We start from the raw sequence: 56,601 nt of genomic DNA, 5'->3' as shown, positions 1-56,601 counted from the left end.
TACGACTACATCGTCATCGATTGCGCGCCGTCGCTGAGCCTGCTGACGCTGAATGCGCTGGTGGCGGCCGACGGCGTCATCATTCCCATGCAGTGCGAATACTATGCGCTGGAAGGGCTGGCCGACCTGACCAATACCATTGAACGCATGACACAGCGCCTCAACCCGTCGCTGCAGATCCGGGGCATCCTGCGTACCATGTTCGACCCGCGCAATACCCTGGCCAACGACGTTTCCGCCGAACTGACCAAGCATTTCGGCGACAAGGTGTTTGAAACCGTGATTCCGCGCAACGTCCGCCTTGCCGAAGCGCCTGCGCACGGGCTGCCGGTGATGTACTATGACAAGGGTTCACGCGGGGCGTTTGCATATTTGACGCTGGCGGCCGAACTGCTGAAAAAAGAGAAGAAAAGAAAAACAGCCTGACGGCCCCGGCTTTTGAGAATTGACCATGAGTACAAAGAAACGCGGTTTGGGTGGTGGACGCGGTCTGGATTCCCTGTTGGGAGCCCGCAAAGTCATGGAAGAAGTCGAAGCGATTGAGGCCAACCCCACGGCGCCGGCGGTGACCAGCGCCCTGCAAAGCCTGCCTATTGAACAATTGCAGCGCGGCCGGTACCAGCCGCGCCGCGACATGAATCCGGCGGCGCTGCAGGAGCTATCCGATTCGGTCAAGGCGCAGGGCGTGATGCAGCCGGTGGTGGTGCGCTCCATCGGTCCAAAGCAGTATGAAATCATTGCCGGTGAACGTCGCTGGCGCGCCGCGCAGATGGCCGGGCTGGACACCATTCCCGCGATCATTCGTGAAATTCCCGATGAAACCGCCATTGCCTGGGCGCTGATCGAGAACATCCAGCGCGAAGACCTGAACCCGATGGAGCAGGCGGTGGCGATGCAGCGTTTCGCCGATGAATTCGAGATGACGCACCAGCAGATCGCCGACGCCGTCGGCAAGGCCCGCGCCACCGTCACCAACCTGCTGCGCCTGACGCAGTTGCCGCGTGATGTGAAGACGCTGCTGGAGCACGGCGACCTGGAAATGGGGCATGCCCGCACCTTGCTGGCGCTGCCCGAAGCGCAGCAGACTGAAGTAGCGCGCACCATCGTCGCCAAGGGCTTGTCCGTCCGCCAGACCGAAGCACTGGTGCGCAGCCTGCTGGCCGCCAAGGACAAACCGGCCCAGAAGCCGGCCAAGGCCGACCCCAATGTCGCCGAGTTGCAGCAGTGGCTGGCCGAGCGTTTGGGCGCCGGGGTGGACATCCAGTACAACAAGAAGGGCAAGGGCAAGGTCGTGATCAGTTACAACTCTTTTGAGGAACTGGACGGCATTCTGGCGCATATTCAATAGATTGAAGGTTGCGGGAGGGCCGCCATGATCGAGTTGTACCAATTCCATCCGTCTCTGGGACTCCCGAACATGAGTTCCTTCTGCCTGAAGCTGGAAACCTGGCTGCGCATGGCCGGGCTGCCTTACGAAAACCATTACACCAACGATCCGCGTGAAGCACCGCTGGGCAAGCTGCCCTCCCTTAAAGTGGATAACCGGTTGATTCCGGATTCCACGCTCTGCATTGACTACCTGAAACACAAGCACGATATCGATTTTGACCGTCACCTGACGCCGGAGCAGAAGGCGCAGTCGCATGTCTTGAAAGCCCTGCTGGAAGACCGGCTGTATTTTGCGGCGCTATACAGTCGTTGGGCAGATGGCCGGTATTGGCCGCAATTTCGCGATTCGCTGTTCGGCAAGCTGCCGTTTCCGGTGCGCAAGGTGTTGCCGCAGGTGATCCAGCAGAAAATGAAACGCGACTTGCAGGGGCAGGGTACGGCCAAGCATAGTCCGGAGCAGGTCTATGCCTTTGCCTCGCAGGATGTGGCGGTCTTGTCGGCGCTGCTGGGCGACAAAGCCTATTTCTTTGGGGATGAGCCCAGCGAGATTGACGCTTCGGCCTTCGGGCTCATTGCGCAGCTGACATTGATTACGGACAACTCCCCCTGGCCGCCGATTGTGGCGCCTTATCCCAACCTGCGCGCGTATGCCGAGCGCATGCGGCAGCGTTACTTCCCCTGAGGTATTGCGTGCCTGCCATCTGGGTGTCCGGCTTGCTGGCGGCGTGTCTGATGACCGCCGCGCTGGCGGATGACGGATGGGACTTGTCCCGCGAGGATGCACCGCGCCAGATCAAGGTCTATACCCGCGCCCAGGCGGACAGTGATTACGACGAATTCCGCGCCGAAATGCTGGCGCCGCAGTCCATCGACACCGTGGTGGCGGTCTTGCGCGACATTCCGGCCTGGCCGGAGTGGATTGCCCGCATCCGCAAGGTGAAGTTGCTGCGTCATGAGGGCGAGTCGAACTGGGTATATGTGGTGTACAAGCTGCCGTATCCCTTCAAGGAGCGGGATACAGTGCTGCAGTCGCTGCTGCGCCGCGAGGGCAAGGGCGGGGTGGTGACGATCCGCAGCATGGCGGTGCGCAATGTCCCGATGCCGGAGCAGGATGGCAAGCGGGTGCATCTGTATGACTTGCAAAGCACCTGGCGGCTGACGCCGTTGCCGGGCGGCGGCACCCGCATTGAACTGTCCGGACATGGCGCGCCGGGGGGCTTCATGCCGTCGCTGGTCTTCAATTACAACTTGGCGGATGAGCCGCAGCAGACGATGCGGTTGTTGCGGGTGATGCTGGGGAGGGAAAAGTACCAGCCGAAGAAGTAAGGCTTAGACCTCCGCCTTCTCCCCCTCCAGCCATTCCCGCCACACCGCCACCAGCACCGCCAGGATCACCGGCCCCAGAAACAAACCCACCATCCCGAACGCATTCAAACCGCCCAGCACCCCGAACATCACCAGCAGGAAAGGAATGTGCGTTTTGCCGGAAATCACCATGGGGCGGATGATGTTGTCCACCCAACTGATGACAAAGGTACCCCAGGCCGCCAGCCCCAGGGCTGGAACCACATCCCCCTGCGCAAACAGCCAGACCGCGACACTGCCCCACGCAAAAGGGGTGCCGAAGGGCACCATTGCAATCAGCGTGGTGATGGCCGCGAGGAATACCGGACTATCCATACCCGCCACCGCATAACCCAGCCCGGCCAGGAAGCCCTGCGCCAGCGCTGTCAGTACAATGCCGATGACCACGGCCCGAGTCATGTCTGCGGCGGCCTGCACATAGCCGTTGGCGCGGCGGCCGATCAGGTGTTGCAGCGCGGTGCGGATCTGCTGCATCAGGGCTTCACCGTCACGGTAAAAGAAGAACAGCGTGATCAGCGTCATGCCCAGCTTGGCGGCATTGCGGCTGATGCCGCCGGCAATGGCGCCTGCCGACCCCAACACATGCTGGCCCAGCCGCTCCAGTTGTGAACGCAGTGCGCCGGGTTCATGGATCAGGCGGTTGAGGAAGTTGTCGATTTCATGGCCCACGCCGGGCAGGGTGCGGATGAAGTCCGGGGTTTGCAGCGTGCCGGACGTCAGTTGCGCCGTCAGCCGCGCCGTCACCTTGCCCGCTTCGTCCTGCAGCACATAAATGCCCCAGGCCATGGGCAGCACCAGCAACAGCGTCAGCCCGACCGTCATCAGTGCGGCGCTGCGGTTGGGGCCGCCGCCGAGGATGCGCTTCAGACGCTGGTAGCCCGGCCAGGTGACGTAGGCCAGGATGCCCGCCCAAACCATGGGCGTCAGGAATGGAGCCAGCACCCGGAAGCCGAGGAACAGCAACAGCACAATCAGGCTGGCGAGCAGGGCGCGGTGCAGGGCGGACGCGTGTGGGGTGGGCATGGAAGGTTCCTGTGAGATGTAAAGCTGAAAACAAAAACGGCCCGATTGTGGGCCGTTTTTGCGCAGCGTGTCTGTATCCTTCTTACTGCAATTGCGAGATATCCGCAATCGCGAGGAACAGGGCGCGCAGGTTGGCCAGCAGCGTCAGGCGGTTGCGGCGCACGGCGGCGTCTTCCGCATTCACCATGACTTCAGTGAAGAAGCGGTCCACCGTGTCGCGCAGCGAGGCCAGCTTGGCCAGTGCGGTGGTGTAGTCGCCAGTGGCGAACAGCGGCGCCAGTTCGGATTGCAGGTTGGCCACCTGTTGCGCCAGCGCCACTTCGGCGGCGTCGCCCAGCAGGGTGTTGTCCACCGTGCCGGTGGTGACGGATTCGTCCTTGGCCAAGATGTTGGCGACGCGCTTGTTGGCGGCGGCGAGGGCGGCGGCTTCCGGCAGGGCGCGGAAGGCCTGCACCGCCAGCACCCGGCGTGAGAAGTCCAGCGGCTTCGCCGGTTTCAGCGCCTGCACCGACTGGATGACGTCTACGCCAACGCCCTGTTCTTCATACATGGCGCGGTAGCGGCCGAGCAGGAATTCGAAGACGTCGGTGACGGTATTGGTGTTGGCAAGCTTGGTGCCGTAGGCATTCACGGCCTGCTGCGCCAGCACGGTCAGGTCCAGCGGCAGTTGCTGTTCAATGATGATGCGCAGCAGGCCGATGGCGGCGCGGCGCAGCGCGAACGGGTCCTTGGAACCGGTGGGCGGCTGGTTGATGCCGAAGATGCCGACCAGCGTGTCCAGCTTGTCGGCCAGCGCCACGCTGAGGCCGGCCTTGGTGGTCGGCAGGCTGTCGCCCGCGAACTTCGGCAGGTACTGTTCGTTCAGGGCCAGCGCCACTTCCTCGCCTTCGCCGTCGTGCAGGGCGTAGTGGTAACCGGCAATGCCTTGCAGTTCCGGGAATTCACCCACCATTTCCGAGGCCAGATCGCACTTCGACAGCAGGCCCGCGCGCTGCGCCAGCTTGATGTCGCCGCCGATCTGCGCAGCAATGAACGCCGCCAGTTCGCTGATGCGCTCCGCCTTCTCGTACACCGTGCCGAGCTGGGCCTGGAAGACCACGGTCTTCAGGCGCTCGTTGCGGCTTTCCAGCTTCACCTTCTTGTCCTGCTTGAAGAAGAACTCGGCGTCGGTGAGGCGCGGGCGCACCACCTTCTCGTTACCGGCGATGATGAATTCCGGGTTCGGGCTCTTCACATTGGCGACGGTGATGAAACGGGGCAGCAGCTTGCCGTTGCCGTCGACCAGACAGAAATACTTCTGGTTGTCCTGCATCGTCGAGATCAGGGCTTCCTGCGGCACGTGCAGGAAACGCTCTTCAAAGGAGCAGACCAGCGGCACCGGGTATTCCACCAGCGCGGTGACTTCGTCCAGCAAGGCTTCGGGGATGACGGCCTTGCCGCCTTCCTTCGCCGCCAGTTCCTGCACCTTGCCGAGGATGGCAGCGCGGCGCTTGGCGAAGTCCGGCATCACGTACAGGGTTTCCAGCGTGGTTTCGTAGCCGTGTTCCAGCCCGGCGGGGAAATTGCCGAGGTTCTTGACGGTGAAGGTTTCGTTGTTGGCCATGAAGCGGTGGCCACGGCTTTCGTTACCGGCGGTCTGGCCGAGGATAGTGCAGGGCACGACCGAGTTGCCGAGCAGCATCACCAGCCATTGCGTCGGGCGAACGAATTCGACCTTGGAGGCGGCCCAGCGCATGCGCTTGGCGATCGGCAGCGCGTCGAGCGCGGCCTGGACAATGCCGGGCAGCAGCGTTACCGCGTCGGCACCGGCGATGGACTTGCTGTAGCGCAGCTTCTCGCCGCTGCGGTCGACTTCGCTGATGTCCACGCCGTTCTTCTTGGCGAAGCCCAGCGCGGCCTGGGTCGGGTTGCCGTTGGCGTCAAAGGCAGCCTTCACGGGCGGGCCGTCCACGTTCAGCGTGCGGTCAGGCTGGCGGGTTTCCAGACCCTGGATGCTGACCGCCAGACGGCGCGGCGCGGCAAAGTGACGGGCGTGGGTGTAGTTGAGGCCGGCCTGCTTCAGGCCGTTTTCGATACCGGCCAGGAAGTGGTCGGCCAGTGTCTTCAGGGATTTCGGGGGCAGTTCTTCGCAGCCCAGTTCCACCAGGAACGGTTGAGTGGTCATTGTGCAGCCTCCGCAGCCAGTTTCGCCAATACTTCATCCCGCAGGTTGTCGGGGGCCATGGGGAAGCCCAGGCGAGCGCGGGCATGCAGGTAGCTGGACGCCACGGCGCGGGCCAGTTGCCGCACGCGCAGGATGTACTGCTGGCGGGCGGTGACGGAGATGGCGCGGCGCGCATCCAGCAGGTTGAAGCTGTGCGAGGCCTTGATCACCATTTCGTACGCGGGCAGCGGCAGGGGATTGCCGAGAGCCATCAGGCGCTGTGCTTCGCTCTCATAGAAGTCGAACAGCTCGAACAGCTTGTCGACGTTGGCGTGCTCGAAGTTGAAGGTGGATTGTTCAACTTCGTTCTGGTGGAAGACATCGCCGTAGGTGACCTTGCCGAAGGGGCCGTCGGTCCAGGTGAGGTCATAGACCGAATCGACGCCTTGCAGGTACATGGCCAGCCGTTCCAGACCGTAGGTGATTTCGCCGGTAACCGGGTAGCACTCAATGCCGCCCACTTGCTGGAAGTAGGTGAACTGCGTGACTTCCATGCCGTTCAGCCACACTTCCCAGCCCAGGCCCCACGCGCCCAACGTCGGTGACTCCCAGTTGTCTTCCACAAAGCGGATGTCGTGGACGGCGGGGTCGATGCCGATGGTGCGCAGCGAGTTCAGGTACAGCTCCTGGATGTTGGCCGGGTTCGGCTTAAGGACCACCTGGAACTGGTAGTAGTGCTGCAGGCGGTTGGGGTTTTCGCCATAGCGGCCGTCGGCGGGACGACGGGAGGGCTGCACATAGGCGGCATTCCACGTCTCGGGGCCGAGAGCGCGCAAGAAGGTGGCGGTATGGAAGGTGCCGGCGCCCATTTCCATGTCATAGGGCTGCAGGATGACGCAGCCCTGTTCGGCCCAGTAGTTCTGCAGGGCCAGGATCAGTCCCTGGAAGGTGCTGATGGCTTGGGGAATGCTGTTGGTGGTCATTGTTATGCCCGGGAAAGGGGGTCGAAAAAAGAGGGCTAGTATAGACGGGGGGAAGGGGTAGGGGCTAGGGCTGTCGCCTTGGTGGTACAGGCCTTCTTTTGTCGTGCTGGCTAGGGTGATCTTACTTATAATGATGCCCTTTTTGCAGGCAGGGATGGTTGGGGTATGAGGGTGATCAAGCCGGGTGTTTTGATGATTGGGGCGGGGTTACTGGTTGGATGCGGTAGCGAAGAAGGCTCTCAGGAAGCCGCCATCCGGTTGGCCAGTGTTCTTGTCGAGACCATTCCTGCCGGATCGGATCAGCTGGTCACTACGGAATACCGACGCTATGCGCACTTCTCCGGAGTTGATGGTGCGTCGATGATTTCCTACCACTCTCCTGGAGCTGATTTGCTCTGGGGAACGGCCGATGACACGCCCGGTTTTCATGTGGAGTGTGAGTACGGCGCCCAAACAGGTGAGAAGCCTCTTGATCTTGAGGTGGAGATGGCGCTGCCAATGTTGTTTCAGTCGATGGACTCCTCGACCACAGGCAGCATTTTGCTGTCGATACTGGGTGGTATGCCTACGCCGACGCTTCATGGCGAACGCTATTGCGTACCGGGGTATAAGGGGCAATCCAGCATGGATGAAAAAGTCTATGCAACGGGTGTCGATGGCCGCCCGTCGACGGTTGATGATGTGCTTCAGGTCTGGCTGAGGTGGAGCCGGAACGATGCCGACGGGCAGAAATCAACCCTCAACTGGCTGGGCTTGCCCGCGTCCAACCCCGCCGCGACCGGCCCGTCGCCCCAGACGCGTTTCTATTACCCGGCTACGGCCTCGGGTGTGTTCAAATACCTGATTTCCACGGATGCCAATACGTATTACAAGTATGAATACGATGCCAAAGGCCGCATCAAGTCCCGGCAGGCGTTGACGTATCAGGGCGAGGCCAGGAGCTGGCCGGGTGAACAGGGAGGTGATGTGGCCGGGAACCGCCTCGTTTTTGGGTATTCGGGTGATGAGGTCAATGTTTGTGCAGAAAATCCTTCCGGTGTGGCGCTGTCCCACCGCGCCATGACTCTGTCAGGCGGGCTGTTGCAGCAACGCCGGGAATACGCCAAGGGGCCGGATGATCTGATGTGCACGGCTGATGATGTCATCATCCGTCGGGAAAACTATCACTGGCGGCAATGATTCAATGGTCCGGGCCGGAATCTTCGCCGGCCCGGCAGTTATGACACGCCCACTTCAAATCCAGCCCCGGAATCGCCGTCAGGATTTCCTCCACGGTCAGCAAGCCCATGCACGGCATCGCCCCCCGTTCCGTCACTTCGCCCCGCACCAGCTTGCGCGTCAGCGCAATGGCCGGAAAGCAGGGAATGTTCGGGCCGTCGTTGTTACCCGCCAGCAGCAGCCAGGTCCGCGTGGCCGGTTGCTGGGCATCATCCATCCCGGTCAGCGTCACATGCATGGCGCTCCAGACGCTGCCCAGCGGCTCCAGCGTCCCTGCCAGCCGGTGCAGCGGCGACGCCCAGCGCGCCAGGTTGCCCAGCAAGCCGGCCCGCACCAGCCAGGAAAACAGCCAGGTCGCCAGCGTAGTCACGGTGAAGCCGACACCGGCCCGGAACACCACGGTCCGGACACCGGGATAGCGCTCGGGAAACAGGTCGAGGTCCGGTACATCGCAACTGCCCAGCCAGCGCCGCCCCAACGGCGAGGGATAACGGCGGCTGACGATGTCCTGCCAGCCGTGAACCGTCCGCCAGACTCCGTTTTCCAACCGAAGGAACGGTTTGCCGACATAGCTGAGCACGCCTTCCATGGTGGCCAGACCCGGTGGTTTGGCCCCGGCGCTGATGCCGGATTCAATGCTGTCCAGCCGGGAGAAGGCGGAGCGTCCTTCATCCACCACCGCGCTGGACAGGGCCGGCAGCGAGCTGGCGCCGCTGGCCACCAACACGCCCGCCTGTCGCGCCGCTTCATCCAGCCTCCGGATGCCGCCGACATAATCCCGGCCGTCAGCAATGTCGACATAGTGGCAGCCCGCAGCGATGCAGGCTTCAACTATGTGAAGGTCCTGGCCCTGAAACGGCCCGGAGGTATGGATCAGCACCTTGGGCTTGAGGGCCGCCAGCCGTTCACGGAAGTCGGATGACGTATGGTCCAGCATCACCGGCCGGGCGTGCGCTCCCAGCGCCTGCGCCAGGGCCGCAGCCTTGGTTTGGTCGCGCCCGGCAATCAGCAGTTCCATGTCGGGGTCTGTGGCCAGTGCGGTGGCGATGCGGCGGCCGAAGTTGCCGTAGCCGCCCAGGATCAGTACCGGTTTGCGCATGTTCTTCAGCCTATTTTAGCCACGATGTCATGCAGCACTTCCGCCGCCCGCGCCACCCGGTCTGCGCCGTTGGACATGTGCCGGTAGACCTCGCGCCGTTTCAGGATTTCCAGCATGAAGCCGACGGCGGGGGTGATGCCTGCGCTTTCCGCCGCACTCATCGCCGTGGTCAGTACGCCCAGCGCCTCGGCATCACGCTTTTGCTGCGCCGTCAGGGTCAGCAGGTAATGCTCGGGGTTGAACAATTCCGCCAGAGCCTTGCGGTAGACCTTCTCGGTGCTGCGCTCGGTCTTGTGGGCGGCGCTGGCGTCAACCTCGGCGGCCAGTGGTGTCTTTTTCAACTTGGCGAAACCGCGTTCCAGCGCCAGCGCGCCTTCGTGCATCAGGGTCGCCATGGCCAGGGTGTGTTCGTCCGGAGTCAGGTGCAGCACCTGCATTTCGCGGACGGTGGTCTTGGCGTAGTTGAGGATGTCGTCGATGGCGGCCACCGCCTGGTAGATATCCTCGCGGTCGATGGGAGTGGCGAAGGCATGATGCAGGATGGCCAGGTTACGGCTTTTCAGCCGGTCGCCGCGATGTTCCAACTCGCTGACGTGGCTGGCGTGTTCATCCTGCCCTGAGTGCATGTAGGTCACCAGCGCGGCGGTGCATTCCACGGCCAGATGCGCCTGATCGTTGATCAGGCGGTAAAAGTCGGGAACTTCCGGGAAAATGCGGTTTTTCAGCTTGCTCAGGAAAGTCTGGCGAGGGGCTGTCATGGGTGATGCTCCTGAAGGCTAGTGAAAAACGGTCTTGGCCAACCCGAAAAGCAGGCAGGCCAGCAGGGCGGAGCCGGGCAGGGTCAGCAGCCAGGTCAGGGCGATCTCCCCGGCGATGGACCAGCGCACCGCCCGCGGCCGCTCCGATGCGCCGATGCCCATGATGGCGGTGGTGACGACGTGCGTGGTGGAAACCGGTCCTCCAGCCAGCGATGCACCCATGATGACACTGGCGGAGGCCAGTTGTGCGTCCAGCCCGTGCAACGGCCGCAACTTGTAGATGCCGAAACCAAGTGTGCGCACAATGCGCCAGCCGCCCAGCAGGGTGCCCGCCGTGATGACGATGGCGCTGAGCAGCATGACCCAGAGCGGAACCTGAAATTGCGGCAGTTGGCCGCCCAGCACCAGCACCAGTGTAATGATGCCCATGCCTTTCTGAGCATCGTTGGCGCCATGGGAGAAGGCCAGCGCGGCGGCAGTGAACCACTGACCGTGCCGCAGGTGCCGGTTGACGGTGGGCCGCGCGGCGCGCAGCAGGAAATTCATCAGCCGGTGCAGCAGGAAACCGGCGGCAAAGCCGACTACGGGTGACACCAGCAAGGCAGCCAATACCTTGGCAACGCCGGTGAGGCGGCCCTGCGACAATTCCGCAAAGCCCCAGACCATATGCTCAGATCCCGGTCCGGCCATCACCACGCCCGCCAGTCCGCCCACCAGCGCATGCGAGGACGAGGAAGGAATGCCCAGCCGCCAGGTCAGCAGGTTCCAGCCGATGGCGCCGCCCACTGCACACAGCACCACGGTCAGGGCATTCGTGGCGGGCAGCATGTCGATGGTCACCAGGCCCCCCAGGGTATTGGCGACCGCCGTGCCGCCCAGCAACGGCCCCAGCAGCGTGAAACAGGCCACCAGCAACGCCGCCTGCGCCGGGGTCATGGCGCGCGAGGCCACCAGCGTCGCCAGCATGTTGGACGCGTCGTGGAAGCCGTTGGTGAAGTCAAAGGCCAGCACGGCGGCAATGGTCAGGATGACCAGTAATAGCACTGTGTCCAGAAAGAAAATCCCCGTAAGTGGGTGTGTTCAGAAGGTTGCGCCCAGAATAGGCCTAATCCTCCGGCGCGTCATGTTTGGCGGTACATGGCGTAATCTGGAAATAATCAGGCGTAAACGGTTAAAATAAGCTTGATAGTGTACGACCGTACCAATAGATTCGCTGCCTATCCGGTTCCCCGATCTTATCATTTCGCTTATAGAGAATTTCCCATGGCCTGGCACTACAAACAACAAGGCAGCGGACGCCCCTTGATCCTGTTGCACGGAATCGGCATGTCCAGCAATGCCTGGAAGCCGGTGATTCCGATCCTGGCGGCACAGCGCCGTGTCATTGCCTTTGACTTGCCGGGCTTCGGGCGCACGCCGCCGCTGCCGGCCGGGGTGATACCCACCGCAGAAAACATTGTCAGTTCACTGAAGGACAGCCTGCACGACATGGGCATTGACGAGCCGGTCGATTTTGCCGGGAACTCGCTGGGCGGCTATCTGGCGATGGAAGCGGCCAAGCGCGGCTTGGCGCGCAGTGTGGTGGCGCTTTCGCCGGGCGGCTTGTGGGAGCGTGAAGCCTCGGCGCACGTGAAGCCGATGTTCAACATCATGCGCAAGGGACTGAAGGCATTTCCGCTGGTGGGCGAGGCGCTGGTGCTGTTCCCGCCGTTCCGCATGCTGTTGATGGCGGTGCCGATGACCTCTCAGGGCTGGAAGATTCCGGCGCGGGACGCCATTGTTGCCTTGCGCAATTTCGCCAAGGCCAAGGGCTTTGACGATACGCTGGAGGCCGTGGAGCCGTTCAAGGAAGGCCACAAGATCACCGTGCCGCTGACTGTAGCCTTCGGTGACCGTGACTGGCTGCTGACGGCCGCTTCGCAGCATCGCGGTGAACTGCCGGCGCAGACCCGCTGGCTGAAACCGCGCGGCTGGGGCCATGTGCCGATGTGGGATGACCCCAAGGGCGTGGCGCGGCTGATCATAGAGGGAACCCGCTAGGCGGGTTCCGGTCTTCAGTTGGCGTAAAGTTTGTAAGGCAGCGGCTTGTCCGAATTAAGGTACTCGGGCAGTTGCAACATGCGCAGCATGCCCACCACGGCGGCGTACGGCGCCTGCCGTTGCACGAAATTAATGGTCCACACCGGTGCTGCTCCGCCCGGATCAATATAGCCCTCGTTCTCGAACAGGGTCTTGTTCTTGCCCAGCGGTGTGTATTTCACCACCATGTCCTCGGCCTGCATCCGCACCAGCGGCGGCTTGGGCGGCAGGTAGTCGGGCAGGGCGTTGATGCGCACCAGCGCATAGCCTTTCTGGGCGGTGTAGGGCTCCACCACGGCGCGCAGGATCACATCGCGGTCGGGGTTGCCCACCGGAGCGTTGTGCACCAGATAGTAGATGTATTCCCGGTCCGACACCTTCTTCAGCAGCTTCGCATCCAGCAGTTGCCAGTACCAGCGCTGGTAGTTGTCGATGTCGAAGCCCACCCGCGCCACGGCTTCCATGGGCGCGTCAATGATGGCTTCAATGCGGAAGGAGCGGATCTTCTTGCCGTCCTCCCGTTTCAGGTAGGCCTTGATGTTCCGCAGTTTGTCGTTTTTGACCAGTTTCCATTCATTGGTCAGGACATCGCTGCCGCGCAGTTCATCCAGGTCGCTTTCCGCATGGGAGATGACCGGAAGATTGACGGCCAGCGTCAGGGCCAACAGCGCTTTCTTGATCATAGTGAGTGCCGTGTCACATTTTATGTGGGATGGATAAAAATGCATCAAGACAGTGTTGCCAGCTTGACCCGGAGCGCCAAAAAAACGGGAAATCAGGGCGGGGTGAGGAAACAGCGCTGAATTTCCACACCCGCATCATTGAAGCCGATGAACAGTTCGGGCCGCTCGGAGGCCGGATGCGCCAGGTCGTCCGGGAGGCAGAGGGGGGATTGCAGCGCGGCCTGCTGGTCCGCCAGCCATTCATCCCGTCCGGCATGCCGCCAGTGCAAACCGCCAAACAGCGGCGTTGAGCGGAAGCTTTTCCAATCCAGCCACTGTCCCTGCAAATGACCGGGTGACAGGCAATCCAGGGTGATTCCCGTCCAGTCACGGGGATAGAACAACTGACCTTTCATCACCAGGCAGCGCTGTTCGATCACCTGCCCATCGTAGTCGTCGAAACGGAATTGCTGCCGCGCCAAATGTTCCAGCTTCGCCCCCAGCGTGTCGTGGCTGTTGGGGCCGATCCAGTGCCGCGCCTCGGTCAGCGGCGGATGCCCCAGATAGAACTTCACCGCCACTTCCCAATGCTCTACTTGCCCGCTGCGGGTGTTATGCAGCAGATAGTCCAGTTCGCCGATGGTGATCTTGCCCGTCATGATGGTGGCGCGATGCCGGATCAGGCGAAAGGGGTGGAAGGCTTCGTCCTGCAACCAGAACAGCAGCAGGTATTCGAAGTAATAGCCCAGGCGGTGGTTCTTGTGCGCGGTCAGGAATTCGGTCAGCGGCAGCGGGTCGTGTTCCAGGGCGTCCAGCCTGGGGCGGTAGGCATCAAACAGCGGTTGCCAGAAACGGTCATCAAGGATGCGCACCGGGTGGATGCTGTCCGGCAGATGCCGCAACAGGGCCGGGGAGGCCAGCACCCAGGCCAGGTTGCGGACATCGGGATGACGCCAGAGCTGCCAAAGTGCGCCGGTCATGGCCTATTTCAGCTTGGGATGCGCAAAGTGCAGGCGGCGGTCGCAGCCATAGGACACCTGGCTTTCTGTCAGCACCACTTCGCCGATGTTCTGCCAGGCCGGGCTGTCCTGATCGGCGGATTTATCGGAAACCTGGATGGTGAAGGCCAGTGTCCCCGAAGGTTGCCGGCGCAGGTCCAGCTCCTCCCGGAAATCCACCGCCTCATTGCGCTGGTTGCGGTCCGCGCCCTTCAGGCGCAGGAAGCGTGGTGCTTTCGCAGTTTCACCGGGTTTCAGGCCGAAGGCGGCAATGCCGGTGACCGGGCGGTAACCGGGGTCGCTGTCCGCCTTGCTGAACACCCGGCCCACCCGCAGCGCCAGGGGAATGACGCTGAAGCGGAAGCCGGTGGACGGTTTGTTGGTCATGCCGGTATCCAGGTAATGGTCGCGTTGGGCGCCTGCCAGCACATCCACCAGGAAGAAATTGGCGGTAGTGGTTTTCTGGTCCGGATCCAGGGTCGGGAACAGCTTGCCCGCAAAGCCGAAGGCGCGAGGGTCGCCGCGTTCGGTCTCGGTCAGGGCGGTGGAGGCGCGCGCAATCATCAAGGCCTCGCTGCCCTGGCGGAAGCCGCCGCTGTAAGGAGTCTCCGCCGTGACCTTCCAGCGGCCGGTAAAGCAGATGCCGTTGCTGTGCAGGTGCTTTTCCAGCCGGGGATAGTAGTCGGCCGTTTCGGTGAGGGTGCGCTGTGCATCGGCCTTCAGCAGGTTGACGCCATCGCGGATGAATTGCGCGCTGCTGACTTCATAATGGGGCAGCCGGTTCTGGGCATACACAGCCATTTCCTGCTGCTCCGCCGCCGTCTGGCCGGGCGGCGGCGGGGTAACGATGACGTTGCGTACTTCGTTGAAGCTGGAGTCGGCCAGCGCGGGTGTCGCCAACAAGCCGGAGCAGATCACGGCCAGGGTCAGGCGATTCATGGATTCATTCCTCTTCCAGTGGCATCAAAAACCACAGCACGATATAGATCAGGATGCCGGGCACGGCCACAAACAGGCAGGACAAGATCACGAACAGCAGCCGCACCTTGAACGGGCTCCAGCCCAGATAATCGGCAATGCCGCCCATGACGCCGGCAATGATGTTGTGTTGCCGCGAACGGCAGAGTTGCTTGTTGCTCATGGTGATTCCCGCTTCAGATAACGAATGACATCCAGCATCCACCACGCCACGCAAGCCGTGACCAGCACCAGCAGGGCGGGGGCAAGGGTGGGCAGCAGCGGGCTGTTTTGGGTACTCATCACCAAGTAGGTGACATAGGCGGCATAACACAGCAGGAAGGCGAAGCCGTCCGTGCGGGTGACGGTATAACGGGTCAGGAAGACCGGCAGACAGGCCAGCGCCACCAGGATCATCACCGGGATGTCCAGGGTCAGCGAGGAAGCCGCCACCGGCAGGCCGTTGGGGGCCACCAGCCCGGAAATGCCCAGCACCGCGCCGATGTTGAAGATGTTGCTGCCGAGGACGTTGCCGATGGCAATGTCGCGTTCGCCCTTGAGACTGGCCATGACGCTGGTGGCCAGCTCCGGCAGCGAGGTGCCGACAGCAACGATGGTCAGTCCGATCACCAGTTCGCTGAGTCCGGCGTATTTGGCGATGGCCACAGCACCATCCACCAGCCATTGGGAACCCAGAATCAGCATGCCCAGCCCGACGGCGATAAAGGCGATATTTTTCCACATCGGGCTGGATTCAATGGCTTCAGCGCCTGCGACCGTGCTGACACCTTCCCGCCGTGCTTCCCGGATCAGGAAAACGGTGTAGGCGACGATGCCCGTGAACAGGATGGCTCCGTCCAGACGGCTGATGTCCTTGTCCAGGCCCATGGCCAGCACCAGCAGCGAGAAGAAGATCATGATCGGGATATCGAAACGCACCAGTTGCTTCTGCACCACCAGCGATGCCGCCACGGCGGACAGCCCCAGGATCAGCAGCACATTGCAGATGTTGCTGCCCACGACATTGCCGACGGCAATATCCGCTGACCCGCTCCAGGCGGAAGAAACACTGACCGCCATTTCCGGGGCGCTGGTGCCGAAGGCCACCACCGTCAGGCCGATGACCAGCGGGCTGATGCCCAGCGCTCCGGCCAGGCTGGAAGCGCCTTTGACCAGGATGTCAGCGCCAAAGGTCAGCAGGATCAATCCTGCCAACAGCAAAATAAGGGTGACCGGCTCCATTTCATAACCTCGATGGCAGGAAAGATTGCGGCCTAGCAGAGCGTTGCCGCCCCATCCGGCGTGCAGACGATACCGGACATGCAGGGATTCTAAGCGAATACGGCTTGCTGAATTGTATTCAATCCGCTGCCGGACAGATGGCTGCTTCGGGCGGCGTATTTCGCTGACAGCGCCGGACAAGGCAATTACCTTGTTTTTGATAAGGGTAAAGGGGAGTAAAATAAGAAAATTGCCCCTTTGGGTATATTGGCCGGAATAACTGACTGCATGAATCCCTTACTTCACCCCGCGCGGCTGGTGCCGCTGGGCTTTCTCTTCGCCATTCTGGTGGGGACGCTGTTGCTGATGCTGCCCGTTTCACATGCCGGGCCGGGGCACGCCGACTGGCTGACCGCACTGTTTACCACCACCTCGGCGGTCTGTGTCACCGGGCTGGCGACAGTGGATACCGCCACCTACTGGAGCCCTTTCGGACAGGCGGTGATCATGGGCCTGTTCCAGATTGGCGGCTTTGGCATCATGACCGGCGCCACGTTGCTGGGACTGCTGGTGTCGCGCCGCCTCAGCCTCAGCACCCGGCTGGTGGCGCAGGCCGAACACGCTGCCGATCTGGGAGATGTTCGAACCACCTTGAAAGTGATTTTTGGCGTGACGATAGCGGTGGAGCTGGCGGTGGCGCTGATGCTGGGCGTGGCCCTGCACACGCGCTATGACGAATCCTGGCTGCTGTCGGCCTGGCATGGCCTGTTCCTGGCAGTGTCCTCGTTCAACAATGCCGGTTTTTCCCTGTACTCCGACAACCTGATGCATTTCGTCACCGACCCCTGGATCAACTTCCCGATCATGGCGGCCATCTTCATCGGCGGCATCGGCTTTCCGGTGCTGCTGGAACTGTGGCGCAGCCGCGATCAGGATCACACGCACTGGTCGGTGCACACCAAGCTGACCATGATTGGCTCCGGAGTACTGCTGGCGCTGGGTACCTTCTCGATTCTGTTATATGAATGGGGCAACCCCTACACGCTGGGCCCGCTGGATCTGGGCGGGAAGATTCTGGCTTCGTTGTTCCATTCGGTGTCGGCCCGCACCGCCGGGTTCAATACGCTGGACATGGGGCATCTGACATCCGAGACCCTGTCGGTGCACTACCTGTTGATGTATGTCGGCGGCGGCAGCGCCGGTACGGCGGGCGGCGTCAAGATCACCACGCTGGCGCTGCTGGCCTATATGGTCTGGGCGGAAATACGCGGTGAGCCGGATACCACGATGTTCGGCCGCAAGGTATCGCTGCAGGTGCAGCGGCAGGCGCTGACGGTGATCTTCCTCAGCACCACCCTGATTGCTTTTGCGACGCTGGCGTTGTTAAGCGTCACCGATTACCCGTTGGAAGTGGTGGTTTTCGAGGCCATTTCCGCCTTCGCCACCGTCGGCCTGTCCACCGGCATCACCCCGAACCTGCCGCCATCCGGCCTGCTGATTTTGACGGCCCTGATGTTCATCGGCCGTGTCGGCACCACCACCGTCGCAATGGCCTTGGCCCTGCGCAGCCGTCGCAAACCTTTCCATTATCCTGAGGAGAACCCCATCGTTGGCTAATCGCAATCGTATTCCCAAAGGGAACAGTGTTGTTGTCATCGGGCTGGGCCGCTTTGGCGGCGCCGTGGCCGAATCCCTAATCCGTCTGGGTCATGAAGTGTTGGGCATTGACGAAAACTATGACTGCGTCCAGCAGTGGTCGGGCCTGCTGACCCATGTGGTCCAGGCCGACACCACCAGCATCGACACCCTGCGCGAACTGGGCGTGGCGGAGTTCAAGCATGCCGTGGTTGGCATCGGCAACAATGTCGAGGCCAGCGTGCTGACCGTGCTGGCGCTGGAGGAAATGGGGGTGCCCGATATCTGGGCCAAGGCCATGACCGCCAAGCACGGCCGCATCCTGGAGCGCACCGGCGCGCATCATGTCATCTTCCCCGAGGCCACCATGGGTGCGCGGGTGGCGCATCTGGTGACCGGCCGCATGATTGACTTCATTGAACTGGATGACGGTTACGCCATCGCCAAGACCCGGACTCCTGCTGAGCTGCATGGCAAGACCGTCGCGGATGCCGCGTTGCGCAGCAAGTTCGGGGTGACCATCGTGGGACTCAAGCACTCCAAGGCCGAAATGATCCATGCCCGGCTGGAGACCGTGCTGGACCGCGATGCACTGATGATCGTCGCCGGCCCCACCCAGCAAGTGGAGCGTTTTGCCGCCATGACTTGATAGTGGTTCCTCCCATGCCGAAAAGCGTCCGGATGACGAATTAGCAGCTATGCTGAGGAGACATGCCGGTTTCGCGCATGGGAGGCTTCATGAATACAACAAGAAAATTTGCCCTCGGGATGTGTTTGGCGATCGCCAACCTTGCCTGGGCGGAGTCCGGATGGGAAACCGTTTCCCAGGCGCGTAACCGCGGGGAAGTCAGCAGCTATGTCCGGGAAGTGCCGGGGCATGATGTCAAATCCTTCAAGGGCGTGGTGGAGGCTCCTTACCCGATGACGGCCATCCTGGCCGTGCTGGCGGACATCGACAACCTGCCGAGCTGGGTCTTCCAGTGCGAGCGGGCGCGTCATGACAGCAGTTGGCCCGACGTGGTCTATTACATGGAATTCCATACTCCGTGGCCGGTCAACAACCGGGAGGCGGTGCTGCGCAATACCGCCGTCCAGGACCCGCAAACCTTGACCGTGACCATCAACACCGTGGCGGTGCCGGGATATGTCGGGGCTTCGCGCGGGCGGGTACGGGTGCCCGAACTCAACAACCGCTTCATCATTGAGCCGCTGAAGGACGGCGGCACCCGGGTCAGCTTTGAAACGCTGGTGGATCCGGGCGGAGCCATTCCGGCCTGGATGTCGAACTGGATCGCCACCAGCGCCCCCAGGGACACGCTCCGGGCCCTGCTGAAACAGGCGGCCCTGCCGAAGTATCGCGACCGTCGCGTGGAAGCGGTGCATCTGCCGGGCTTGCCGGGCCTGCAGGCTCCGGTCGCCAGCGAGCGGCACACCGCCGCCGACTGATTTGCCCCGGCCTGCATTCATTGCCTTGCTCACCGGCAACAGATGCAGGTTTAATGGGTGCAGACTCATTGTTGCTATGCATTTTCATTGATTATAAATGCTTTTGTCGGCTGGCATGCCCCCTGCAATACCTGAAGTGATGATGGCAAACAACTTCAGGAAAACAATCGCCATGAACATCCGCAAACCGGCCTTGATGGAACGCGGCCTGCTGGCCATGCTGATCTGGGGCAGCCTGTCTGGCCCTGCGATAGCATGGACGCACCTCTACACCACCACCTACCTGTTGGGCGACAACGACAGCCGGCTCACAGCGCGCCAGCACGCGGTGTCCCGCATCCAGCAGCAGGCGGCGCAGGAGTCCGGCACTTACATCCGGGGCAGCACCCGGCTGGTCAATGATGCACTGGATGAACAGATCAGTCGTGAAAGCGCCGCCATCGTTCAGGTTGAGGTGCTGTTCGAGCGCTACGACATGACGGCTTCCGGGCAATTGCAATTGTCCTTGCAGGCCCGGGCCAATGTGGATGACTCAGTGCTGCGTGACCGGGTTCAGGCCGCCCGCACAGCAACACCCCCGCAATCGGCGGAAGAAATACTCCCGGAGAATACGGGCAGGCAGCGCGCCGCCGTTGTTGAGCGCTCCCTGCCGCAGTTGACGGAAATCCGGGAGCAGCAACAGCAGTTGGCGCAGCAGAACCGCCAGTTGCGTGAACAGTTGGAAACCCTGGCCCGGCAACCTGCGCGGCTCGCCACCGGTTCTGTTGCGGCAGTCGCCTTGGCCGGGGAGCCGGGCTGGCTGGAACCTTTGCTGTCGTCGCTTCAGGCGTTGCCGGTGCATGCCCGGATCATCAGCCGTGCGCCGCAAACGGCGGGGGACCTGCTGGCGTTGGGGGTGCAGACGGAGTGGCGGCTCAGCCTGGCCAAGGACAGCCCGCTGGACCGCTTGTGCCGGGAGTGGCAATGCGTGGCGGGGTATGCCTACCGGGGCAACTCGGACGACCTTGCGCCGCCGCCGCTGCACCAGCAACTATACCGCCCCATCAGCCGCCCGGCGCGTATGGAAGACAAGCTGCTGAACCACTGGCAATTGCTGACCTTGCAGGCCGTACCGCCAAAACCGCTGACGGCAGATGAGACGCAGGCCTTGCAGTCACGGGTGATGTCTCGCCCGCTGTATGTGCAAACCCGACTGGCAGACCAGACGTGGCTGTTACCGTTGATGACCTGGAGCCCGGCGCTGGGCGGTCTGGTGATTTCCCTGCAGGGCACCACGGCGGAAACCGGGACGCCGGTTTACGATGGCGTGACGGGTAACGGGCGTTATCTGTGTACCCCGGCCTACAAGGGCGGGCAGTGCCATGACCGCTTGCCAGTGCAATTTGCTTTGCAGGAGGTCAAGGTGAGTCATGCGGTGCTGAAACGCAGTCCGGTGCTGGAGGCCAAGGTTGTTGTACCCTGAGCCGGTTGTCGGCGGTCATTGTGAAGGGTATGGGTGAGATTGGCGAAGTGACGGTGTGGCGGGCGGCGGATCAACGATTCGAAAGAGATTGGGTGCTGCAGGCCCTCCCCGAAGGGGAGGGCCTGACCGGATTACTCCGGAGCCTTGTCGGCGGCCGGAGCTTCCGGAGCCGGGGCGGCCGCAGGCGCGGGGGCTTCGGCAGCAACAGCCGGAGCAGCCTTGGGAGCGGCTGGCTTGCGCGGTGCACGCGGAGCCTTGGGAACGGCCGGCGCGGCGGGCTTGGCGGCCGGGGCGCGGCGGGCCGGAGCCTTCTTCACGGCCTCTTCCACCTTGGCTACGGCGTCACCGGCGGCCTTGGAGACTTCGCCCGCCATCTTGGAGACTTCGTCCGCCACTTGACCGGCTTCCTTCTTCACCTCGGCCACCACACGCGCGGTGCCTTTTTTGACATCATCAGCAACCTTGGAAGCTTCCTTTTTCACTTCGGCGGTGATCTTGGTCGCTTCCTTCTTGACGTCGGCCGAAATTTTTCCGGCTTCCTTGCGGACATCACCGGCGACTTTCACGGCTTCGTTCTTGACGTCTTCAGCCACATCGCTGACGTCTTTCTTCATGACGTCGGCAATGGCGGAGGCGGCTTCCTTACCCTTGGTCAGGGCGTTTTGCAGGAAGGACTTGACCTCGCTCTGCTGGTACATGGCCTTGACTTTCTCGTAGTCTTTCTTGGCGGCTTCGAGGGCGGCTTCAGCGTGGGCTTGGGCATCCTTCAGGATTTGCACGGCTTTGGTGTCGCCGGTCTTCACTTTTTTGGAGACCTTGGCCAGAATTTCCTGATAGTGCGACTCCGCCTTCTTCACCAGCTTGCGGTAGGATTCCACCAGCTTGTCCGTCTCTTTCTGAGCCTGGTCAGCCAGCTTCACCAGCTTGTCGTTCAAGGGCTTTTCGGCTTTCTTCTTGCCAGCCATGTTGATTCTCCACATTCGGGTTAAGGATAGCTTTAAATTAAACCAATCAGCAGGGAAAAGCGAGAATCTGGTAGGACAATCGGTTTTAACCGAAGCCTAACACGCTGCATGTAGCTTATTTGCGGGCGCGCAAGTATGCTCGTGGCGTCTGCGATAACAACAACGCTGGAGTGATTATGAAACGTCTTTTTCTGGTTGCCGCGCTAATGGCGACCGGCGCCGTCCAGGCGGCCGAAACTGCGGCCGTCCCCTCGATGGCTTCCGCCCCCGCTTCGGCGGTGGTTGATGACAGCAAGGTTTATTACAGCATGGGCTTCATGACCGGCAAGAATATCCAGGGAGCCATTCCTGGCATGGATATCGAGAAATTTTCGACCGGCCTTAAGGATGCTTTCGGCGGCAAGCAGCCGATGCTGACCGAAGAGGAAATGCGTCAGGTGCTGACCGCCTACAAGAACCGCCGCATGGAAGAGGAGCAACAGGCCTTCCAGCGTCAGTCCCAGGATAACAAGGCCCAGGGTGAAGCGTATCTGGCCGGGAACGCCAAGAAGCCCGGCGTGAAAACCACGGCTTCCGGTTTGCAGTATGAAGTTCTGCGTGAAGGCACGGGTATCAGCCCCAAGGCGTCTGATACCGTTGAAGTGCATTACGAAGGCAAGCTGATGGACGGCACCGTCTTCGACAGCTCCATTGCCCGTAACCAGACCGCCTCTTTCCGTCTGGACCAGGTGATTCCCGGCTGGACCGAAGGCGTGCAGTTGATGAAGGAAGGCGCGAAGTACCGCTTTGTAATTCCCTCGGACAAGGCTTACGGTGAAATGGGCGCGGGTTCCATTCCTCCGAATGCGGTGCTGACCTTTGAAGTGGAACTGATCAAGGTGACGCGCGATGCGGCCGGCAAGGGCGGCGACAAGGCTGCGCCCAAGAAGAAGCTCAAGTAACACCGGCTTCGGCCAAACCAAAAAGGGCAGTCATCAGACTGCCCTTTTTCATTGTGGCGGTTGGCGGTCCGGATCAGGATTTACGCCACAGTTGCCAGCCGCAGACCAGCACGATGCCGCTGAACATCACCAGGGTCCATTCCGGCAGGCTGAGGCCCAGCCAAACCCAGTCCACCTTGGCGCATTCTCCGGAGCCGTGCAGTACTTTCTGGATGACTTCCTGCAAGGGGAAAGTCTGCATCCAGTAATCCAGTCCGGGACCACAGGCAGGCACGTCGTCTGGCGGCAGATGCTGCATCCAGGAATGGCGGCCTGCCACACCCAAGCCAATCAGCGCGGAAATCATGGTCAGCCCGGCATAGATGCGGCGGCCGACGATGGCCGGGTTGTGCAGGGCGGCAACCAGCGCGGTAAAGCCTACACCCATCAACGCCACGCGCTGGAAAATGCACAGCGGGCAGGGTTCAAAGTTCTGGTAATGCTGCAGGTAGAGGGCGAAGGCCATGCCGACCAGCATCAGCGCAAACAGGCCGAGATTAGTGAGGCGGGGGGAAGGCAGTTTCGTGCCTGTCCACCGTTCGGGTAGTGATTTCCTGTTGGCGGAATACGGATTAGACATAGGAGTCACAGTGCTCGCGTTCGGGTGGAGAACCCCCCGTCGAAGACATCACGGGGGTGCATACAGCCAACTTAGGCAATCCCGGCCCCAGTCTCAAGACCCTTTTGGTTAAACGGCGTTATAGGCCGCCAGGAAGTCATCAAAGCCGAGGGTGTCGGCAGCTTCCAGGTCTGATTGCGCCTGCAGCGACTCCGCCGTTTGCTGCCGGAACAGGGCCTCGCGTTCCGGGCTCAGGGTTTGCCGCTGGAAATAGTCGCGGTGCTGCTCAGCGACGGCCTTGCCGAAAGCGAAGAAGCTGTTCTCATGTCGGCCGATCTCCGCCAGCACCTGCGCCGCATAGGTCTGTTCGGGATGATGCAGCTTGTCGAGCTGGGCCTGGATGGCAGCGCTGTAACGGTCGGTGGCATGGGCGGCGTCCAGCACCGCTGCGACACGCGCCATTTCATTAAGCAGGCGTTCCGCGACGACGTGGAATTCCACCTTTTCTTCATCGACGCGGATCGGCAGGAAGGGCTTGCGGCCGAATTCGACCATGGTTTCCTGTCGCTCACCGAGATGCGCGTATTCCGCCGGGGTGAAGGGGGAGTCCGTGGTCAGCAGCGAATGCAGGGCGAACACTTCCAGGAAGTGCGCGGTCGGGCTGTCGATGCCGGTCGGGGTGAAGGGATTGAGGTCGACGCAGCGCAGTTCGACGTATTCGACCCCGCGCTCCTTCAAGGCCTGCGAGGGCTTCTCGGCGCGGCGGATGGTGCGTTTCGGGCGGATCAGGCCGTAGTACTCGTTTTCAATCTGCAGGACATTGGCATTCATCTGCCGGTATTCACCGTCCACCTTGACGCCCAGCTCCTCGAACGGCTGGTAGGGGGTGTGGATGGCATGTTGCAAGTCGCGAATGTAATGGTCCAACCGGTTGTAGGAGACATGCAGGTCGCGCTGTACCGTGTTCTGGTAACCGAGGCGGCTCATGCGCAGCGAGGTGGCGTAGGGCTGGTAAAGCGTGCCCGGCGACAGCGTTTGCAGATTGTGCTTGCGGCCGACCAGGAAACAGGCGCAGACGGCCGGGCTGGCGCCCAGAAGATACAGCAGCAGGAAGCTGTGGCGCTGGAAGTTGCGCACCAGCGCGAAATATTTGTCGTTGATGAAGTCCTGGCGGGGGCGGGTGTCGCCAAGCGCGGTCTGCCAGGCATCCCAGAACGTATCGGGGAAGGACAGGTTGTAGTGGATGCCGGCGATGGTCTGCATCTTGCGGCCGTAGCGGATGCCGAGGCCATGGCGGTAAAGGGTCTTCAGGCGGCCGATGTTGGAGGTGCCGTATTGGGCCAGCGGGATCTGTTCGTCGTCGAGGCCGATCATGCAGGGCATGGAATTCAGCCACAGCCGTTCTTCGTCCAGGTGCTTGTAGACATAGGTGTGCAAGTCATCGAGGAAGCCGAGGGTTTCATCGATGCTTTCCGTGGCGGGAGTGATCAGTTCCAGCAGCGCTTCCGAGTAATCGGTGGTGATGTGCGGGTGGGTCAGCGCCGAGCCCAAGGCCTGCGGGTGCGGGGTCTGGGCGATCATGCCGTCCGGGGACATGCGCAGGGTTTCCTTTTCCAGGCCCCGCAACATGCCCTTGAGGACGTGGGGTTGGGGGCTCAGCCAGGTGAGTTGCTGCGTCAGGTGTGATTGCATGGGGGCGGGTTCTCGGGGTTCAGACAGACAAGATAGGGGCTTTTTGGGAAATTTCCAGTGTCAGTGTGGTGACAGGGGGCATCCGCCTGCCGCGGGCCTCTTGCGGCGGGGCGAAGCAGTGCTTCGCTGAGCCCGCCTCATGTCTTGGCGAAAGGATGCAAAACCGTGTCCTTCGCCAAAACTCGCCTACGGTCGGTTCGCTGTTGATGGTCCCCGAGACCGAGTCTTCGTTGGCTGGTATGTGGCTCAGACAGTTGGCAGCGGACGGCGGGAAGCAGGTGGTGGTCGGGGTCAAGGTGTGGTTTTGGCGGCGGTGGCGATGTACTGGCCCGGCGTCAGTCCCGTCCACAACTTGAAGGCGCGGATGAAGGCGCTGGCTTCGGCAAAGCCCAGTTGCTGGGCGATTTCCTGCAGGGACAGTTCGCCCTGCGCCAGCCATTGCACGGCCTGTTCGCGGCGGATGTCGTCCTTGATGTCCTGATAATGGCTGTCCTCACGCAACAGCTTGCGGCGCAGGGTGCGGCCGGTCATCCAGAAATGCTGCGCCACGGCTTCGAGATCGGGAAAGCCGGTGGCCATGTCTTCGGCAATCAGTTCCCGCACCCGTTGCGTGTAGCTGCCGTGGAATACCGGCTTCACCAGGAATGCGCCGGGCAGTGTCGGCAGCAGCGCCTTCAATTCCGCCGGACTGCGCTTCACCGGACGTTGCAGCCAACCGGCGTCAAACACCAGGGCATTGCGGGTTTGGCTGAACAGCAGCGGGCAGGGGAACAGCGTCGGATATTCACGCACATGCGCGGGTGTTTCGTGGATGAAGTGCGCGCCTTGCAGGTGGATGCGTTCGCGAACCAGCCAGCCAGCGAGGCGGCTCCACATCACCAGCATGAATTCCAGCAGGAAATGGTCGGCGTCGCGTGACGGGTCTTGCAGGCGCATCCACAGGAACGCTTGTCCGTTTTCGACGGTAACGCCCAGCGCCAGTGAGTCGTTGGCGATGCGGTAGAAGCGGCTGCATTTGTCCAATGCCTCGCCCAGGGTGGCGGCATGGATCACCAGTTCACTCATCAACGCAAACGCGCCGACCGGGCAGGGGCGAGTGGTGAGGCCGAGGAATTCGTCGTCCATCGTACGCCACACGGCTTTCACCAGTTCGGCGTATTGCAGCGGCGGGAGGCGCGCCGGTAAGTCGGCCTCCAGTCCGGCCTGCGCCAGCAGCGGAACGGGGTCCAGTCCCCGGCGGATGGCTCCTTGCAGGGCGACGCCTACATAGTGGGCAGCGATGGTATGGTGCTGGATCAGCATGGATTCGTCCGTTTCAGCCGGTCAAAACGGCGGTTTTTCAGGATTAAATGGGCAATATCGCACTTATCAAGCGCTAGGTTGTCCGTTTTTGTCAGTGAATTCAACCTTTTCATCATTGAGGTGAGTGGCGGGTTCGGGGAAACTGGCTAGGCTTGCTGTATCAGCCGCAGGCCCCTTCAATTCCGTTGCAAGCCAGAGACGCATCCCATGACGAACGCCCCCGCCAAGAACGCTGTCTACACCCCTACGCACAAGGTCCGTTTCGTGACCGCCGCCAGTCTGTTCGACGGCCACGACGCCGCCATCAACATCATGCGCCGCATGATCCAGGCGACCGGTTGCGAGGTGGTGCACCTGGGACACAACCGTTCGGTGGATGAAATCGTCACCTGCGCCTTGCAGGAAGACGCGCACGGCATCGCGCTCAGTTCCTATCAGGGCGGTCACAATGAATTCTTCAAGTACATGATCGACCTGCTGAAGGAGCGCGGCATCGGTCATGTGCAGGTCTTCGGCGGCGGCGGCGGCGTGATCGTGCCCAGCGAAATCAAGGATCTGATGGACTACGGCGTCAACCGCATCTTCTCGCCGGAAGACGGCGCAACGCTCGGCCTGCAAGGCATGATCAACCTCTGCGTGCAGAACAGCGATGTTGATCTGGCACATGCGTATCCCGCCGATGCCTCCGGCCTGTTCGCCGCTGACGTCTTCACCCGCCACCGCACCCTGGCGCGGCTGATCACGGCGCTGGAAGCAGGCACGCTGCCGTGGCGCGACCAGTTGGTGGAACAGGCCTCGCACAAGGCCATTCCCGTGCTGGGCATCACTGGCACCGGCGGCGCGGGCAAGTCCAGCCTCACCGACGAACTGCTGCGCCGCTTCCGTCTCGATTACGACGATGCGCTGAAGATCGCGGTCATCTCCATCGACCCGTCGCGGCGCAAGTCGGGCGGCGCGCTGCTGGGCGACCGCATCCGCATGAACGCCATCCACCACCCGCACATTTACATGCGTTCGCTGGCGACGCGCGATGCGGGCAGCGAGATCAGCAAGGCGCTGCCGGACGTGATTGCCGCCTGCAAGGTGGCAGGATTTGACCTGATCATCGTTGAAACCTCCGGCATCGGCCAAGGTGATGCGGCGATCGTGCCGTTTGTCGATACCTCGCTGTATGTGATGACGCCGGAATTCGGCGCGGCCTCGCAGCTGGAAAAGATCGACATGCTCGACTTCGCCGATGTCGTCGCCATCAATAAATTCGACCGCAAGGGCGCAAAGGACGCGCTGCGTGATGTCTCGAAGCAGGTGCAGCGCAACCGCGAGGCCTTCATGCAGTCCCCGGACACCATGCCGGTGTTCGGCACCATCGCCGCCCGCTTCAATGACGACGGCGTCACCGCGCTGTACCACCACCTGAAGTCGGTACTGACCGGCAAGAACCTGGTCACCGCCGGCAGCGGCAACCTGCCCGGTGTGGCGGTGCGCGCTTCCAGCCAGCAGGGCAGCATCGTGCCGCCGTCGCGGGTGCGTTATCTGGCCGAAATCGCCGACACCGTGCGCGGTTATCACCGCTATGTGGATACGCAGGCGGGGTATGCGCGCCAGCGCCAGCAGTTGTCGGCGGTTATCGGCATGCTGAATGGAACAACTCCCTCTCCCCTTGTGGGAGAGGGCCGGGGAGAGGGGTGCGATGCCGGTGCGGAGAATGGTCGTCTGCAAACCCTGCTGCAAAAGGCCGACCACCACCTCACCGCCGAATCCCGCCAACTGCTCGACCGCTGGCCGGAGCTGGTCAAGACCTACGCCGGTGACGAACTGGTGGTGAAGATCCGCGACAAGGAACTGCGCACCAAGCTGACCTACACCAGCCTCTGCGGCACCCGTATTCCCAAGGTGTCGTTGCCGCGCTTCAGCGACCACGGCGACCTGCTGGCCTGGCAACTGCGCGAGAACCTGCCCGGCGAATTCCCGTTCACGGCGGGCGTGTTCCCGTTCAAGCGCGAAGGCGAAGACCCCACCCGCATGTTCGCGGGGGAAGGCGACGCCTTCCGCACCAACGCCCGTTTCAAGAAGGTGTCCGAGGGCATGCCCGCCAAGCGCCTGTCCACCGCCTTCGACTCGGTGACACTGTACGGCAACGATCCGGCCGAGCGCCCGGACATCTACGGCAAGATCGGCAATTCCGGCGTCTCCATCGCCACGCTGGACGACATGAAGGTGCTGTACGGCGGCTTCGACCTGACCGCGCCCACCACCTCGGTATCGATGACGATCAACGGCCCGGCCCCGACCATCCTCGCCTTCTTCGTCAACACCGCCATCGACCAGAACGTCGACAAGTTCGTCACCCAGCACGGCCGCCAGCCGGATGCCGAGGAATCCGCGCGCATCCGCAAGTGGACGCTGGAAAACATGCGTGGCACGGTGCAGGCCGACATCCTCAAGGAAGACCAGGGCCAGAACACCTGCATCTTCTCCACCGAATTCAGCCTGAAGGTGATGGGCGATATCCAGCAGTTCTTCACCGACAACAAGGTGCGGAATTTCTACTCGGTGTCGATCTCCGGCTACCACATCGCCGAAGCGGGCGCGAACCCAATCTCGCAACTGGCGTTCACGCTGGCCAACGGCTTCACCTTTGTCGAAGGCTATCTGGCGCGCGGCATGTCCATCGACGATTTCGCCCCCAACCTGTCGTTCTTCTTCAGCAACGGCATGGACCCGGAATACACGGTGATGGGCCGCGTTGCCCGCCGCATCTGGGCGGTGGCGATGCGCGAGAAGTACGGCGCCAACGAGCGTAGCCAGAAGCTGAAGTACCACATCCAGACCTCCGGCCGTTCGCTGCACGCGCAGGAAATCGACTTCAACGACATCCGCACCACGCTGCAGGCGCTGATCGCGATCTATGACAACTGCAACAGCCTGCACACCAACGCCTATGACGAGGCGATCACCACCCCGACCGAGGAAAGCGTGCGCCGGGCGATGGCGATCCAGCTGATCATCAACCGCGAATGGGGGCTGGCGAAGAACGAGAACCCGAACCAGGGCAGTTTCATCCTGGATGAACTGACTGATCTGGTGGAAGAGGCGGTGCTGAAGGAATTCGAGGCGATCAGCGAGCGCGGCGGCGTGCTGGGCGCGATGGAAACTGGCTACCAGCGCGGCAAGATCCAGGAAGAGTCGATGGTGTATGAGCACCTGAAGCACAGCGGGGAATTGCCGATCATCGGGGTTAACACTTTCCGCAATCCGAAGGGCGATTCGACGCCGCAGACGCTGGAACTGGCGCGCTCGACGGATGAGGAAAAGCAGTCGCAGCTGCACCGGCTGGCGGAGTTCCAGCGCCGCCATGCCGAGGAAGCGCCGCGGGCGCTGGCGCGGTTGCAGCAGGTGGCGATCGAGGGGGGGAATATCTTTGAGGAGCTAGTGGAGACGGTGCGAGTCTGTTCGCTGGGGCAGGTGACCGAGGCGCTGTTTGCGGTGGGGGGGCAGTATCGGCGGAATATGTAAGCAGGTTTGCCGCGGCGGCGGGGCCATCCTGCCGCCCGATTGCCGGATAGAGTCGCAAGCGCTTATGCTTGCCCCGGGCGCACTGATCGCCCGGACCGGCCAAAAGGATTTCCCTCCCATGCCTTTTTTCCTCTATGAAGCCACCGACCACGGCGGCAAGCCCACCACCGATTTTCAGGATGCGGCAACCGCAAGGGCGGCTTACGATGCCCTGATGCATGCCGGTCTAAGAGATATCCGGATTCTGGACAGTCAAACCGGCGCGGCCATTGATGACGCCTATCTTCGCGGGCTGTCCGAGCAAGAGCGGAGGGAATATGCGGAATACCTGATGCGGTTCAGGCAGGCGGGCGATCCCCGTTCCGAGTGGCGACGATCCTTATTGATGGGCATTCGTGAAAGCATCATTGAGGGACGCTCGACCCACATCGTGTTGGCCTTGGTGCTGCTGTTCTGTCTGTGGCAGGGCATTTGGCTGGGCGTGGCCGGAGTTGTACTGTTCTATGGCGTGATTGTGGTGCAGACGGTCAGGGCTTTGCGCTGGTTCGACCTGTACCAGGAAATGCAAATGGCACAGGTCGCCGGACAATGGCAAAAAGCACTGTCGCTGATTACCCGGCTCCGAACTAACAAGTTAATGCTGCAACAGACGGATGTCGGGCTGGACTTCGAGGAGGCTGCGATCCGGGCACGACAGGGCGGGGATATAGAGCGCATAATCGCCGGCCTTGCAGGCTGGCGGGAGCGCTTGGCCGACGATCCTGGAGCCTTTGAGTCCAGGTCGTTGGGTATCTATATTGCGGGCGGTCACTTCGACCGCTATCTCAAGGCAGCCCGGCAGGGCCTGGATGCGTTGCCGGAAGACCCCTCCCGTCGGATTGACCTGGCCTTGGCAGAGGCTCGATTCGGGAGTGCAGCCGAAGCGCGCTCGGTGCTGAATACTCTTGAAATGTCGCTGATTAACGAAGGTCTGTTGCCCTTCAGACAGTGGATTGAGGGGCTGATTGCCGTGCGAAGCGGTGATAACGCCAAGGCACTGTCGGAGCTGTGGAAGGCCATGTCCACGATGCGCGGTGAAGCTTCTACTCAGCCACCGCCCTCGGTGCCGCTGGCGCTGGTGACAGGTGCGTATTGCCTGGCCCTGGCTCGGTCGGGGCGGAAGGATGAGGCTGTCCGGATGATGGCGGAAGTACGGCCCCTGCTGCGGCTTCATGGTTATCAAGGCTTTGCGGGCATGATGCAGTCATTGCAGATGGAAGTTGAAGTGCCCGATACGGTTTCTTGAGACTCCGGGGAGCACTGGGGTACCACGCCGGCCCTGACCTGCCGCGGGATTGCCGGACTGCGCTGCAGGCGTTTATGCTTTCCCCGGGCGGTGCCGACCGCCCGGACAGGCCAACAAGGAAAGCCCCCATGCCCTACTTTCTCTATGAAGCCACCGATAGCGGCGGCAAGACCTCCACCGGTTTTCAGGACGCGGCAACCGTCCAGGCGGCCCACGTTGCCCTGATGCATGCCGGACATCGCGACATCCGCATTCTTGACAGTCAGACCAGCGCTGACCTTCAAGACGCCCATTGGCGTGCAATGCCCGAGGAAGAGCGCCGGGAACATGCGAAAACCCTGATGCGGTACCGACGCGCGGACGACTTCCGTTCTGAATTGCGGCAGTCGATGCGGGCCCAGGTTTGGGACGCCATGGCTCAAAACCGGGGGGTTCATGTCGTCTTCGGCGCGGTCTTGCTGTATTGCCTGTGGCAGGGCGTATGGCTGGGAGTGGCTGGGGTTCTGATCCTCTATGGGGTGCCTGCACTGAGGATATGGCAGCTGCATCGTTGGTGGGACCTCAAGCATGAACTTGAGACGGCGCGGGTGCTGGCGGAATGGGACAAGGCGTTGTCGCTGATTGCCCGGCTGCGAGCCAACAAGGATATGTGCGAGGAGCCGGATGCCGACCTGGATTTCCAGGAGGCCGCCATCCGGGCGCGACAGGGCGGGGATGTGGACCGGATCATTGCCGGCCTTTCCCCCTGGCGGGAGCGGTTGGCCGACAAAGCTGGAGCCTTTGAGGCCAGGGTGCTGCAGATTTACCTCGCGGGTGGGCGCTTTGATCGCTATCTCGAAGCCGCCCGGCAGAGTCTGGACGCGGTGCCTGAAGATCCCACGCGACGGATTGATCTGGCCCTGGCGGAGGCCCGTTATGGTCGTGTAGCCGAAGCGCGTGCGGTGCTGGACACTGTTGATGTGCGGTTGCTGAGCGAAGGCATGCTTACCTGCAGCCAATGGATCGAGGGGGTGATTGCGTTGAGAAGCGGTGACAACGCCAGGGCGCTGGTAGAGTTGGACAAAGCCATGGCAACAGTGCGTGCTAAGGTTTCTCAGTCGGCGCGGGCCCGGGTGCTGCTGGCGGAGATGACCGGAGCGTACAGCCTGGCGCTGGTCAGGTCGGGGCGGAAGGAAGAGGCCGCCCGGACCCTGGCGGAAGCGTGGCCACTGCTGCAGTTGCATGCTTCTCTGGGCTTCGATGGCATGATGACCCTGTTGCGGCAGGAAGTCGGGGCGCCAGCCTGAGCGAGCATGCTTTTTCAGCAATCGCCAGCGAGGGTCTGTTGCGCGTCAAGATCGGTGTGCTCAAGGTCAACCGCAAGCCGGCGCGTGAAGCCCCCGGCATCGGCAATGGCATTGCGGCGATCGTGCGGTTTGTGGCGGGTGCGTTATCTGGCCGAGGTGCTGGGACATTACGGCAGCGATGCCAAACAATTAGAACACTTAAAGTATGTCGGCAGATATTTTTGGGAAAATAGAGTAGTCTCCCATGGTCCAATAATAATAGCGCCGAAATGTCCGCCAATCCTGAGCCCCAGCCACAGCAAAATCATCTTCTGGCCGCCTTGTCGCCAGATGTCCAGAGCCGTTTGTTCCCGCATCTTGAACTGGTGCCCTTGCCATTACGCGCGCTCTTGTATGAGTCGAAGCGCCCCATGCGGCACGTTTACTTTCCCACCGACTCCATAGTCTCGCTGCAATATGTGATGGAGAACGGCGCCTCGACAGCAATCTCCGTGGTCGGTAACGAAGGGCTGCTGGGCATCACCTTGTTCTTGGGTGGAGAGAGCACGCCCAGCCGGTCACTGGTGCAGAGCGCCGGTTACGCCTATCGTCTTCCCCGGCTGCGGGTCAAAGAAGAATTCAATCGCCACGGAGAGCTGTTGCTGCTGATGTTGCGCTACACGCAATCCCTGATCACGCAAGTCTCCCAAACCGCCGTCTGCAACCGGCACCATTCCATTGACCAGCAGCTTTGCCGCTGGCTGCTGCTGTCCCTGGACCGCCTGTCTCACAACCACTTGACCATGACGCAGGAATTCATCAGCAACATGCTTGGCGTTCGCCGCGAAGGCGTGACCCAGGCAGCATTCAAGTTGCAGCAACTGGGTGCAATTTCCTATTCGCGCGGCTTGATCAATGTGCTCGACCGGCCGAAACTTGAATCGCTGAGTTGCGAGTGTTACGCCGTGGTCAAGAAGGAAACTGATTTGCTGCTTCATTACATGCCGCAGCGACAAGTGATCAAGGATGCCGACACTATTCCCACGGCGACGCTTTGAAGATGGCGAATCGTGAGAGGGCGTTGCAAACAGGGCGTGGGAAACGATCTCCTGCCGTCATCGTTCAGTCGCGGCTGGCTGCTCCCGCATCGCGCAACAGCAGGGCCTGTCTGTGTCGGTGACTTTCGCGTAACGTGTATCTTCTTACTTCTCCCCAAACCCCCGAATCACCTTGATGATCGCCGCCTTCTGTTCACTGTTCAGCGAATCCTGATATGACGGCATGATCCTCGGCCCGTCATTGATTTCCTCCAGAATGTTGGAGTCAGTCATCTTCTTCTGCCAGTCCGGGCTGCTGAAGTTGCGGGCGAAGTACAGGTACCCGCGCCAGTTGTCCGCTTGGCCGGTTTCAGCATGGCACTTGGCGCAGTGTTCCTTGTACAGTGCCGGTCCGTCGACGGCGGCCTGAACGGAAGCACTGAGGAACAGGGCGGCCAACAGGCCCAGGGCCGGAATGCGTATCGTCGTCATGAGCGTCTCGTAGCTGCGGTGGAATAGAGGGGCCAGCCTGACAGCGTCAGGCCGGGAATACAATGGCAAAGCCAATCCCATCCAAGCAGCTTTTGGTGTAATGTCCGACACTTCCGCAGGACGCCCCACCGGGTCGTCCTGCCCGCACCGCCGATGAGCGGCCTGCGCCGGAGATCCCGGCAGGCCATGCCATCAGCCCGTTCAGGAAACCCTCCCATGAACCTGACTGCATCATCCCTGGGTATTGCCGCTGTTGCCGGCTATATCCCGGAAAGTTTTCTCGACAATCTGGAACGGGCGCCGGCGCTCGACGCCAGTGAAGACCTGCTGCGCGACAAGATCGGCGTGCTCAAGGTCACCCGCAAACCGGCGGATGAAGAAACCTCCGGCATGGCGGTCAAGGCCATCCGCAAGCTGGTGGATCAGGGCGCGGTTAGGCTTGAAGACGTGGACTGCCTGGTGGTGGTCACCCAGAACCCGGACGGCTACGGACTGCCGCATACCTCGGCCCGCGTGCACGGGGCCTTGGGCTTGTCCACCCGCTGCGCCGTGTTCGATATCTCGCTGGGCTGTTCCGGCTATGTCTACGGGCTGTCCATCATTACCGCCCTGATGCAGGCGCAAGGGCTGCGCTGCGGCCTGCTGGTCACCGCCGACCCTTATTCCAAGATCATTGATCCGCATGACCGAAATACCAGCCTGCTGTTCGGCGATGCCGCGGCGGCAACCCTGATCACCGACCAACCGGTCTGGCGCATCGGGCGTTTTGACCTGGGCAGCGACGGCAGTTTTGCTGATGACCTGATGGTGCGGCCGCACAGTCAGCATTTCCACATGAACGGCCGCGCCGTGCTCAACTTTTCGTCACGCAAGGTGCCGGAAAGCATCCTCAATGCCTTGGCCGTCAACGGCGTGGCGCTGGCGGAAGTGGACCGTTTCCTGCTGCATCAGGGCAGTCGTCATGTGGTGCACCAGATTGGCAAGAAATTGGGGGTGCCCGATGAGAAGGTGCCGTTTTGGGCAGGAGAATACGGCAACACCGTGTCCTCCTCGATTCCGCTGCTGCTGACGCACGACAGCCTGCGCGATGACCGCTGCCTGGTGCTGTCGGGTTTTGGGGTGGGAATATCCTGGGGGTCGACAGTGTTGTGGCGGGTGCGGGCGGGCTGAGGTTCAGGTTCGCGCGAACGGCGCGGTTTCCAGCAAGTGCCGGGCCGCCGGTTCGGCAACCGGCCGCGAGAAGAAATACCCCTGCCCGAAATCGCAGTCCAGTCCGATCAGCCGTTCCACATGGTCGGCGGTTTCCGGCCCTTCGGCCACCACCTTCATGCCCAGATTCCGCGCCAGCATCATGATGGTGCGGATGATCTGCATGCACTCCTCGCTTTCATGCATCTGCGATACAAACGAGCGGTCAATCTTCAGCACATTGGCGGGAATGCGGTGCAGGTAGTTCAGAGACGAATAGCCGGTGCCGAAGTCATCAATGCTCAATTGGACGCCCAGCGCCCGTAATTCCGTCAGCAACTGCAGGGCGCGGTTGGCGTCGGACATGGCCATGGTCTCGGTGATTTCCAGGCGCACGCAGGCGGGGTTGACGCCGGTGCTGGCCAGAATCTCACCCACCTGTTCCGCCAGATTAGCCAGTGAGAACAGCCGGGTGGAGAGGTTGATGCTGATGGTCAGCGGCTGCTCATGCGGGAAGTCGCGGTGCCAGGCGGTCAGGGTGCGGCAGGCCTCGCGCATCACCCACAGGTCCAACGGGATGATCAGCCCGGTGTCCTCGGCAATGGGAATGAAGTCGTTGGGGAAAACCAGCCCCTTGTCATAGCGGTTCCAGCGCACCAGCGCCTCAAACCCGCTGATGCGGCCGCTGCGCAGGTCGACCACCGGCTGGTAATGCACCACGAAGCGGTTTTCCAGCAGCGATTTGCGCATGTCGCTTTCCACGCTCATGCGCTGGAAGGCGCTGGCGTGCATGGCCTGGTCGAACAGGTCCCAGCGCGCGCCGCCCAGACGCTTGGCGCGGTGCATGGCCAGGTCGGCGTCGCGCAGCAGTTCGTCGGCGGCCTGATGTTCGGCGGCCAGGGCGATGCCGATGCTGGCGGAGCAATAGACATCCTGGCTGCCGATGGCGAAGGTGTTTTGCAGCAGGCCGAGAATATGCTCGGCCACCCGCACCGCCTCGGTGGCGCCGCCGATGTTTTCCAGCAGGATGGCGAATTCGTCGCTGCCCAGTCGGGCGAGGGTCTGTTCCCCCCAGGCCGTGTCTTGCGGCGCATTTTCACCGGCGGAGAGCAGCGCCTGTTGCAGGCGTTGCGCCAATTGGCGGATCAGGCTGTCCCCGGCCAGGTGCCCCAGGCTGTCATTGACGATCTTGAAGCGGTCGGCGTCGATAAACAGCACGGCAAGATTGTCGTCGCCGTCACGCAGGGAGCGCAGCAGCGCCCGGTTCAGGCGGTCCAGGAACAGGGCGCGGTTGGGCAGCAGCGTCAGGCTGTCGTGGAAAGCATCGTGGATGGCGCGATCACGAGCCATCTGCCGCTCCGCCACCCGTCCCAGTTGCATGCCCACGAAGGACAGCAGGGAGATCAGCCCGGCCTCGGGCTCGCCGGGTTCGGTATTGAAGAATTCCAGGACGGCGGCAACTTCTTCGCCCGCCGGCACCGGCAAGGCAAAACCCGAGCGCAGGCCGGAATCGGCAGCCTGACGCTGCGCCAGCAAGGGTTCGTTGTCATGGATGCGGGCAATCCACAACGGATGACGGCTGGTGTAGACCTTGCCGGGCAGCCCTTGGCCGGGGGCGTACCGTTGCGATTCGGTGGCCTGGCAAAAAGCGGTGGGTGCGGCGAAGCCGGCGCTATGCCAGAGGGTGCTGGAGGACAGGTGGGGGGACGAAGCGGGGCCGGACCGCAGCCAAGCATGCCCCAGCGGCCAGTCCAGATAGGTGCAGACCTGTTCCAGTGCGAACTGGATGGCTTCGCGCAGCGATTCAGCCTGGTTGGCGGCGGCGGCCACGGATTCCATGAACAGCAGTTCTCGCTTGCAGACGGTCAATTCCCGGTGCGAGCGGTTGGCGGAGGCTTCGGCCTCAATGCGCGCCAGGCGTTCCCGGTCAATGGTTTTCTGCAGGTGCTGCAACTGGTTGTCGAATTCGGGGGGATGAAAGCCGGTCATGACAGCATGCCCGCCACGCCGGTGATGATGCGATTTCCTTTCGCGGACGTGTCGGAGCCGGGGCGAAAGCCCTCGGCCCGCAAGTCGTTTGCCGGAAGTAAAACCGCTCTCGTCACGTCGGTACCCCTTGGTCTGTCAGGCGCGTGCTTTTCAGGCAGCCGGCCGGTTATTGTTTTTTTCCGGGCAAACAAAACGCGCCCCTGCCGCTCCGTCCCATGAGGGTGGAGGCCAGTAGCGTGTTTTCATCCGGAATACTCATCCCTGTATAGCAAAGGCGGGCGCACTCTGCAAATCGTGAGTGAGGAAATCCCGTGATTTCCCACGATGAGGGGCATGACGATAGAAGCAAGGGGTATTTGTCAGCCGCCGGGGACTGTGGCAAGGTTGGTCGTCCCTTTTTGGTGCAAAACAACAGGAAGAAATTTCGCCATGAAAATAGAAACTCTGGCCGTTCATGCCGGCTATTCCCCCGATCCGACCACCAAGGCGGTGGCGGTACCGATTTACCAGACCGTGGCCTATGCCTTCGACAGCGCCCAGCACGGCGCCGATCTCTTTGACCTGAAGGTGCCGGGCAACATCTACACCCGCATCATGAACCCCACCCAGGATGTGCTGGAAAAGCGCATCGCGGCGCTGGAAGGCGGTATTGCGGCGCTGGCCGTGGCATCCGGCATGGCGGCGATCACCTACGCCATCCAGACCATTGCCGAGGCCGGGGACAACATCGTCTCCACCAGCCAGCTCTATGGCGGCACCTACAACCTGTTTGCACATACCTTTCCGCAAATGGGCCTGGAAGTGCGTTTTGCCGACGGCCGTGACCCCGATAGCTTTGCCGCGCTGATTGATGACCGCACCAAGGCTATCTACTGCGAGTCCATCGGCAACCCGCTGGGCAATGTGGCGGATATCCGTCGGCTGGCCTTTGTGGCGCATGCCCACGGCATTCCGCTGATTGTGGACAACACCGTGCCTTCCCCCTATCTGTGCCGTCCCTTCGAGCATGGCGCCGACATCGTGGTGCACTCGCTGACCAAGTATCTGGGCGGCCACGGCAATTCCGTGGGTGGGGCCATTGTCGACAGCGGCAATTTCCCCTGGGCCGATCACAAGCAGCGTTTCCGCCGCTTGAACGAACCGGATGTCAGCTATCACGGCGTGGTTTACACCGAGGCCCTTGGGGCGGCGGCCTATATCGGCCGGGCGCGTGTGGTGCCCTTGCGCAACATGGGCGCGGCCATCAGCCCCATGAATGTGTTCCTGCTGTTGCAGGGCATTGAGACGCTGGCGTTGCGCATGGACCGCATTTGCGAGAACACGCTGGCCATTGCCCGGTATCTGGATGAGCATCCGAAGGTGTCGTGGGTGAACTATGCCGGTTTGCCGGATCATCCGGATCATGCGTTGGTGGAGCAGTATATGGGCGGGCGGGCGTCCGGCATTATTTCCTTCGGGTTGAAGGAAGGTGGGCGTGAGGGCGGGGCGCGGTTCCTGGATGCGCTGCAGTTGTTTACGCGGTTGGTGAACATTGGCGATGCGAAGTCGCTGGCCACGCATCCGGCGTCGACCACGCATCGTCAGTTGGATGCGGCGGAGTTGGCGAAGGCGGGTGTGCGGGAGGATATGGTGCGGTTGTCGGTGGGCATTGAGCACATTGACGATCTGATTGATGATTTGAAGCAGGCGCTGGATGCGGCGTGAAGGGGAAAGGCGTCTTTCCTAAGGCGCGCCGTTGCCCGTTTAAGGTGTTTATGCTCTCCTAACACCGTAGGGGGGGGCCAGCAGGGGCTTGGGGGGGGTAACGGCGGTGCTCTGATCAGGCGCTTGATAGCGGAGTTTCTGTTCGGCCACGCTCCGCAACTCCCCGGCCCCCCCCTGTTCCACAGGAGGGTGTGAAGGGTGAGGTTAATGTTGCGCTGTCACTGAATTTCGATCTGCCAACAATTTTCCAGAGCGACTTGAAGAAACTCTTCGAAACAGGTATTGAGTACGTTGGGTGGAAACTTCGTGTTCATGGTGCGGCTTTCACTTTGGTCGGAAAAATCCGCCATGTGGTGTTGCTTTCAATTTTTTTCAAGGCTTAACAGTCTCTAAGGGCTTTTAATGCCGTGTATGGGGTAAGGGTATGGCTAATAAGCGAAAGTCGTGGACTCTGATGGATGATTCGTACGCTAGTCTTCCTGGTAAGCTAGGTTTAAACCCATTACAGTGGCTAAGTTATTTTCCTAGACAGCCGATTATCTTGTTTTTTGGTCTGGCTTTTTCCTGTTTTCTTATGAAATTTCATTGGCTCTTCTTAATTCCGTCTGTGCTGTTTGCTCGTTGGAATTTTTATTATTGGCAGCGCATTAAAGAGCATTTTGCTTATGGATGTATCAACGCGTCTGTGATTGTTTCTGAAAATCCTGTAATGTTTGCTGTAGCAACTAATTTAAGTAAAAGTTCAGGCTATAATTATCCTGTCGTAAAAATAGTTGAATCGCATCTGAGAACGGTATGTGGAAAGAAAGTGAAAGTTGGCACAAGGTTCCCATCAGTGGCTCTATATGGTCGGGGGAGTCAGGATGATCTTCCTCATTGGATTGATTTTAAGCCATTACCTGTTGATTATGCGACATCATCAAAAAGGTCTATTATGGGGGCCATGAATCGACTTTCCGAAAGTGATTGGAGTGAGTTGGATGAGTGGTTAAAGCAGGTGCCTATGCCTTTAGTGCCAGGACTTTACCATGTTGACGTACAGCAAAAAAATTCTAGTGAAGTCAATGATAGTCAGCCTTCTACAACCAGTAATTTTGGGATAAACGATTTTTCTGCTAATGTACTAGCGGCCATTAGAGATTGCAGTTCGATACCATTTGCATTTATGTATCAGTCTCAATTTGAGAAAATAAACCTGGATTTTTCTTTGCGTAGCTTGGAGCTAATTGATAGCTTTTTGCGAGGTATTCGCAATCAGTTTAATCCAAAATACGAAGATATTGTCAACAGTGGTGAGGGGCGACTTTTTTTGCATGTTGTAACAATTTACTCAATGGCTACTATAGCTAAGGCTGGTGGATACACCGTTAAATGGTTTAATTATGATGATTTTAAAGAAATGGTGCCTTCTGATAATCCGCCACAGTATTGTTTTGAATCTACATTTATTTGCGTAATAAATGGTGCAATCAGAATGTCTCTGGGTGTTGCTACTGATGTTATATTTGAGACTCCTATGGGCATTGGTTTCGTTAATTATGCTGATAATATTCTAAAGGAGTCACCTGATTATTCTCAGTTTTATACTGAGTTAGAAAAAATTTCGTTGTTGGATAGTCAGGTATTGGAGTTGGCAGATTATTTGTTGTTAGAGCACCAGTCGCTAGTTGATTTGTCAGAGCGCATGGGGCTTTTGATAGCCCAAACTGTAGCGCATGCACCTTCTGATAATTTTGGCGTTACTTTACTTGCTCCATCAGTCGAAGAAGGGCAGCTTAGAATAAGCTTTATCAAGTTTATGGGCAGTAATGCTTCAGAAATGCAGGGCCACTTACGCCATAATCCGCATCATAAAGAGTGGTTGGTTGGCGTGTACGATGGTTATGTCTATCCGTATAGCGGTAAAATCGATGCTCTGATTTTTGAGGCAAGGAGCTATATTGAAGGAAATATAATAAATATTTATTTGCCTTATAGCTATGATGGCGAGAATAAATTTTTCAGGCCTATGTTAATTGGTTGTTGGTCTAAAATGGAAGTAGAAATCATCACTAAGTCAATATTGAAACAAATTAAAAATATACCAATAGCAGCTGAAGCATGGCAAAAATACTGTCAAATGTAATCCAAGCGAATGTGCAGGTGTTCTCCCCTCTCCCAATATCCGGGAGAGGGTGGCGCGCAGCGCCGGGCGATGGCTCGGCGGCGGTCGCTATGATCACTCCGACTTCGGCGGCAACCCCTCCTTCAGCCGGTTCATCCCAATCATCTTCAAAATGTACTTCTCATAAAACGGCTCACTGGAACCGTTCTTCATCTTGTACAAAAAGTACTTCTCAAACCCGATCTTGGCCCAGTGCACCCACTTGCCCTTGGCAAACCAGGTAACATTGCGCGGCGGAATCTGCGGCACCGCCAGAAAGGCCGCGCCGGTGTCGCCCATGTCTGCCAGACACAGCGCATTCCAAGTGCCCACGGCCTCCGGCTCGCCGCCGGTCAGGTCCGCCTGGATGTTGTGGCAGATCGCGGTCCACATCGATTCAATCATGTAACCGGTCTTCGGCGTGCCGGTCGGCACCGGCGTCTGTTCCACCGGGGGAATGGCCACGCAAACCCCGGCCGAGAAAATGTTCGGGAATTTCGGGCTGCGCTGGTGCTTGTCCACCAGCACGAAACCGCGCGGATTGCACAGGCCTTCCACCGCCGCCACCGCATCCACCCCCTTGAACGCGGGCAGCATCATCGAATGCACGAAGGGCAGCTCATGCTGCTTCACCAGCACGCCCTGATCATTCACTTCATCCACAAACATCTTGCCCGCTTCCACCTTGGTCACCTTGGCGTTGGTGATCCACTTGATGTGGCGGTTGCGCAGCTCCGATTCCAGCATCGACTTCGAGTCACCGACACCGCCCAGCCCCAGATGGCCGATATACGGTTCGCTGCTGACATAGGTCATCGGCACGCGGTCACGCATCTTGGCGCGGCGCAAGGCAGTTTCCAGAATGAAGGCGTATTCATAAGCGGGGCCGAAGCAGCTGGCCATGGGCATGGCGCCGACAATCACCGGACCGGGGTTTTTCAGCAGGGCCTGAAAGTCGGCGTAGGATTGCTCGGCGTGGTCCAGTGTACACACCGACTGGGTGTGGCCGTCGTGCGGGCCGGCTCCGGGCACTTCCGCAAAGGACAGCTTGGGGCCGGTGGCAATCACCAGATAGTCGTAAGACAGGCTTTGGCCGTCCGCCAGTTGTACGGAGTTAGCGGCGGGATCAATCTTGTCGACGCGCTGGGCAATGAAGTCGATGTACTTCTTGGCGAGGTAGGGGGCGGCGGGAAAGCTGATGTCCGGGCGCTTGCGCCAGCCGACGGCAATCCACGGGTTGGAGGGCACGAATTGATAGGTGTCGCGTTCGTTGACGACCGTGATCTGTACGTCTTTGCCAAGTGTATCGCGGAGTTCGTAGGCCCCGGCCATGCCGCCCAGCCCGGCTCCGATAATGACGATGTGTGTCATGCTTTTTACCCTCGAATATTTTATGGTTATACGGTTAGGCTATACCCCGTATGGTATATTCGCAAGCAGGAAATTCCGGGTTCCGACAAGTGAGATGAGCGGGCTCCGCCGGTCAGGCGGAGGTGGCAGGTTCTGGGGGGCGGTTATGGAGGAAGCCGCCCAGGCTGGGGTAACGCTCAATCCAGGCGCTGAGCAGGCGCTCCTGGAATTCAGAGCGGACGGCAATTTCATCCTGGCCGACGTGATAGTTGCCTGCCGGGATGTCGCCGGGAAAGGGCAGCGCGCCGGGCGGGGTGAAGCAGCGGTCGTGCATCAGCACCGATTGCCGCAGCAGCGGCCACACCCGGTCCCGCAGGAACCACTGGTCAATGTTGGGGGTCTCGGCCTTGCCGGACTTGTAGGCGGCCAGCAGTTGCGGCAGGTTCGGCAGCACCCCGGCCACACCGCCCCACATGCCTGCCAGTATCAGGTCGGTGTGGGTCCACCAGTCGCGCATCACATGGAACCAGCGGTCGGACTCCAGCCAGGCATCCACCGCCCGCTTTTCACGGATGCCGATCACCGAATCGACATCCCGCACCAGGAAATAGCCCGTGCCCGGATCATTGGCGACGCGGAAACGCCAGCACAGCTTCTGGCGCAGGCTTTGGCCGTCGGCCTCGCGCACCACTTCCGCCCCGGCCAGTTGCAGGGCCTGAAGGAAGTCGGCGGGCACCGAGGAGTCGACATGAAAGCGGCAGACCCAGCCCGGATAGAGGTCGGGGGCCAGCAGGGCGTTGCGCAGCGCGCCGCGCAGGTAGCGCGGTTGCTTGCCCCACAGCGAATAGGAAATGACATGTTTCTTGCCGGGTTGGCGCGCCATGGCGGCGGGGGAGGTCTGCGGCAAGACCCAGCCGGGCGGGTTGGGGCCGGTGGCGCGGTCCTTGAGCACCAGCGCCAGCGCCCCGCTGCGGCGCGCCTCGTCGGCATTGCCGAGCTTGGACCAGGCGCTGGTGAGGATGTCGTGGGCCAGGGCGTTGTCCGGGTCTTTCTGCAGCACCAGGCTGGCCTGCTCAATGGCGCGCGCCGGATCGCCGCCGCGCGAATGGCAGACGGCGAGGTTGATGCGGGCTTCCAGATAGTCCGGCTCACGCTGCAGGATGGAGGCCAGCACCGTGGCCCCGGACCGGTAGTCGTCGAGCATGATCAGGTAATAAGACAACTGCATGGCCAGCGGCGTCGGTGGTCCCGGTTCGGTATTGACGCGGGTTATGACCGTCTGGATGGCGTCTTTTTGCTGCCCCGAGGCCCAGAGCTTGCAGGCCTCGGCATTCCAGCCCTTGGGTACGGGGGTGTCCGGATTCATCTTAAATTGGCGCCCGATAATCGCCGGGAATGAACGGCAGGTTATGGACCGGGCAGGACGTCGTGATCAAGGCTGTCTTTTCAGTTGCGGTGCGGGTTGGGAAATAACGGTAGAGCATGGGAAAGCCTTTTCCTCGCCACCGGGCACGGGGCTCTGTGGCCCTTACGGTGCGTTATTGTCAGGGATATGTCAGTGTGTCCGGACAATAGCAGACGCCGTGTTTAGAATGAAAGACCCGCGTCGGTGTTTCGCTCGCGGTCGGATTGATGAAGAGGTTTGCATGTTGAATACTGTCGGCCGGCAAGGTTTGTTGCCTGCGCTGCTCCTGCTGCTGGGCGGTTGTGCGGTGGGACCGGTCTATAACGCGCCGTCCAACGCCGATCTGGGCGTACCTGCTTCCTGGCGCGGCAAGGCCGCCGAGTCCGTGACGCCGGACGACCTGTCCCGCTGGTGGGCCAGGCTGGGTGACGAGCGGCTCACCGCCCTGATTGATGAAGCCCTGCAGCACAATCCCGACCTTGACAGCGCCCGCGCCAGCTTGCGCGCCTCACGGGCGCGGGTGTCGGTGGCGGAATCCGGCCGTTTGCCCACGGTCACGGCTTCGGCCTCCGCCGGTTCCGGCAAAAGCGGCAACAATGCCTCCCGTGAACAATACCAGGCCGGATTTGACGCCTCCTGGGAGCCGGACATCTTTGGCGGCGTGCGCCATGCCGCGACCGCCGCCAGCGCCGATGCCGAGTCGGTGGCCGCCAATCTGGCGCAGGCGCAGGTATCGCTGGCGGCCGAGGTGGCGCGCAACTATATCCAGCTGCGTTCGCTGCAGGCGCGTCTGGAAATCACCCGCCGTAACCTGGCCGCCCAGGAAGAAACCCGCGCCCTGACCGGCTGGCGCGCCCAGGCCGGTCTGGTCAGCTCGCTGGCGGTAGAGCAGGCGGTCGCGGCCCTGGAGCAGACCCGCGCCCAGATCCCGACGCTGGAAAGCAGTCTGGCCGCCGCCGAAAACCGTCTGGCCATTCTCACCGGGCAAGCACCCGGAACCCTGCATGACCGCCTGTCCGGAAGTGCCGCGTTGCCGGTCTTGCCCGCCGCGCTGGTGATCGGCATTCCCGCAGATACCCTGCGCCAGCGGCCGGATGTGCAGGCCGCCGAGCGCCGTCTGGCCGCTGAAACGGCGCGCAGCGGCGTCGCGGCCGCCAACCGCTATCCTTCGTTCCGCCTTTCCGGCTCGGTGGGGCTGGAGGCGCTGACCCTGAGCGGCCTCGGCGACAGCACCGCGCTCAACCGTTCCTTGCTGGCCGGGATCACCAGTCCGCTGTTTGACGGCGGTCGCCTGCGCCAGCAAGTGGCTATCCAGAGCGCGGTGCAGGATCAGGCGCTGGCCAACTACCGTTCAACCGTACTGACGGCGCTGGAGGAGGTGGAGAACGCCTTGTCCGGCCTCTCCGCCCAGCAACAACGGCTGGCGGCGCTGACGGCCGGAGCCAAGGCGGCCGTCAATGCCGCTGCGCTGGCCGGCCAGCGTTACCAGGCCGGCATCACCGACTACCAGACCGTACTCGACACCGAACGCACCCGCCTCAGCCTGGAGGACAGCCGCCAGAGCTGCGAAGCCGATCTGGCCACGGCGCTGGTGCAACTCTACAAGGCGCTGGGCGGCGGCTGGACCGTCGCCACGCCCGTCACTCCTGCTGCATCTTCCGGAAACCCGTCATGACCGCCACTCCCAAACCCCAGGACACCCTGCAAACCGTGCTCGGCAAGAACGGCGGCCGCCGCCGCAAATTCACCTGGCCTCTGATGCTGGCGGTGATCACCATCATCGGGCTGACGGTGTGGCAGCCCTGGTCATCCGGCACGGCGGCCAAGATCGTTTACGAGACGGAACCGGCTGTCCTCGGCGACCTGACGGTAACCGTCTCCGCCACCGGCAACCTGCAGCCCATCAACCAGGTGGATGTGGGCAGTGAGCTGTCCGGCACCGTGGACAATGTGCTGGTGGACGACAACGCCCGTATCCGCAAGGGGCAGGTGCTGGCGACACTGGACACCGCCAAGCTGCGCGACCAGATTACCCGCTCACGCGCTGCGCTGGCGTCTGCCGAGGCGCGCGTGCTGCAGGCGGACGCCACGCTGGCGGAAGTCCGGGCCAATCTGTTGCGCTTCCAGGATGTCAGCCGCCTCAGCGGCGGCAAGGTGCCCGCGAAGTCCGAAATGGCGTCTGCCGAGGCCGCCGTCAAACGCGCCTCTGCCGACCTGACCAGCGCCCGCGCCAATGTCACCGAGGCCAAGGCCCAGGTCAGTTCCGACGAAACCAATCTCGGCAAGGCCACCATCCGTTCCCCCATTGACGGGGTGGTGCTGGCGCGCAAGATTGAGCCCGGCCAGACGGTGGCCGCCTCGCTGCAGGCGCCGGTGCTGTTCTCGCTGGCGGAAGACCTGTCGCTGATGGAGTTGCAGGTGGATGTGGACGAAGCGGATATCGGCCAGGTCAAGGAAGGGCAGTCGGCGCGTTTCACCGTCGATGCCTGGGCCAACCGCCAGTTCCCGGCGCAGATTGTGCGGGTGGGGCTGGGTTCGCAGACCAAGGACGGCGTGGTTTCCTACAGGACAATCCTCCGCGTCAATAACGATGACTTCAGCCTTCGCCCCGGCATGACCGCCACCGCCGAGATCATTGCCAACGAACGCAAGGGCGTGTTGCTGATTCCCAATGCGGCGTTGCGCTTCACGCCGGACCTGAGTGCCGGGAAGGAAGCCTCCGCCAGCCTGGTCAGCCGCCTGATGCCCAAGCCGCCAAGCATGGGTGCACGCAAGCCCCGTGCGGCGGGCAAGAACGGGATTCCCAAGGTTTGGGTTCTGGGGGCGGACAACCAGCCTTCGGCGCTGGAAGTGAAGACCGGCGCCACCAACGGCCAGCTCACTGAAATCACGGATGGCGGGCTGAAGGCAGGCATGGCCGTCATCATCGACAGCACGAGCGCCAAGAAATGACGGACTCTTCCGGTGAAGCGTTGATCGAACTGCGCAACATCACCAAGACCTACGGGCAAGGGCAGGCCGCCTTTCAGGCCTTGCGCGGCGTCAACCTGCGCATCATGGCCGGGGAATTCGTGGCGGTGATGGGGCCCAGCGGTTCCGGCAAGTCGACGGTGATGAACATCCTGGGCTGCCTGGATACGCCCACCACCGGTGAGTACCTGTTCAAGGGCGTGCATGTGGAGCAACTGGACCGCGACCAGCGCGCCCGCCTGCGCCGCAGTTACCTCGGGTTTGTCTTCCAGGGCTACAACCTGCTGTCACGCACCACGGCGCTGGAAAACGTGGAGCTGCCCTTATTGTACCGGGGGGAGGCGAAAGCGGTGCGTCACGCCCATGCCCGCTCGGCGCTGGCCTCCGTCGGGCTGGCGGAACGCGAGGACCATACGCCGGCTGAATTGTCCGGCGGCCAGCAACAACGCGTCGCCATTGCCCGCGCCATTGTCACCAGCCCGACAGTGCTGCTGGCCGACGAACCCACTGGCAACCTCGACACCCAGCGCGGCAAGGAGATCATGGAGTTGATCACCGCCCTCAACAGGGAGCAGGGCATTACCGTGCTGATGGTGACGCACGAGCCCGACATGGCCGCCTATGCCGACCGCATCATCCACTTTGTGGATGGCGTGGTGGCGCGTGATGAACAAACCGGGGGGCGCTCCTGATGTGGTGGAATACCCTGCTGCTCGCCCTGCGCGAGATAAGGCGCAACCTGCTGCGCTCCTTCCTCACCATTCTCGGCATCGTCATAGGCGTGTCGGCGGTGATTACCATGGTGACGCTGGGCAACGGCGCCACGCAGGCGGTGTCCGACCAGATTTCCAGCCTGGGCAGCAACCTGCTGATGGTGCGCCCCGGCCAGCGCATGAGCCCCGGCCGTGATTCCGCCGGTGCGCCGCGCTTCAAGCTGGAGGACGCGCTGGCGATAGATGCGCAGATCGGTTCTCTGAACGCTGTCGCGCCGACCATTACCCGGGGTGTCACCGTAGTCTATGCCAACCGAAACTGGGCCACCTCCATTACCGGCAGCACCGCCGCCTGGCTGCGCACCGGCAACTGGACGCTGGCCGATGGCCGCATTTTCAGTGATTCGGAGGAGCGGGCGGGCAAGAGCGTTTGCGTAGTGGGCGAAACCGTGCGCCGCGAACTGTTCGGTACTCAGAACCCGGTGGGCGGGCGCATCCGCGTCAAGCAGTTCTCCTGTGACATCATCGGTCTGCTGGAATCAAAAGGACAGTCGTCGATGGGTATGGACCAGGACGATGTGGTGCTGATGCCGCTGCATACCGTGCAGCGGCGGCTGACCGGCAATCAGGATGTGTCCACCATCCTGATCTCGGTGAAGGACGGGGCGTCCATGGCGCAGGTGACGACGCAGGTGAAAGCGCTGATGCGCGAACGCCGCAAGCTGGCGGAAAGCGAGGAAGACAACTTCAACGTGCTGGACACCAAGCAGATTGCCGAAACCCTGTCCGGCACCATCAAGTTGATGACGACACTGCTGGGTGCGGTGGCGGCGGTGAGCCTGCTGGTGGGCGGCATCGGCATCATGAACATCATGCTGGTGTCGGTGACGGAGCGCACGCGGGAAATCGGCATCCGGCTGGCGATAGGGGCGTTGGAGCGGGAAGTGCTGCTGCAATTCCTGATCGAGGCGGCGGTGTTGTCGTCGCTGGGCGGGGTGGTGGGCATTGTGCTGGCGACTGTGGCGTCGATGGCCCTGGCCTCGGCCATGGAGGTGCCTTACCTGTTCAATCTGCAGATCAATGTCATGTCGTTTTTGTTTTCAGCTGCCATCGGGGTGATTTTCGGGTATTTTCCAGCCAGACGCGCCGCACAGCTGGATCCGATTGAGGCGTTGCGGCATGAATAAGACAGTGGCTGAGGACTTGGGATATGATCCTCCTCCATTTTTCCCCGATTGATTTGAAGAGACTTGCCATGAACGGATTTCAGACGGCCCGGCGCGGGTTATTGTTGTTGGCGTTGGGGGCGGCCCTGACCGGCTGCGCCATGCTTGAAAACAAGCCGGTGGTTAATGAGGCCAACACCGCCACCCTCAGCGGCAGCCTCGACTACCGCTCGCCCACGGCCTTGCCGACAGACAGTGTGGCCGTGGTGGAGCTGCTCTCCGCTCTGGATGACCGGGTGCTGTCCGCGCAGCGGCAGGAGCTGGAGGGCAAGCAGGCGCCGGTGGCTTTTGCGGTGAAGGTGCCGGTCAACAAGCTGTCGCCCGGGGTCTATTACCGTTTGCGGGGCACAATCCTCCAGCATGATCGCGCGCTGTGGGTCAGCGATCCCGTTGATGTGAGACTGGATGACCGCACGTTGGAGCTGGGCACGCTGTTGCTGCATCCTGCCCGGACGGCGGCCTTTACGTCGCGGCTGGATTGCGGCGGGCGCAGCGCCACGGTGGGCATGGTGGTGGAAAACAACCAGGATCATTTCCGCTTGCTGCTGGGGGACGAACGGATTGAGCTGCGACCGACCGCCAGCGCCTCCGGCAGCCGTTATATCGGCATCGGGGTTCCGGCCACCGAGGTCTGGTTCCACGGCGACAAGGCCCGCCTCACCCTGCGTAGCGCGGTGCTGCCGGAGTGCAGTGTCGTCAATGACGCCGCCACGGCGCTTTCCCTGCAAGGGGTGGAGTGGGTGGTGGAGGATATTGGTGGCGGCGGTGTCATCGACAACTCACGCGCCACGCTGAACTTCGGACAGGACGGCAAGCTGACCGGCCGCGCCTCTTGCAACAGTTACACCGCCGCCTACACCTGGAGCGGCAACAGCCTCAGCATTGGTCAGGGCGCTTCCACCATGATGGCCTGCGCACCGGCGCTGATGGACCAGGAACGGCGCTTTGTGGACATCCTGCAAGGCGTTCAGCGTTATGAGTTCAGCGATACCGGCGCGTTGGTGTTGGTGGACGGCCAAGGCCGCAAGGTAACCGCCCGGCATTAACACCAGTTCAGGACCGGGGCGACGTCAGGCGCTGCCCCGGTTTTTCCCCTCAGGTCGCCACTTTCCCGAATTCCGCTTCCCCGATCAGATAACTGCTTTCCTGCCCCGGCATCAGCCAAAAGGGTGTCGATTCGCTGGACGAGGCGCAGTTCGGAAACTCCGGATTGGCCGACGGCCCGGCCACGGTCTTTTCCAGCACCATCGAGATGTACTGGTCGTTACTGCCTTCAAGCGTATTGCCGTTCAGGATCACTTCCACTCCGGTCGCCTGCGCATAGCGCCGTACCGCGTTGATCCGCGAGTTCTTCGGCTCATAGGCGTCCGCGCCGATGCCGTTTTCCGAAGTGACGCGGATACCGTCGCGCACCCGCGCCGCCAGCGAATGATTGCCTTCGGTGTGCCCCGGCGTATGCAGCAGCGCCACGCCCCGGCCCAGTTGCACGCTGCCATCAAAAGTCACCACCCGTTCCTCACTCACCCCGCTGATGCCGTTGGGGCAGTACCAGTCTGCCTGGCAAGGCAGCAGTGCGCCGGTGGAGATCCATTCCTGGCGGTGCACCAGCAATTTGGCGTTGGGGAAGAAACCCGGCTGCGAGCCGGTGCCCAGCCAATGCCGGATGTCCTGGGTGTGCAGGTGGTCATAGCTGATGTAGTCCACCTGTTCGGGGCGGATGCCGGTGGAGGCCAGCGCGCTTTGTACGTTGTTGAACATCGGCGCCATCACGTTCTGCGCCTTGCGCGGCAGCTTCATCTTGTCGGTGAGACGTTTGAAGAACGGCGTCTCGCGGTTGCCTTCCAGGTCGGACGGGGAGAACAGCAGCGTCTTCACCTCCCCGGCCAGATCACGGTACTGCACCACGAACAGCCGGTTGAGGATGTGGATGAACGGGAAACGGTAGGCGGTTTGCGCATAGACGCCGCTGAAACCGTACCAGGTGGGGTAGGGCACGCGGATCAGGTTGATGCTGCGGTAGAACAGCACTTCCGGCTCATCCAGGAAGCGTTCGCGGAAACCTTGGGCGGCCTTGCGCACCGCTTCCAACCGGTCTTGCGGACGGGCATGGTGGCGGGCGTTGGTGAAGTCGTCGATGTACTGCATGCCGGCGGGCAGGGTAGCGATCATGGGGTTCTCCATAGTTAGTGCGAGCCGGTAATGCGGCTGTTGATGAAACGGGTGACCAGATCCGGCGCGGCGCCGGACAGGCTGTAGAAGGCGCGGGTCTGGAAACCGACGGTCCAGTGCACCTTGGGCAGGCGGCCGTCGTAACGCGCCGCCTTGATGATGGTTTCGGCCACGTCCTGCGCGGTCAGTTTCGCGCCCATCTTGCGGAAGCTGTTGGCGTTCATGTTGGTGACCATGTCGGTCGCCACGAACAGCGGCAGCACGTCCATGACGCGGATGCCATATTCCGACCACTCCAGGTCCAGCGCCTCGGTGAGGCCGCGCACCGCGAACTTGGTGGCGGAATACACCGCCAGCGACGGTTGGCCGTACAGCGCGGAGGCGGAACAGAGGTTGATGACGCGGGAATGCGGCGTGCGGCGCAGGTAGGGCAGCGACAGGTAGCAGCCGTTGAGCACGCCCTTGATATTGACGTCGATCAGCAGGTGCTGGCGCGCCAGCGGAATGCTCTCCAGCGGCCCCGAAGCCAGAATCCCGGCGTTGTTCAGCAGCACATCCAGGCGTCCGGCGCGGGCGGCGAATTCGGCCAGCGCGTGTTCCCAGCCGTCGGGATCGGTCACGTCCAGCTTGCCGGCGCAGGTGAAGTCTTCGCCCAGCTCGCGGGACAGCGCGCGCACTCCGGCTTCGTCCACATCATACAGACCGACGAACCAGCCGTTGGCGGCGAACAACCGGGCGGTGGCCTGGCCGATACCGGCGGCGGCGCCGGTGATGAAGATGCTTTGGCGTGACATGGGGAACCCTCGTGCTGAGTGAATTTGCCGCTTTATTTTGGTCAGGATTTCGGCGAGAATCATTTTAGACAAGAAACCTTTCCTGATTCAAGAGGGCAAGATGGAGAATTCACCGGAATCGTCCATGACCGGGGTCAAGAAGACCGCGCGGCGGGGCTATGGCGGCCGTACGGCGGCGGAACTGTCGGCGGAGCGGCGGCAGCGGCTGATGGACACCGGGCTGGAGTTGTTCGGCACCGACGGCTACCTGCCGACCACGGTGGAAAAGCTGTGCAGTCATGCCAAGGTGACGACGCGGCATTTCTACGAGCATTTCCGCGACCGCGAGGCGCTGCTGATTGCGCTGTTTGAAAGCATTCTGGCCGAAACGCGGCAGCAGGTGGTGGCGGTGATGCTGGACCCGCAGACTCCCGCCGAACGGCGCTTTGAGGCGGCGCTGGACGTTTTTCTGGCGTCCCATCTGGACGACCCCCGCCGGGCGCGCATTACCACACAGGAAATCCTGGGTGTCAGCCCGCGGGCGGAAGCGGCGCGCAATCAGGTGATCAGCGGTTTTGCGACATTGATTGAGGCCTATCTGGGGGTGACGGCCGCTGCCGGGAAGCTGCCGCCGCGCAATTACCGGGTGCTGGCGGTGGGCATTGTCGGGGCCATGCACGAATTGCAGATTGCGTGGCTGGATGGTTCGCTGGGCGTTTCGCGGCGTGAATTGGTGGAGGAGTTGGGTTTTCTGGTGAAGGCGATGGTGAAGGGGGCGGCGGCCTGAACCCGACCACGGTCGGGGTGACGCGGCCCCGGCGGCGGTGTTAACGTAAGGCGGAACTTGTCCCTGAAACGGAGGTATCCCCATGAGTCATCGTCTTTCGGCACTGGCGGCCGCCTTGCTGCTGGCCGTCCCCGCTTTCGCCGCCACCCTCGACCCCGACACCATTGTCGCGGAACACAACAATTACCGCGCCGAAGTCTCGGTGCCGCCGCTGGCCTGGTCGGCCGAAGTCGCCGCCAGCGCCCAGGCTTGGGCTGAGGACATGGCCTCCAGCGGCAAATTCCGCCATTCCGGCTCCCGTTACGGGGAAAACATCTGGGCAGGCACCGCTGGGGCCTTCAGCCTCCATGAGATGGTAACCTCCTGGGGCGACGAGAAAGCCAATTTTGAATACGGCACCAATTCCAACTCGCGTAATGGCGCGGTGGTGGGGCATTACACCCAGATCATCTGGCGCAACAGCACCGAGGTCGGCTGCGGGCTGGCCAGCGGCGGCGGCACCGATTATTTTGTCTGCCAGTACAACCCGCCCGGCAATTACGTTGGCCAGCAGCCCTATTGAGCCATGAGCGACCTGAAATACCTGCGCGGTTATCCCGAACATCTCCTGCTGCAAGTACGCCAGCTGATCGACAGCGATCAGCTGGGTGACTACCTGTCGCGCAAGTATCCCTCCCGCCACGCCATCCAGACGGATAAGGCGCTCTACAGCTACGTGGATGAACTGCGTCAGGAACATCTGCGCAATGCCCCGCGCATTGACAAGGTGCTCTACGACAGCAAGCTGGACGTCATCAAGAATGCCCTCGGCCTGCACACGGCGATGTCCCGGCCGCATGGCGGCAAGCTGAAGGCCAGCAAGGAAATCCGCATTGCCGGGTTGTTCCGTGATGCCGCGCCTGAGTTTTTGCGGATGATCGTGGTGCATGAGCTGGCGCACCTGAAGGAGAAGGATCACAACAAGGCCTTCTATCAGCTGTGCGAGCATATGCAGCCGGGGTACGGGCAATTGGAACTGGATTTAAGGCTGTGGCTGACGTGGCGTGACGAAACCCCCTCTCCCCCTGTGGGAGAGGGCCGGGGAGAGGGGTACGGCAGTGGATCTTGAGTTGACGGTGTGTTTCGGCGGCTTTCCGCACCCCCCACCCTAACCCTCCCCCACAGGTGGGGAGGGATTCAAGGCTGTTATACCCCTCGCCAAAACCGGTTCAACGTCTTCGCCGTCACCCCCGGCACATCCACCATCGGCAGATGCCCCACACCCTTCAGCTTACGGGTACGGGCATGCGGAATCAGCTGCTGGAAGCTTTCCACGCAGCTGTGGTGCAGCACCTGGTCTTCATCCCCCCACAGAATCAGCGTCGGCACGGTCACGGCGGACACGCCCGGCCGCTCACACTGCATGGAGTGCGCAATCATATGGTGGAACAGGTGGCGATTGACATGGCGGCGTGACACCATTTCCTGACCCATGGCCGGAGCCAGCAGCAGCGACATGGTGGTGCGGTTGCGTTCCAGCACGGTGTTGAACAGGCGCACCACGTCGGTATAGCTGGCCGGCACCAGCGCGTTCCTGCCGGCCAGAAGGCCGCTTTCAAAAGCCGTGGCTTCCGCACCGCGCACCCCGGCGGCATTCATCAGTGTCAGCGAGGCGACCACCTCGGGATGGCGGGCCGCGACCAGGCCGGCAATGCCGCCGCCCATGGAACTGCCCACAAAGTGCGCCTTGTGTGGCAAGACCTTGGCGGCCCACTCGGCGATGCGGTCGGCCTGGTGGTCCAGTCCGTAGAATTTTTCATGATGGAAATGGCTTTCGCCCCAGCCCGGCAGGTCGGGTACATACAGGCGGTAGCGCTTGGAGAGGAAGGGCAGCAGCAGCATCCAGTTTTCCTTGTTGGAGGCAAAGCCGTGCAGCAACACTACCGGCTGGCCGTGCGGGTTGCCGCCTTCCAGCCAGACCATGCTGGCTCCGTCAACGGTCATGCGGCACTTGCGCAGGCCGGCCACCCGGCCCTGCAGTTCACGCAGCAATGGCCACACTTGCCCGGTGGGGCGCCAGTGGCGTATCGCTTCCGGATGAGCCTTCCTGGCATTCGCGGTGTAGGCGGGGGCAACGTGGTGCACCAGCGCCTTTTCCAGATGTCTCAAGGCATGCGTCATGGGTCTCAACCGTGTCATTGACTAATGTCAGGTTGAAAATAACATGCTGAGCGTCCGGTAACAGGGGAGAAGGGGACAAGAAATTGTGATTTGGGGCCAATTCAGCCCCTTGCCCGATTGATAATCCCCGCCGCATCCGTGCCTCTGGGCAGTGTCCCGTAGTTATGCTGCCCCACCCCCGCCAGCCGCGACGTGCAGAACGCATCACTCGCCATCGCCGGGGCATGTCGCACCATCAGCGAGGCCTGCAGCGCCAGCGCCATGCGGTCCACCACGTCGCGGGCGCGGAATTCCAGATCATTAAAGTCCGCGAATTCATGATGCAGCGCTTTCACATAACCATCCAGCACGGCGTTGCCGCCGCGCGCTGTCTTCAGTTCGGCGAAGAAGGCGTCCACCACCGCGGGGGTCTTCTGCATGGCGCGCAGCACATCCAGGCACTGCACATTGCCGCTGCCTTCCCAGATGGCGTTGATCGGGGCCTCGCGGTACAGGCGGGGGAAGGGGCTGTCTTCCATGACGCCGCTGCCGCCGATGCATTCCATGGCCTCGTAGGCATGGTTGGGGGTTCGCTTGCAGATCCAGTACTTGCCGACGGCGGTGGCCAGTCGCACCATCAGTTCCTCGTGTTCGTTGTGACAGTTGTCCATCGCATGCGCGATGCGCAGGGTCAGCGTCATCGCGGCTTCGCTTTCCAGCGCCAGGTCGGCCAGCACGTTCTGCATCAGTGGCTGCTGGTCCAGCACATTGCCGAAGGCGGAACGCAGGGAGCAATGATGCAGTGCCTGCGCCACTGCCATGCGCATGCCGGCGCTGGAGCCGATCATGCAGTCGAAGCGGGTCATGCTCACCATTTCAATGATGGTGCGCACGCCGCGTCCTTCCTGCCCCACCATCCACGCCAGCGCGCCGCGCAGTTCGATTTCACTGGACGCGTTGGAGACATTGCCCATCTTGCGTTTCAGGCGCAGCACCTGCAGCGGGTTCTTGCTGCCGTCCGGCCGCCAGCGGGGGACCAGGAAGCAGGTGAGACCGCCCGGTGCCTGCGCCAGTACCAGGAAGGCGTCGCACATCGGCGCGGAGAGGAAGAATTTGTGGCCGACCAGTTCGTAGGCCTGGCCGGGACCGCCTTGTCCCACCGGATAGGCGCGGGTGGTGTTGCTGCGCACGTCGGAGCCGCCCTGTTTCTCGGTCATGCCCATGCCTATGGTGACGCCCTGTTTCTGTTCCATCGGGATGTTGCGCGGGTCATAGATACGGCTGGTGATCTTCGGTTCCCAGATGGCGGCGAGGTCGGGTTGCAGCCGCAGCGAGGGAATGGCGGCGAAGGTCATGGTGATCGGGCAGCCGTGTCCGGCTTCCACCTGCGATTGCAGGTAGGACTTGGCGGCGCGGACGACATGCGTGCCGTCCACCCGGTCGGTCCAGGGCGAAGCATGGATGCCGTGCTCGATCGAAGTCTTCATCAGCGTGTGGTAGGCCGGGTGATACTTCACCAGATCGACACGGTTGCCGAAGCGGTCCTGCGGGTCGAATTCCGGGCCGAACTTGTTGGCGAGATGGCCCAGTTCCAGATAGTCCGCCGAGCCGGTCAGCGCGCCGAACTTTTCAAGCTCCGCGTCCGCCCAGCCGCCGCCTTCGCGGTGCACGGCGGCCTGCAGCGCGGTGTCGGTGGTGTAGAGGTTCACGTCCTGGAATTCGCGGGAGACGTTCTGCACTTCGTGGGTGTCGGCGAGGAAGCGGCTGGCGCTGTCTTGTTCGTATGGTGCGGTCATGGTGTGGCTCCGGAGACGGATGGCGTCGGGAAAATCAGGGTGGCGTCGCACCAGGCGGCGGCGCTGTGCGGCGGGGTAGCGGCGACCCGTTGGCCGCCCGCCGCGTAGATTTGGGAATGGCCCTGGCCGGGCAGGCGCGGATACCCCGCACCCCAGTTGGCGTTGACCACGGCGAGGTTGAATCCGGCGGCCAGTGCGGCCAGCCGTTCGGGCCGGGAGTCTTCATCCTCCACCCAGGCCGAGGGGAACAGGAACAGGTCGGCGGCGTGCAGGGCGTCGGGGGCATCGTCGGCGATGAAGTGGATGTCGAAGCAGATCCCGGCGCAAATGCGCACCCCGTCCAGTTCCACCACCGGCGTGCCGAGGTTGCCGGGCGTGGCCCAGGTTTCCGGCATCCACGGGTGACGCTTGCGCCAGTGGCCGATGCGTTCGCCTTCGCGGTTGAACAGCAGCAGGCTGTTGTAGCAGCGTGGGCCGTCGCGTTCAATCAGGGGAACGGCCAGCGCGGTGCGGTAACGGCGGGCGAGGTTGGCGCAGGCGCGGGCGGTGAAACCGTCGAGGGCTTCGGCGAAGCCGCTGAGGTCGAAATCCCCGTGCGGCGAGACATAGCCGGTAAAGGCGGTTTCCGGCAGCACCACAAGCCCGGCCGCATGCTGTTCCAGTTGCGCTTCCAGCCAGCCGAGCGCGCCGACGATATCGTTATAGCGCGCCGGGTATT

50 protein-coding genes (2 of these 50 cut by a window edge) are annotated in these 56,601 nt (G+C 61.8%); 26 read left to right on the top strand and 24 right to left on the bottom strand.

Features of this window, described 5'->3' with window-relative positions:
• The 4 genes in view from Q7T36_RS11235 to Q7T36_RS11220 are tightly spaced (at most 25 nt apart) and all read left to right on the top strand, a layout consistent with a single transcriptional unit that may run on beyond the window.
• Positions 1–426: the 3' portion of a ParA family protein gene (locus Q7T36_RS11235; protein WP_304848167.1), read on the top strand. 354 nt of this gene lie to the left of the window's left edge; the window shows 426 of its 780 coding nt (coding positions 355–780); the start codon falls outside the window, past its left edge; its stop codon occupies positions 424–426.
• 25 nt (positions 427–451) lie between these two features.
• Positions 452–1,348: a ParB/RepB/Spo0J family partition protein gene (locus Q7T36_RS11230; protein WP_304848165.1), complete on the top strand. Its 897-nt coding sequence runs from the start codon at positions 452–454 to the stop codon at positions 1,346–1,348.
• Positions 1,349–1,372: 24 nt separating this feature from the next.
• The gene (locus Q7T36_RS11225) at positions 1,373–2,071 is read left to right on the top strand and encodes a glutathione S-transferase family protein (RefSeq protein WP_304848162.1); all 699 of its coding nucleotides are present in this window, start codon (positions 1,373–1,375) and stop codon (positions 2,069–2,071) included.
• Positions 2,072–2,079: 8 nt separating this feature from the next.
• Positions 2,080–2,715, top strand: a complete 636-nt coding sequence (locus Q7T36_RS11220) for an START domain-containing protein (RefSeq protein WP_304848159.1) — start codon at positions 2,080–2,082, stop codon at positions 2,713–2,715.
• A 3-nt stretch (positions 2,716–2,718) separates the two neighbouring features.
• Here the strand turns inward: Q7T36_RS11220 and Q7T36_RS11215 are convergent, their stop codons facing one another.
• The 3 genes from Q7T36_RS11215 to glyQ all read right to left on the bottom strand — a co-directional run bounded on the left by Q7T36_RS11215 (position 2,719) and on the right by glyQ (position 6,903).
• The gene (locus Q7T36_RS11215; RefSeq protein WP_304848155.1) at positions 2,719–3,777 is read right to left on the bottom strand and encodes an AI-2E family transporter; all 1,059 of its coding nucleotides are present in this window, start codon (positions 3,775–3,777) and stop codon (positions 2,719–2,721) included.
• An 82-nt stretch (positions 3,778–3,859) separates the two neighbouring features.
• Positions 3,860–5,941 (bottom strand): glycine--tRNA ligase subunit beta, encoded by a 2,082-nt coding sequence (gene glyS, locus Q7T36_RS11210; protein ID WP_304848152.1) that lies wholly within the window; start codon positions 5,939–5,941, stop codon positions 3,860–3,862.
• Positions 5,938–6,903: a glycine--tRNA ligase subunit alpha gene (gene glyQ / locus Q7T36_RS11205; protein ID WP_370690106.1), complete on the bottom strand. Its 966-nt coding sequence runs from the start codon at positions 6,901–6,903 to the stop codon at positions 5,938–5,940. Before glyQ ends, glyS begins: the two co-directional genes overlap by 4 nt.
• Positions 6,904–7,068: 165 nt before the next feature.
• On the opposite strand from glyQ, the gene Q7T36_RS11200 reads away from it, so the two are divergent.
• Positions 7,069–8,082, top strand: a complete 1,014-nt coding sequence (locus Q7T36_RS11200; RefSeq protein ID WP_304848149.1) for a hypothetical protein — start codon at positions 7,069–7,071, stop codon at positions 8,080–8,082.
• 1 nt (position 8,083) lies between these two features.
• Here the strand turns inward: Q7T36_RS11200 and Q7T36_RS11195 are convergent, their stop codons facing one another.
• The 3 genes from Q7T36_RS11195 to Q7T36_RS11185 are packed head-to-tail and all read right to left on the bottom strand — an operon-like array spanning position 8,084 to position 11,022.
• Positions 8,084–9,220 (bottom strand): saccharopine dehydrogenase family protein, encoded by a 1,137-nt coding sequence (locus Q7T36_RS11195; protein WP_304848147.1) that lies wholly within the window; start codon positions 9,218–9,220, stop codon positions 8,084–8,086.
• 5 nt (positions 9,221–9,225) lie between these two features.
• Positions 9,226–9,978 carry a DUF47 domain-containing protein gene (locus Q7T36_RS11190; protein WP_304848144.1) on the bottom strand — a complete coding sequence of 251 codons (753 nt, stop codon included), beginning with the start codon at positions 9,976–9,978 and terminating at the stop codon, positions 9,226–9,228.
• An 18-nt stretch (positions 9,979–9,996) separates the two neighbouring features.
• Complete coding sequence (locus Q7T36_RS11185; protein WP_304848141.1) at positions 9,997–11,022, bottom strand: inorganic phosphate transporter; 1,026 nt, start codon at positions 11,020–11,022, stop codon at positions 9,997–9,999.
• Between the two features lie 219 nt (positions 11,023–11,241).
• On the opposite strand from Q7T36_RS11185, the gene Q7T36_RS11180 reads away from it, so the two are divergent.
• The gene (locus Q7T36_RS11180; RefSeq protein WP_304848138.1) at positions 11,242–12,018 is read left to right on the top strand and encodes an alpha/beta fold hydrolase; all 777 of its coding nucleotides are present in this window, start codon (positions 11,242–11,244) and stop codon (positions 12,016–12,018) included.
• A 14-nt stretch (positions 12,019–12,032) separates the two neighbouring features.
• Here Q7T36_RS11180 and Q7T36_RS11175 read toward each other — a convergent pair whose 3' ends face one another.
• From Q7T36_RS11175 to Q7T36_RS11155, 5 genes are all read right to left on the bottom strand, one after another.
• Complete coding sequence (locus Q7T36_RS11175; RefSeq protein ID WP_304848135.1) at positions 12,033–12,740, bottom strand: START domain-containing protein; 708 nt, start codon at positions 12,738–12,740, stop codon at positions 12,033–12,035.
• Positions 12,741–12,832: 92 nt separating this feature from the next.
• Positions 12,833–13,699, bottom strand: a complete 867-nt coding sequence (locus Q7T36_RS11170) for a DUF1853 family protein (RefSeq protein WP_304848132.1) — start codon at positions 13,697–13,699, stop codon at positions 12,833–12,835.
• Between the two features lie 3 nt (positions 13,700–13,702).
• Positions 13,703–14,656 (bottom strand): hypothetical protein, encoded by a 954-nt coding sequence (locus Q7T36_RS11165; RefSeq protein WP_304848129.1) that lies wholly within the window; start codon positions 14,654–14,656, stop codon positions 13,703–13,705.
• Between the two features lie 4 nt (positions 14,657–14,660).
• The gene (locus Q7T36_RS11160; protein ID WP_304848126.1) at positions 14,661–14,858 is read right to left on the bottom strand and encodes a PspC domain-containing protein; all 198 of its coding nucleotides are present in this window, start codon (positions 14,856–14,858) and stop codon (positions 14,661–14,663) included.
• The gene (locus Q7T36_RS11155) at positions 14,855–15,916 is read right to left on the bottom strand and encodes a calcium/sodium antiporter (RefSeq protein WP_304848123.1); all 1,062 of its coding nucleotides are present in this window, start codon (positions 15,914–15,916) and stop codon (positions 14,855–14,857) included. The genes Q7T36_RS11160 and Q7T36_RS11155 overlap by 4 nt, the downstream gene beginning before the upstream one ends.
• Before the next feature lie 267 nt (positions 15,917–16,183).
• On the opposite strand from Q7T36_RS11155, the gene Q7T36_RS11150 reads away from it, so the two are divergent.
• The 4 genes from Q7T36_RS11150 (at position 16,184) to Q7T36_RS11135 (ending at position 20,438) form a co-directional block, all read left to right on the top strand.
• The gene (locus Q7T36_RS11150; RefSeq protein ID WP_304848120.1) at positions 16,184–17,512 is read left to right on the top strand and encodes a TrkH family potassium uptake protein; all 1,329 of its coding nucleotides are present in this window, start codon (positions 16,184–16,186) and stop codon (positions 17,510–17,512) included.
• Complete coding sequence (locus tag Q7T36_RS11145; protein ID WP_304848117.1) at positions 17,505–18,179, top strand: TrkA family potassium uptake protein; 675 nt, start codon at positions 17,505–17,507, stop codon at positions 18,177–18,179. The genes Q7T36_RS11150 and Q7T36_RS11145 overlap by 8 nt, the downstream gene beginning before the upstream one ends.
• A gap of 89 nt (positions 18,180–18,268) precedes the next feature.
• Entirely contained in the window at positions 18,269–18,976 is a 708-nt protein-coding gene (locus tag Q7T36_RS11140; RefSeq protein WP_304848114.1) for an START domain-containing protein, read from the top strand.
• Between the two features lie 172 nt (positions 18,977–19,148).
• Positions 19,149–20,438 carry a hypothetical protein gene (locus Q7T36_RS11135; protein ID WP_304848112.1) on the top strand — a complete coding sequence of 430 codons (1,290 nt, stop codon included), beginning with the start codon at positions 19,149–19,151 and terminating at the stop codon, positions 20,436–20,438.
• Between the two features lie 131 nt (positions 20,439–20,569).
• Here Q7T36_RS11135 and Q7T36_RS11130 read toward each other — a convergent pair whose 3' ends face one another.
• Positions 20,570–21,403 (bottom strand): hypothetical protein, encoded by an 834-nt coding sequence (locus Q7T36_RS11130; protein ID WP_304848109.1) that lies wholly within the window; start codon positions 21,401–21,403, stop codon positions 20,570–20,572.
• Between the two features lie 176 nt (positions 21,404–21,579).
• Between Q7T36_RS11130 and Q7T36_RS11125 the strand changes: the two genes are divergently transcribed.
• Complete coding sequence (locus tag Q7T36_RS11125) at positions 21,580–22,344, top strand: FKBP-type peptidyl-prolyl cis-trans isomerase (protein ID WP_304848106.1); 765 nt, start codon at positions 21,580–21,582, stop codon at positions 22,342–22,344.
• Positions 22,345–22,417: 73 nt separating this feature from the next.
• Here Q7T36_RS11125 and Q7T36_RS11120 read toward each other — a convergent pair whose 3' ends face one another.
• From Q7T36_RS11120 to Q7T36_RS11110, 3 genes are all read right to left on the bottom strand, one after another.
• Entirely contained in the window at positions 22,418–22,963 is a 546-nt protein-coding gene (locus Q7T36_RS11120; protein WP_304848103.1) for a disulfide bond formation protein B, read from the bottom strand.
• A gap of 108 nt (positions 22,964–23,071) precedes the next feature.
• Positions 23,072–24,634, bottom strand: a complete 1,563-nt coding sequence (gshA, locus tag Q7T36_RS11115) for a glutamate--cysteine ligase (RefSeq protein WP_304848101.1) — start codon at positions 24,632–24,634, stop codon at positions 23,072–23,074.
• 291 nt (positions 24,635–24,925) lie between these two features.
• Positions 24,926–25,936: an AraC family transcriptional regulator gene (locus tag Q7T36_RS11110; protein WP_304848098.1), complete on the bottom strand. Its 1,011-nt coding sequence runs from the start codon at positions 25,934–25,936 to the stop codon at positions 24,926–24,928.
• Positions 25,937–26,143: 207 nt separating this feature from the next.
• Here Q7T36_RS11110 and icmF point away from each other — a divergent pair, with 207 nt between their 5' ends.
• The 4 genes from icmF (at position 26,144) to Q7T36_RS11090 (ending at position 33,060) form a co-directional block, all read left to right on the top strand.
• Positions 26,144–29,452 (top strand): fused isobutyryl-CoA mutase/GTPase IcmF, encoded by a 3,309-nt coding sequence (icmF, locus tag Q7T36_RS11105; protein ID WP_304848095.1) that lies wholly within the window; start codon positions 26,144–26,146, stop codon positions 29,450–29,452.
• A 118-nt stretch (positions 29,453–29,570) separates the two neighbouring features.
• Positions 29,571–30,737 carry a M48 family metallopeptidase gene (locus Q7T36_RS11100; protein ID WP_304848092.1) on the top strand — a complete coding sequence of 389 codons (1,167 nt, stop codon included), beginning with the start codon at positions 29,571–29,573 and terminating at the stop codon, positions 30,735–30,737.
• Positions 30,738–30,865: 128 nt separating this feature from the next.
• Entirely contained in the window at positions 30,866–32,023 is a 1,158-nt protein-coding gene (locus Q7T36_RS11095; protein WP_304848089.1) for a hypothetical protein, read from the top strand.
• Positions 32,024–32,292: 269 nt separating this feature from the next.
• The gene (locus tag Q7T36_RS11090) at positions 32,293–33,060 is read left to right on the top strand and encodes a Crp/Fnr family transcriptional regulator (protein WP_304848086.1); all 768 of its coding nucleotides are present in this window, start codon (positions 32,293–32,295) and stop codon (positions 33,058–33,060) included.
• A 144-nt stretch (positions 33,061–33,204) separates the two neighbouring features.
• Here the strand turns inward: Q7T36_RS11090 and Q7T36_RS11085 are convergent, their stop codons facing one another.
• The gene (locus Q7T36_RS11085) at positions 33,205–33,531 is read right to left on the bottom strand and encodes a cytochrome c (RefSeq protein WP_304848083.1); all 327 of its coding nucleotides are present in this window, start codon (positions 33,529–33,531) and stop codon (positions 33,205–33,207) included.
• Between the two features lie 216 nt (positions 33,532–33,747).
• On the opposite strand from Q7T36_RS11085, the gene Q7T36_RS11080 reads away from it, so the two are divergent.
• A complete protein-coding gene (locus tag Q7T36_RS11080) occupies positions 33,748–34,701 on the top strand; it encodes a ketoacyl-ACP synthase III (RefSeq protein WP_304848080.1) in 954 nt (317 codons plus the stop codon).
• Positions 34,702–34,704: 3 nt separating this feature from the next.
• Here the strand turns inward: Q7T36_RS11080 and Q7T36_RS11075 are convergent, their stop codons facing one another.
• Positions 34,705–36,708, bottom strand: coding sequence for a bifunctional diguanylate cyclase/phosphodiesterase (locus Q7T36_RS11075; protein WP_304848077.1), 2,004 nt, complete (start codon positions 36,706–36,708; stop codon positions 34,705–34,707).
• A gap of 429 nt (positions 36,709–37,137) precedes the next feature.
• Between Q7T36_RS11075 and Q7T36_RS11070 the strand changes: the two genes are divergently transcribed.
• A complete protein-coding gene (locus tag Q7T36_RS11070) occupies positions 37,138–38,412 on the top strand; it encodes an O-acetylhomoserine aminocarboxypropyltransferase/cysteine synthase family protein (RefSeq protein ID WP_304848074.1) in 1,275 nt (424 codons plus the stop codon).
• 454 nt (positions 38,413–38,866) lie between these two features.
• Positions 38,867–40,537, top strand: coding sequence for a DUF3239 domain-containing protein (locus Q7T36_RS11065; protein WP_304848072.1), 1,671 nt, complete (start codon positions 38,867–38,869; stop codon positions 40,535–40,537).
• A 93-nt stretch (positions 40,538–40,630) separates the two neighbouring features.
• Here the strand turns inward: Q7T36_RS11065 and Q7T36_RS11060 are convergent, their stop codons facing one another.
• Both Q7T36_RS11060 and Q7T36_RS11055 read right to left on the bottom strand, forming a co-directional pair.
• The gene (locus tag Q7T36_RS11060; protein WP_304848070.1) at positions 40,631–41,926 is read right to left on the bottom strand and encodes an NAD(P)/FAD-dependent oxidoreductase; all 1,296 of its coding nucleotides are present in this window, start codon (positions 41,924–41,926) and stop codon (positions 40,631–40,633) included.
• 112 nt (positions 41,927–42,038) lie between these two features.
• Positions 42,039–43,271, bottom strand: a complete 1,233-nt coding sequence (locus tag Q7T36_RS11055) for a M48 family metallopeptidase (protein WP_304848067.1) — start codon at positions 43,269–43,271, stop codon at positions 42,039–42,041.
• 280 nt (positions 43,272–43,551) lie between these two features.
• Here Q7T36_RS11055 and Q7T36_RS11050 point away from each other — a divergent pair, with 280 nt between their 5' ends.
• From Q7T36_RS11050 to Q7T36_RS11030, 5 genes are all read left to right on the top strand, one after another.
• Positions 43,552–44,985, top strand: coding sequence for an efflux transporter outer membrane subunit (locus Q7T36_RS11050; RefSeq protein WP_304848064.1), 1,434 nt, complete (start codon positions 43,552–43,554; stop codon positions 44,983–44,985).
• Positions 44,982–46,262: an efflux RND transporter periplasmic adaptor subunit gene (locus Q7T36_RS11045; RefSeq protein WP_304848061.1), complete on the top strand. Its 1,281-nt coding sequence runs from the start codon at positions 44,982–44,984 to the stop codon at positions 46,260–46,262. Before Q7T36_RS11050 ends, Q7T36_RS11045 begins: the two co-directional genes overlap by 4 nt.
• Entirely contained in the window at positions 46,259–46,972 is a 714-nt protein-coding gene (locus Q7T36_RS11040) for an ABC transporter ATP-binding protein (RefSeq protein WP_304848058.1), read from the top strand. Before Q7T36_RS11045 ends, Q7T36_RS11040 begins: the two co-directional genes overlap by 4 nt.
• Positions 46,972–48,180 carry an ABC transporter permease gene (locus Q7T36_RS11035; protein WP_304848055.1) on the top strand — a complete coding sequence of 403 codons (1,209 nt, stop codon included), beginning with the start codon at positions 46,972–46,974 and terminating at the stop codon, positions 48,178–48,180. The genes Q7T36_RS11040 and Q7T36_RS11035 overlap by 1 nt, the downstream gene beginning before the upstream one ends.
• A 68-nt stretch (positions 48,181–48,248) precedes the next feature.
• On the top strand, positions 48,249–49,265 hold the full coding sequence (locus Q7T36_RS11030; protein WP_304848052.1) for an META domain-containing protein: 1,017 nt from the start codon (positions 48,249–48,251) through the stop codon (positions 49,263–49,265).
• A gap of 49 nt (positions 49,266–49,314) precedes the next feature.
• On the opposite strand, the gene Q7T36_RS11025 is transcribed toward Q7T36_RS11030, so the two are convergent.
• Complete coding sequence (locus Q7T36_RS11025; protein ID WP_304848049.1) at positions 49,315–50,388, bottom strand: hypothetical protein; 1,074 nt, start codon at positions 50,386–50,388, stop codon at positions 49,315–49,317.
• A gap of 14 nt (positions 50,389–50,402) precedes the next feature.
• Complete coding sequence (locus Q7T36_RS11020; RefSeq protein WP_304848046.1) at positions 50,403–51,182, bottom strand: SDR family oxidoreductase; 780 nt, start codon at positions 51,180–51,182, stop codon at positions 50,403–50,405.
• A gap of 124 nt (positions 51,183–51,306) precedes the next feature.
• Here Q7T36_RS11020 and Q7T36_RS11015 point away from each other — a divergent pair, with 124 nt between their 5' ends.
• The 3 genes from Q7T36_RS11015 to Q7T36_RS11005 all read left to right on the top strand — a co-directional run bounded on the left by Q7T36_RS11015 (position 51,307) and on the right by Q7T36_RS11005 (position 53,056).
• A complete protein-coding gene (locus Q7T36_RS11015; RefSeq protein WP_304848044.1) occupies positions 51,307–51,948 on the top strand; it encodes a TetR/AcrR family transcriptional regulator in 642 nt (213 codons plus the stop codon).
• 82 nt (positions 51,949–52,030) lie between these two features.
• Positions 52,031–52,510 (top strand): CAP domain-containing protein, encoded by a 480-nt coding sequence (locus Q7T36_RS11010; protein WP_304848041.1) that lies wholly within the window; start codon positions 52,031–52,033, stop codon positions 52,508–52,510.
• 3 nt (positions 52,511–52,513) lie between these two features.
• Positions 52,514–53,056 (top strand): M48 family metallopeptidase, encoded by a 543-nt coding sequence (locus Q7T36_RS11005; protein ID WP_304848038.1) that lies wholly within the window; start codon positions 52,514–52,516, stop codon positions 53,054–53,056.
• A gap of 77 nt (positions 53,057–53,133) precedes the next feature.
• On the opposite strand, the gene Q7T36_RS11000 is transcribed toward Q7T36_RS11005, so the two are convergent.
• From Q7T36_RS11000 to Q7T36_RS10990, 3 genes are all read right to left on the bottom strand, one after another.
• Positions 53,134–54,108, bottom strand: coding sequence for an alpha/beta fold hydrolase (locus Q7T36_RS11000; RefSeq protein WP_304848035.1), 975 nt, complete (start codon positions 54,106–54,108; stop codon positions 53,134–53,136).
• A gap of 101 nt (positions 54,109–54,209) precedes the next feature.
• Positions 54,210–55,883: an acyl-CoA dehydrogenase family protein gene (locus Q7T36_RS10995; RefSeq protein WP_304848031.1), complete on the bottom strand. Its 1,674-nt coding sequence runs from the start codon at positions 55,881–55,883 to the stop codon at positions 54,210–54,212.
• On the bottom strand, positions 55,880–56,601 hold the 3' portion of the coding sequence (locus tag Q7T36_RS10990) for a carbon-nitrogen hydrolase family protein (protein WP_304848028.1). The gene runs 37 nt beyond the window's last position; the window shows 722 of its 759 coding nt (coding positions 38–759); the start codon falls outside the window, past its right edge — the gene reads right to left on this strand; its stop codon occupies positions 55,880–55,882. The genes Q7T36_RS10995 and Q7T36_RS10990 overlap by 4 nt, the downstream gene beginning before the upstream one ends.

This window comes from Fluviicoccus sp., from assembly GCF_030646115.1.
GTDB lineage: Bacteria > Pseudomonadota > Gammaproteobacteria > Pseudomonadales > Moraxellaceae > Fluviicoccus.
The sequence above is the reverse complement of the archived record's forward strand: the minus strand, read 5'-3'. Positions and strand labels throughout refer to the sequence as shown.

Coding starts and splice junctions, on each gene's coding strand:
- Q7T36_RS11195 (WP_304848147.1), bottom strand. CDS start 9,220: ATGCGCAAACCGGTACTGATCCTGGGCGGCTACGGCAACTTCGGCCGC.
- Q7T36_RS11050 (WP_304848064.1), top strand. CDS start 43,552: ATGTTGAATACTGTCGGCCGGCAAGGTTTGTTGCCTGCGCTGCTCCTG.
- Q7T36_RS11110 (WP_304848098.1), bottom strand. CDS start 25,936: ATGCTGATCCAGCACCATACCATCGCTGCCCACTATGTAGGCGTCGCC.
- Q7T36_RS11155 (WP_304848123.1), bottom strand. CDS start 15,916: ATGGAGCCGGTCACCCTTATTTTGCTGTTGGCAGGATTGATCCTGCTG.
- Q7T36_RS11225 (WP_304848162.1), top strand. CDS start 1,373: ATGATCGAGTTGTACCAATTCCATCCGTCTCTGGGACTCCCGAACATG.
- Q7T36_RS11130 (WP_304848109.1), bottom strand. CDS start 21,403: ATGGCTGGCAAGAAGAAAGCCGAAAAGCCCTTGAACGACAAGCTGGTG.
- Q7T36_RS11045 (WP_304848061.1), top strand. CDS start 44,982: ATGACCGCCACTCCCAAACCCCAGGACACCCTGCAAACCGTGCTCGGC.
- Q7T36_RS11180 (WP_304848138.1), top strand. CDS start 11,242: ATGGCCTGGCACTACAAACAACAAGGCAGCGGACGCCCCTTGATCCTG.
- Q7T36_RS11150 (WP_304848120.1), top strand. CDS start 16,184: ATGAATCCCTTACTTCACCCCGCGCGGCTGGTGCCGCTGGGCTTTCTC.
- Q7T36_RS11010 (WP_304848041.1), top strand. CDS start 52,031: ATGAGTCATCGTCTTTCGGCACTGGCGGCCGCCTTGCTGCTGGCCGTC.
- Q7T36_RS11170 (WP_304848132.1), bottom strand. CDS start 13,699: ATGACCGGCGCACTTTGGCAGCTCTGGCGTCATCCCGATGTCCGCAAC.
- Q7T36_RS11080 (WP_304848080.1), top strand. CDS start 33,748: ATGAACCTGACTGCATCATCCCTGGGTATTGCCGCTGTTGCCGGCTAT.
- Q7T36_RS11200 (WP_304848149.1), top strand. CDS start 7,069: ATGAGGGTGATCAAGCCGGGTGTTTTGATGATTGGGGCGGGGTTACTG.
- Q7T36_RS11055 (WP_304848067.1), bottom strand. CDS start 43,271: ATGAATCCGGACACCCCCGTACCCAAGGGCTGGAATGCCGAGGCCTGC.
- Q7T36_RS11215 (WP_304848155.1), bottom strand. CDS start 3,777: ATGCCCACCCCACACGCGTCCGCCCTGCACCGCGCCCTGCTCGCCAGC.
- Q7T36_RS11030 (WP_304848052.1), top strand. CDS start 48,249: ATGAACGGATTTCAGACGGCCCGGCGCGGGTTATTGTTGTTGGCGTTG.
- Q7T36_RS11035 (WP_304848055.1), top strand. CDS start 46,972: ATGTGGTGGAATACCCTGCTGCTCGCCCTGCGCGAGATAAGGCGCAAC.
- Q7T36_RS11005 (WP_304848038.1), top strand. CDS start 52,514: ATGAGCGACCTGAAATACCTGCGCGGTTATCCCGAACATCTCCTGCTG.
- Q7T36_RS11020 (WP_304848046.1), bottom strand. CDS start 51,182: ATGTCACGCCAAAGCATCTTCATCACCGGCGCCGCCGCCGGTATCGGC.
- Q7T36_RS11090 (WP_304848086.1), top strand. CDS start 32,293: ATGTCCGCCAATCCTGAGCCCCAGCCACAGCAAAATCATCTTCTGGCC.
- Q7T36_RS11160 (WP_304848126.1), bottom strand. CDS start 14,858: ATGAGCAACAAGCAACTCTGCCGTTCGCGGCAACACAACATCATTGCC.
- Q7T36_RS11025 (WP_304848049.1), bottom strand. CDS start 50,388: ATGATCGCTACCCTGCCCGCCGGCATGCAGTACATCGACGACTTCACC.
- Q7T36_RS11065 (WP_304848072.1), top strand. CDS start 38,867: ATGGATGATTCGTACGCTAGTCTTCCTGGTAAGCTAGGTTTAAACCCA.
- Q7T36_RS11190 (WP_304848144.1), bottom strand. CDS start 9,978: ATGACAGCCCCTCGCCAGACTTTCCTGAGCAAGCTGAAAAACCGCATT.
- Q7T36_RS11100 (WP_304848092.1), top strand. CDS start 29,571: ATGCCTTTTTTCCTCTATGAAGCCACCGACCACGGCGGCAAGCCCACC.
- Q7T36_RS11175 (WP_304848135.1), bottom strand. CDS start 12,740: ATGATCAAGAAAGCGCTGTTGGCCCTGACGCTGGCCGTCAATCTTCCG.
- glyQ (WP_370690106.1), bottom strand. CDS start 6,903: ATGACCACCAACAGCATTCCCCAAGCCATCAGCACCTTCCAGGGACTG.
- gshA (WP_304848101.1), bottom strand. CDS start 24,634: ATGCAATCACACCTGACGCAGCAACTCACCTGGCTGAGCCCCCAACCC.
- Q7T36_RS11040 (WP_304848058.1), top strand. CDS start 46,259: ATGACGGACTCTTCCGGTGAAGCGTTGATCGAACTGCGCAACATCACC.
- Q7T36_RS11000 (WP_304848035.1), bottom strand. CDS start 54,108: ATGACGCATGCCTTGAGACATCTGGAAAAGGCGCTGGTGCACCACGTT.
- Q7T36_RS11095 (WP_304848089.1), top strand. CDS start 30,866: ATGCCCTACTTTCTCTATGAAGCCACCGATAGCGGCGGCAAGACCTCC.
- Q7T36_RS11230 (WP_304848165.1), top strand. CDS start 452: ATGAGTACAAAGAAACGCGGTTTGGGTGGTGGACGCGGTCTGGATTCC.
- glyS (WP_304848152.1), bottom strand. CDS start 5,941: ATGACCACTCAACCGTTCCTGGTGGAACTGGGCTGCGAAGAACTGCCC.
- Q7T36_RS11085 (WP_304848083.1), bottom strand. CDS start 33,531: ATGACGACGATACGCATTCCGGCCCTGGGCCTGTTGGCCGCCCTGTTC.
- Q7T36_RS11140 (WP_304848114.1), top strand. CDS start 18,269: ATGAATACAACAAGAAAATTTGCCCTCGGGATGTGTTTGGCGATCGCC.
- Q7T36_RS11125 (WP_304848106.1), top strand. CDS start 21,580: ATGAAACGTCTTTTTCTGGTTGCCGCGCTAATGGCGACCGGCGCCGTC.
- Q7T36_RS11015 (WP_304848044.1), top strand. CDS start 51,307: ATGACCGGGGTCAAGAAGACCGCGCGGCGGGGCTATGGCGGCCGTACG.
- Q7T36_RS11070 (WP_304848074.1), top strand. CDS start 37,138: ATGAAAATAGAAACTCTGGCCGTTCATGCCGGCTATTCCCCCGATCCG.
- Q7T36_RS11060 (WP_304848070.1), bottom strand. CDS start 41,926: ATGACACACATCGTCATTATCGGAGCCGGGCTGGGCGGCATGGCCGGG.
- Q7T36_RS11075 (WP_304848077.1), bottom strand. CDS start 36,708: ATGACCGGCTTTCATCCCCCCGAATTCGACAACCAGTTGCAGCACCTG.
- Q7T36_RS11135 (WP_304848112.1), top strand. CDS start 19,149: ATGAACATCCGCAAACCGGCCTTGATGGAACGCGGCCTGCTGGCCATG.
- Q7T36_RS10995 (WP_304848031.1), bottom strand. CDS start 55,883: ATGACCGCACCATACGAACAAGACAGCGCCAGCCGCTTCCTCGCCGAC.
- Q7T36_RS11120 (WP_304848103.1), bottom strand. CDS start 22,963: ATGTCTAATCCGTATTCCGCCAACAGGAAATCACTACCCGAACGGTGG.
- icmF (WP_304848095.1), top strand. CDS start 26,144: ATGACGAACGCCCCCGCCAAGAACGCTGTCTACACCCCTACGCACAAG.
- Q7T36_RS11165 (WP_304848129.1), bottom strand. CDS start 14,656: ATGAATCGCCTGACCCTGGCCGTGATCTGCTCCGGCTTGTTGGCGACA.